This window comes from Escherichia sp. MOD1-EC5495, assembly GCF_002965965.1.
Taxonomy (GTDB): Bacteria; Pseudomonadota; Gammaproteobacteria; order Enterobacterales; family Enterobacteriaceae; genus Escherichia; species Escherichia ruysiae.
In genome coordinates this window covers 1-54,853 of sequence record NZ_PTRI01000006.1, presented here as the reverse complement: position 1 = coordinate 54,853, position 54,853 = coordinate 1, and the positions used below count along the sequence as shown (strand labels likewise).

Here is a 54,853-nt window from a genome sequence, read left to right as displayed (position 1 = left end):
CCAGCCCCACTCCGCCTGGAGTTTTCGGGTTGTGACCGATCATGGTTGATTCAGTGATAATGGTTTCCGTAATGGTTTCCATCGCCACATCGCCAATGACCGGGGTTGCTTCGTTGATACGAATAAGCGAAATATCGCTGACATTGATGCCGACTTTTTTCGTTGCCTGTGCGAGCGCCTCCTGAATGCCGTGTACGTTACGCAACGTACCTTTGATCCCGGTGGTTTCTGCCAGGGCGCTGCTCACGAACGACATTTCGCCAGACGCATTGAGCGTTGCCAGCGCAACCTCTGTGGATGAGTTGCCGATATCAATGCCTGCTATATATCGCATAGTTCGTCCTTAATCGTTGCCTTTCAGTTTTTTACGCTCGACATAGAGTTCCGCAGCTTCACGGACAAATGCGGCACAAATTTTGGCCTGATAACGACGTTCAAGATCGTCGGCAATGGCAATGAGTTCTTGCTTAGTCGAACGATAAGGGCGTAACGCATTGTAGATTTCGAGGATGCGATCATCCGGCACTGAGGTAAGCTCGGCGGCGCGTTCAAAATTCATCGCCAGGCGATCGCGTCCAGCATCTCTGGCAATCGCGGCCTGAATACGCAACGTTTCCGGGGTTATGCGCATGTCCTGGGCGGTGACTTTATCGCTGAGTACATTTTCCAGAGTGAAATCGTCGAGCGTTTTATTCGTCGCCGTTTTGACCCATTCTGGATGTTTATTTGCCAGCGGGTAATCACTCACTTTGGCGTTCAGTGTTGATGAGTGGGATGGCGCAGAGACAGGGGCTGTATCCTGGAGACTGTTCATTCGGTTCAACACGTCCCTGACCATCGACTCAATTGCATCGGTATTCATGAAGGTTTCCTTTGTTAAAACGTCACGCGCAGTTCTTGCGGTTTTTTGCCAGTGACCACGTACTTAGTCTCTTTAATATGCAAAATGGCAGATTTGGCCTGGTATTTCGGTCGTGCCATTTGATCATTGAGGGTCGGAACAGGTTGTGGAGACTCGCGCTTCGCATAACGCGCGGCGTTTTTGCCAATCTGGCGATACGTTTCCAGCGTCAACAAAGGTGCTTGTGGGAAAAGTTCCAGGTTAGACAAAGGAGGAAGACCTTGCTGGTGGATAACCGTGGTGCCTTTCGACTGAATACCAATAGCAATGCCGGAACCGCTAAGACGATCGCCTTCAACCGCCACGAAGGCGACATCAGACGATTTAAAGCAGCGAATCACACGGGCTTTAATACCTTCTTCTTCGATACCGGCAATCACCTCGCGCAATATGTTTTTATGCGGAATGCCGATAATATTGACGGTCTGCGCCAGACCAAACGCCGGACCTACAGCGATAATGACTTCATCTTGCTGAGTGCCTTGTTGGGCTTCGCCAATTTCGGTCAGAAAACTTTCGTTATCCGGCGCGGAAGAGACCGGTGCGCGAAATGAAACGGACTTATCGCTGGTTTGCATTTCTGCCAGCACGTCTTCGATTATCTGACGTAGTAATTTTTCGTTAATTTCCATTTCTCACCCTTAGTCAATTTCGTTGGGATCAAGTGCACCGGGAATATTTTTGATCTCTTCCCAGCGTTCCCCTTGCAGGCGATAACCCGTAGCCGGTCCGGCGTAATCATTGACGTCATTGACCGCAGAGAGCACTTGTCCGTCATCGACGATAATGGCTGAGGTATGGAGATAGTCGCCGGTCAGTTTCGCTTTTTGCATGTTGAGCATGTCCTGGGCGACATCGGTGAAACCGCCTTGTGCCAGGGCTTTCACCACTTCCAGGCTGTTACGGTTTTTATTGATAATTTCCTGGGCGAACTTGATGTCTTCCACGATGTTGCGCTCTGGCATATCTATCGAACCGTGGGCATAGGTTGCCGCTTCGACCTCTTCATCGGTGATAGGCGGTAATCCCATACCGGCAAAGACAGCCTGTAAAGCACGTGCGGCTTTATTGCGGATAGCGATAACATCTTCTTCGCGCACCGGTCGCAGGCCACCATCAACCTTCAGGTCACGTTGAATGACGTTGTAATCATCGAAGTCTTCGGCATCTTCGTTTGAACCGGCAAACATGTTGTCGTAGTTCGGCACAGCGGAAAAACCGGAAGAGATAAAGTCGGTGCCCGGCAGAAACTGCATCAGAAAACGTGCGGTACGGCGCATATCTGAGTGGGTAAAGGTCTGGTCATTACTGGAGGCGCATTCCAGATCCAGCGATGAACAAATTAAGTTTTCCGCCAGTACTGCGCGGATGCCTGACGGCACTGCCGATGGAACGCCGATGCAGCTTACGGAACCATTCTGTAGACCCTGAACGCCAGCAGCTTTGGTGATGTAAATGCAACGAGCCTCGAGATAAAGCATTGATTTGCCTTCAGCGTAGCCCATCTGCACTTCAGAGCCGGAGCCGGAAGTAAAGCGCATTTTTAAGCCGCGAGAAGCATAAGATGACGCGAGAAATCCTTTTGACCACGGTGTATCGTCGCCGTCGGTGAAAACAGGTTCCGTGCCGTAGACAGAAATCGTTTCGGCGTAGCAGGTATGGCCTAACATACCGAGTTTCAGTTCGGTGGCTTCCTCCAGTGAACACTGGGTCAATACGCCTGGGCGTCCCACCTGTGAACCGACCAGCAGAGCGATGGCGTTGAACGGTGCATAGCGAGCAACGGCAACGGTGGTTTCCTGTTCGTCAAATCCGCGCCATGCGCCTTCAGCCGCATCGGCAGCAATTTGTACCGGATTATCTTTGATGTTGGTGACGTGAGCCTGTTGCGATGGTGTTCGACGGGCGCGCATTTTCTGCATCGCCATCATCATCTCTACCACGTTCATCTGTGAAACCACTTCGACGATTTTGGCGGGCGTCATCGCGGTGGTCAGGGGAACAATATCGCTACGTTTGACATTTGGATCGCACAACATATTGGCAAGTTTGACCGAATCCATCGCGATGACTTCTTCAGCGCGCGCGAGATTGATACCGTAGCGAGCGATAAAGTGGTCGATCAGGTCAAACTGGCTGGCGGGTTTTCCATCTAGTTCGGTCACGACGCCGTTAACAATTTTGATTGACGGTTTAGGATCGTTCGGGCTTTCCATCGCAATGAAGCCTTCTTCAATCCACTCTTTAACGAAACCGTCCTGGTTGACCGGGCGTTTTGCCAGTGCTTCAAATCTTTTCGATCTCATGAATCTGCCTCAGGGAATTCAGATGTAGGAAGGGCGATCGTTTTTCGGTGTATCGCCGAGAGTCGAAAGTACGGTTTTACCGATTTCGCGTGCGGAGATGACCGCCTGGCGGACTGCGCCGGAGTCACCCGAGATAATCAGAATGACTTCATTGCTGTAGCTGGTGCCATGAGCAGGGGAGCTGTATGCCACGACATCCACATTGGCGGACTTCAGCGCGGTGTCGGCCATCAGAACACCCACAGCAGCCGGAGCGCCGACAATAACGCCACAAGCCCGTCCCAATGGAGCGCCAAACGCTTTTTCCAGTGCATAGCTGGCGCGGGCGGTATATTGCAGTTCAAGATGCCCGGCTTCGTTGGCGTAGACGTCGCCAAAAGTCCGGTCAAGCTCTTTCAGCGCAACTTCAATACCGCGTTTCACATCGGAAACATCATTGCCACCTAAGAGGATTAATGAGCCGTGTCCGGCACCGCCTTTGGTATCGCGAGGAAGTTCAATGCTAATAACTTCGGTGTTGGTGGCTTTTACTGCTTCATCAGCGGCCATAATGTGTGGCCCTGCACCAATACGTGCGCCCAGAATGCCAATGGAACGATAGCGTTTTTCAAGTTTCATCGCGTCCAATAGGGCGCTATCAACGTTCGCAATGACCAGACCTACCGTGTCGCCAATAGCGGTGCCAACAAATTCCGTTAATGTGCAGCTTTTTTCTGCCATAGCCGTCTCTCGTGTTTGATGATTGGTTTCCGGGAGAACCTCATGCTCCGGTGTCGCTACGCGGGCGATGACCTGCGCCATGATCTGTTCGACCAGTTCATTGCTGCTCATGGGTTAATTCCCTTTGGTAAGATTTTCTCGACATCGGTATGTGGGCGGGGGATAACGTGTACGGCTTTCACTTCGCCGACATTACGCGCAGCGGCGGCACCTGCATCTGTTGCCGCTTTAACCGCCCCGACATCACCACGAACGATGACGGTCACCAGCCCGGAACCAATTTTTTCGTAGCCGACCAGCAATACATTTGCCGACTTCACCATGGCGTCTGCGGCCTCTATGGCGGCAGTTAATCCTTTGGTTTCTACCATTCCTAACGCTTCTTGTTGCATAAAGACCTCGCCTGGATTTTTTGACGATATGACTATAAAAAAAAGCGAGGAAAAAGAATGGCTGACTTAATCGCTAATGAGAAAAATTAATAGAGGGCAAATGTTATAAAATTGCTTTCAGAGAATATATGTTATTCATTTATTGGTTGTTTTTGGCATGGTTTGATGTGAATTAATTGCATTGAGACGGCGCTTTTAATTTGAAATAATATTTCGTCGAGTTTGGTTTGCTAAAATTAACTGTGATATTTGTTTAAATTTTATTATGCAGGTATGGCAATTTTTTATTGTGTCAGTTTAGCGATATTCATAACTACAATAGTGATGATTGCTGTGGTGAATGCTATGGCGATGACAATAATTTGCTATAGCAACACGATTTTTCCATGAATCTGGTATGCATGTTGGCAATATTTTTTTCAGCGCAATTTTTATAGTTGCGTTCGATATACACAACAATCAGCGCATTGTTGGCTGATAAAGAAAAAACTCTGTGAAAAAGGTGTCACTATGAATGATTCACTCAAGGCGCAATGCATTGCCGAGTTTTTGGGCACCGGACTGTTCCTCTTTTTTGGCATTGGTTGTTTGTGCGCCCTAAAACTTGCCGGTGCAAGTCTGGGACTGTGGGAAATTTGTATTATTTGGGGGTTAGGTATTTCACTTGCTGTTTACCTTACGGCAGGCATTTCCGGTGCTCATCTTAACCCGGCGGTTACTATTGCTCTGTGGTTGTTTGCCGCTTTTCCTGGTCGTAAAGTGCTGCCATTTTGTGTGGCACAATTAGCGGGAGCCTTTGGTGGTGCGGTTCTGGCATATTTTTTATACAGCAATTTGTTTGCCGATTTTGAATCTGCTCACAATATGGTTCGTGGTAGTGCAGAAAGTTTACAACTCGCCAGTATCTTCAGTACTTACCCGGCAGCGGCGATAAATGTATGGCAGGCTGCATTGGTTGAAGTGGTCATAACGTCCATGTTAATGGGGGTGATTATGGCGTTGACCGATGACGGTAATGGCGTACCCAAAGGACCGCTTGCGCCTTTACTTATTGGTATTCTGGTTGCAGTTATTGGTGCTTCTACCGGACCATTAACCGGTTTTGCCATGAATCCAGCGCGTGATTTTGGGCCAAAAATTTTCACCTGGCTTGCTGGTTGGGGGGAAATTGCAATGACTGGCGGACGCAATATTCCTTATTTTATTGTACCCATTATTGCTCCGGTCATTGGAGCCTGTGTGGGGGCGGCGATTTATCGCTTTCTTATTGCACAAAATTTACCTGTCAATAGTGTTACGCCTAAAGATGTCAGCGAATAGTGAAATAACCTGGCGGTTATAAACGTTTATTTTTTTAGTGTTTGTGATCTGCTTTCCGAACTTATTAAAAAGTCTCCCGCTTCATGGAGGCTTTTGTTATTGTCCGTTGTGCTTCTCGTCAGTAAATCATTAAGGATGATGTGAAGATTAAATGTAAAACAATTGTTTTGCTATAACAATAAATTAACTGGGAGGTTTTATCATGATTTCTGCGGCGACACTTAATTCAGAACTCATTAATAAAATCGCACAGGATTTTGCGCAGGCGACTAGTCTTGCGGTTGTCGTGGTCAATATCCACGGTGATGAAATCTCCGAGCTGTTTAACTTCACCCCATTTTGTCAGATGATGCGCCAACACCCTCAGCTTAGCACTCGCTGTCGCATGAGCGATCGTTGTGGTGGTCTGGAAGCCTCTAAATCCGATCAGCCTTGTATTTACCGCTGTCATGCAGGGTTAACCGATTTCTCTATTCCTCTGGTGATTGCCGGGCATTTAGTCGGCTTTGTGTTGTGTGGACAAGTTCGCCTGCGTAATGATGATGTTGACTTGATCGATATTCTGAATGTCGATGATTGTTGGCAAGCCGACCCAGAATTACTTAATGAGTTTCGCAAAGTTCCTGAAATGGATTACTCGCGGGTTATGGCCTCTGCTGATTTGTTGAAGTTGATTGTGGAAAATTGCCTCAAAAAGCAACTCAATTTTGTCGTTATTAAAGAGAATAAACCTCATTCGGGGTCAGTTCGTCAGACCCGTGCACCTAATCCCCATGATAATAAAATGAAAAAAGCATTGCGCTATATCGATGCGCATTTATCAGACGATTTGCGTCTGGAAGATGTTGCCTCGCATGTTTATCTAAGCCCTTATTACTTCAGTAAGTTGTTTAAGAAATATCATGGGATTGGTTTTAATGCGTGGGTAAACCAACAACGAATGGCCAGCGCCCGTGAGCTGCTGTGCCATAGTGACTGGAGTATCGCCAGTATCGCGCGTAATTTAGGCTTCTCACAAACCAGCTATTTCTGCAAAGTTTTTCGCCAGACGTATCAGGTGACTCCGCAGGTATATCGTCAGCAAATTAGTGAAAATGTAGCAGCGGAAACAGCATAAATTTAATGTGGAAAATGAGGGATGATTAAATAGACTCTGGCAATATTAATTAACGTTATTTGCGTGTTATGGGATAAGTGAGATCAGCTCATAACATACGCTGACAGGTTCGGCACATTTGTGCCTGGGAAGAGGGTGAAAATCCCTCGCAGCCCCCGCTGCTGTAATGCTGACAACCCCGAAAATACCACTGATCGCGAGATTGGGAAGGCCGGGGAAGGATGATGCGAAGCCAGAAGACCAGCCTGTCAGTCAATACCAACAACTTCGGTGGGAAGTGGGTTGTCCGGAAGCGCCCGGTTGAGTACTGGCGCGTCTTTATACCCCTACCACCCTGAGAGGATCAGGGTATGGCGGCATCATTTAGTTCATTCATTGTAGTGCCGACAGGCACCTGGGCTGCTCTCAATGCGCGGCAATCGTTTTTCATGGTATATCAGCCTGACCGTCATTACAGGAAACGAAGCGGAGGACGGGGGATATGAAAACGATAAAACCCGAATCGATAGCCCTTTTTTGCCTCTACTCTGGCGATATTAATCTGGCGAAATATCTGGCCGAAATGGTGCCAATGACCTGTTTTGTGGGTGAGGACTGGCAGCAAGGGTTCTTACCTTTTAAAGGTGGAGCAGTTCAATCGTTATCAGACGCGTATACAGATTATTCAGTGCTGTTATTGATTGCTGAAAACGGGGCATCCATACCAGAAAGCTTCTCTCATCCTGATGGCGCGACGGTAATTTTAATCACACAGCATAATGCCCGTTTGCTGGCTGGTCCGGCTGGTGGGGCAGTAGCATTAATCCATTATCTGAATGAAATGTGTCAACACAGAGAAAATGTTGCCAATGAGGCATTCTGTCAGACGTTTACACAGGGAAAGCGGACTATTTCACAACACCGCCTTCATTCGTAATGGATTGAGAACGCTGGATTTTTATTTTCATTACGCGCAGTATTAATTGCGGAAATGTTATTACGATCAGCAACGATGGCGCAACCATGGTTCTGGTCAATGAATACCATCATACAATTGAGCCAGGAGTCCGTATGATGATTTTGGTGACGGGTGGTGCACGGAGTGGGAAGAGTCGGCACGCCGAGAGGCTTATCGGGGATACACCACAGGTTCTGTATATCGCCACTTCGCAAATCCTTGATGATGAGATGGCAGCACGGATTGAGCATCATCGGCAGGGGCGTCCGGCGCACTGGCGCACGGTGGAACGCTGGCAACAGCTTGATGAGTTAATTAATGCCGACATTAATCCGCAGAACGCTGTGTTGCTGGAATGCATTACGACAATGGTGACTAATCTGTTGTTTGATTATGGCGGCGATAAAGCCCCTGAAGAATGGGATTATGTGGCGATGGAGCAAGCGATAAATGGCGAGATTCAGTCGCTGATTGCTGCCTGTCAACGTTGCCCTGCAAAGGTCGTATTAGTGACCAATGAAGTGGGAATGGGTATTGTGCCGGAGAATCGTCTGGCGCGACATTTTCGTGATATTGCCGGGCGAGTGAATCAGCAACTGGCCGCTGCGGCAGATGAAGTATGGCTGGTGGTTTCGGGTATTGGAGTAAAAATCAAATGAGTAAATTATTTTGGGCGATGCTCTCTTTCATTACGCGTCTGCCTGTACCGCGTCGTTGGTCCCAGGGGCTGGATTTTGAACATTATTCTCGCGGTATCATTACTTTTCCTTTAATTGGTTTATTGCTTGGCGCGATTAGCGGGCTGGTTTTCATGGTGTTGCAGGCATGGTGTGGCGTACCGCTGGCGGCACTGTTTAGCGTGCTGGTTCTGGCGCTGATGACCGGAGGATTCCACCTGGACGGCCTTGCCGATACCTGTGATGGCGTATTTTCTGCACGTAGCCGAGATCGTATGTTGGAAATCATGCGTGATAGCCGTTTAGGCACCCACGGCGGTCTGGCATTGATTTTTGTTGTGCTGGGAAAGATTTTGATTTTGAGCGAGCTGGCTCTACGTGGTGAGCCGATTCTGGCATCGCTGGCAGCAGCATGTGCTGTCAGCCGAGGGACTGCCGCATTATTGATGTATCGTCATCGTTATGCCCGGGAAGAAGGGCTTGGCAATGTGTTCATTGGCAAAATTGATGGGCGACAAACCTGTGTAACCCTCGGCTTAGCCGTGATTTTTGCTGCTGTATTACTGCCAGGTATGCATGGTGTGGCTGCTATGGTGGTGACGATGGTGGCAATTTTCGTCCTCGGTCAGCTTCTCAAACGTACTCTGGGCGGGCAAACCGGCGATACGCTGGGAGCTGCCATAGAGCTTGGTGAGCTGGTATTTCTGCTGGCGCTGCTATAAAGAGAAGCAACATGCAAACACTTGCCGATTTACTGAATACGATCCCGGCCATCGATCATGCTGCTATGTCACGCGCACAACGGCATATTGACGGGTTACTCAAACCCGTCGGTAGTCTGGGAAGGCTGGAGGCGCTTGCCGTACAACTGGCAGGAATGCCGGGGTTGAATGGTGTTCCTCATGTGGGTAAAAAAGCGGTAGTTGTTATGTGCGCCGATCACGGCGTCTGGGATGAAGGTGTCACTATTTCCCCGAAAGCGGTGACAGCCATTCAGGCCGAAAATATGCTACGCGGAACAACCGGCGTGTGTGTTCTGGCAGCACAGGCGGGGGCTAAAGTTCATGTAATTGATGTAGGGATAGATACTGCGGAGCCAATACCCGGACTTATCAATATGCGTGTCGCTCGAGGTAGCGGCAATATTGCTTCAGGTTCTGCAATGAGCCGCTGTCAGGCTGAAGAGTTGCTTCTGGAAGTCATTCGTTATACGCGTGAACTGGCGAAAAATGGCGTCACGCTGTTTGGCGTGGGTGAGCTGGGAATGGCAAACACGACGCCGGCTGCGGCGATAGTCAGCACAATTGCGGGACGCGATCCCGAAGAGGTGGTTGGTATTGGCGCAAACCTGCCGACAGATAAACTGGCAAACAAAGTTGATGTTGTTCGTCGGGCAATTATGTTGAATCAACCGAATCCGCTGGATGGTGTTGATGTACTGGCAAAAGTCGGTGGATTTGATCTGGTCGGAATGGCTGGCGTGATCTCAGGAGCCGCTTCCTGCGGTTTACCCGTGTTGCTGGATGGCTTTCTTTCTTATGCCGCCGCGCTTGCTGCGTGTCAGATGTCGCCTGCAATCAAACCGTATCTTATTCCTTCCCATTTGTCGGCAGAAAAAGGGGCGCGTATTGCGTTGTCGCATTTGGAGCTGGAGCCTTATCTCAATATGGAAATGCGTTTAGGTGAGGGGAGTGGCGCAGCTCTGGCGATGCCCATCATCGAAGCTGCTTGCGCGATATACAACAACATGGGCGAACTTGCTGCCAGTAATATTATTCTACCGGGGAATACAACTTCAGAATTGAACAGTTAAAAACGAAAAGTCTGATAAAAGCTATACTTATCGGATGGCTTTCGCGACTTAGGAAAGGGATATGATGCGTCGTGTAAATATTCTTTGTTCATTTGCTCTGCTTTTTGCCAGCCATAATAGCCTGGCGGTAACTTATCCATTACCCCCAGAGGGGAGTCGTTTAGTGGGGCAGCCACTTACAGTAACGGTTCCCGATCACAATACCCAGCCGCTGGAAACTTTTGCCGCGCAGTACGGACAAGGGCTGAGCAATATGCTGGAAGCGAATCCGGGGGCTGATGTTTTCTTGCCGAAGTCTGGTTCGCAGCTCACCATTCCGCAGCAACTGATTTTGCCCGCCACTGTGCGAAAAGGGATTGTGGTTAACGTCGCCGAGATGCGTCTGTATTACTACCCACCAGACAGTAATACTGTGGAAGTGTTTCCTATTGGTATTGGTCAGGCTGGACGAGAAACCCCGCGTAATTGGGTGACAGCCGTTGAGCGTAAACAAGAAGCACCAACCTGGACGCCAACCCCTAACACTCGTCGTGAATATGCAAAGCGTGGGGAGAGCCTGCCTGCATTTGTCCCAGCCGGACCCGATAATCCTATGGGGCTGTACGCTATTTATATCGGCAGGTTATATGCCATTCACGGTACTAATGCCAATTTTGGGATTGGCCTACGGGTAAGCCAGGGCTGTATTCGTCTGCGCAATGACGATATCAAATATCTGTTTGATAATGTTCCGGTAGGGACGCGCGTGCAAATTATTGATCAGCCAGTGAAATACACAACGGAGCCGGATGGTTCAAAGTGGCTGGAAGTTCATGAGCCGCTGTCGCGCAATCGTGCAGAATATGAGTCCGACCGAAAAGTGCCATTGCCGGTGACGCCTTCCTTGCGGGCGTTTATCAACGGACAAGAGGTCGATGTGAATCGCGCGAATGCTGCGTTGCAACGTCGATCGGGAATGCCAGTGCAAATTAGCTCTGCTTCAAAGCAGATGTTTTAAAATAGCTGTTGTATAAAAAGCAAAAAGCCTGCTCGAAAGCAGGCTTTTTTGAATCTGGCTCCTCTGACTGGACTCGAACCAGTGACATACGGATTAACAGTCCGCCGTTCTACCGACTGAACTACAGAGGAATCGTGAGAACGGGGCGCATATTAATGGCAGTATATGGCGATGTCAAAGGGGGAAATGCATTTTTTTGTTCGTTTGCTGCCAATTTCAACAAAACGATGAACTTTCAATCTTTTTAATCATGTTCCATCGTGGTGCATGACATCCTTTCATGGGGCAGGAAATGCTTCTCCTGGCTTAAAGAGCCAATGACGAAACAATCATAATCTCTTATTTGACGGGCGATTAGCTTTCGTATCAACGCCAAAACGAAACTGGCAAGTATCTTGCAATCTGGTTGTTAGTAATGTCGGCACTCGGGCTGACGCTTAAAAAAACCGGAGGCACCATGAACTTTAGACGCCTGAAATACTTCGTCAAAATTGTAGATATTGGTAGCCTGACTCAGGCTGCTGAAGTATTGCATATAGCACAGCCTGCGCTCAGTCAGCAGGTTGCCACGCTGGAAGGTGAGCTAAATCAGCAACTTTTGATTCGCACAAAACGTGGCGTTACGCCGACAGACGCCGGCAAAATTCTCTATACCCATGCGCGGGCAATTTTACGTCAGTGTGAACAGGCCCAACTGGCGGTGCATAATGTAGGTCAGACATTGTCAGGTCAAGTCTCGATTGGCTTTGCGCCTGGAACCGCCGCGTCATCTATCACCATGCCTTTATTACAGGCGGTACGCGCTGAATTTCCAGAGGTCGTTATCTATCTCCATGAAAATAGCGGTGCTGTGCTTAACGAAAAACTTATAAACAACCAGCTTGATATGGCGGTGATTTATGAGCATTCCCCTGTGTCTGGCGTATCCAGTCAGGCTTTGTTAAAAGAAGATCTGTTTCTTGTCGGAACTCAGGATTGCCCAGGGCAAAGCGTTGATGTTAATGCGATAGCGCAAATGAACCTCTTCCTTCCCAGCGATTACAGTGTAGTAAGACTTCGTGTTGATGAAGCTTTTTCCCTACGCCGGCTTACAGCGAAAGTCATCGGTGAAATTGAGTCTATCGCCACGCTTACCGCTGCGATTGCCAGCGGTATGGGCGTTGCAGTATTACCTGAATCGGCCGCACGTTCGTTATGTGCCGCAGTTAACGGTTGGATGTCACGTATTACCACACCTTCAATGAGTCTCTCGTTGTCATTAAACTTACCCGCCAGATCAGGTTTATCGCCACAGGCGCAGGCAGTGAAAGAGCTGTTATTGTCAGTGATTAGTTCTCCAGCCATGGAAAAAAGACAATGGCAATTGGTGAGCTAAACGTTATACCTGGATGGAATAAGATGCGGGTTTTTATTATTTGTTATGCCGGGCATTAGACTCTAACAATAATGGATGTCTTATATGCCCGGAGTTTACCGTGAATTTCCAACAACTAAAGATAGTCCGCGAAGCTGCCCGTCAGGATTACAATCTGACAGAGGTCGCGAATATGCTCTTTACCTCACAGTCAGGTGTCAGTCGTCATATTCGAGAGCTGGAGGATGAACTTGGTATCGAAATATTCGTTCGTCGTGGCAAGCGGCTGCTTGGTATGACTGAACCGGGTAAAGCATTACTGGTCATTGCAGAACGTATTCTGAATGAAGCCAGTAATGTTCGTCGGCTTGCAGACCTGTTTACCAACGACACATCTGGCGTACTCACTATTGCAACGACGCACACTCAGGCTCGTTACAGCTTGCCTGGGGTCATTAAAGCCTTCCGCGAACTATTCCCCGAAGTGCGACTCGAGCTTATCCAGGGGACGCCGCAGGAAATTGCTAGCCTGCTACAAAACGGCGGAGCTGATATTGGTATAGCCAGTGAGCGTTTGAGCAATGATCCCCAACTCGTCGCTTTCCCCTGGTTTCGTTGGCATCATAGTTTGCTCGTTCCTGTCGATCATCCTTTAACACAAATTACGCCATTGACGCTGGAATCAATAGCGAAGTGGCCGTTGATCACTTACCGACAGGGAATTACAGGCCGCTCGCGTATTGATGATGCATTTGTCCGCAAAGGTTTACTGGCAGATATTGTATTGAGTGCTCAGGATTCTGATGTCATCAAAACCTATGTCGCCCTCGGTTTGGGGATAGGATTAGTTGCCGAACAATCCAGCGGTGAGCAAGAGGAAGAGAATTTAATTCGTCTGGATACTCGCCATCTTTTCGATGCCAGTACCGTCTGGTTGGGTCTGAAGCGAGGACAACTGCAGCGTAACTACGTCTGGCGCTTTCTGGAACTGTGCAATGCTGGATTGTCGGTTGAGGATATTAAGCGGCAGGTGATGGAAAATAGTGAAGAGGAAATTGATTATCAGATATAGCAAAAAGCCCGCTATCAAAGCGGGCTTTTCAGAATCTGGCTCCTCTGACTGGATGCGGGTATTGCCGTATTTTATTGAATTTTAATGATTTTTATAAGTGAAGTAAAAATAAGGCCCTCAGAAAGGCCCCAGGGATATTTTTGCTTAAAAAGATGATGTAAATCATATTTTCAGGGACTGTTACCTAGATGCCTTAAAACCAACGAGAGGTTGTTATTCCTGACGTATATCGGGGATTCAACAGACATACAGAAACATAAATTTGCACCAGCTTTGATATGGCTGGCTTCACCAGATCCTGTCGCTGCAAAAGTCCATGATTGCACCAGATTCTGTGGGATTACATCGATCTGCGCCAGCGTTGGCCCTTTGGATTGTAGCCCTTTCAGGTAAGGTGCTGTTACCCTTAGCTGGTCCTTACCCTTAGCCCTTTTCCTTTTGACTGTCGACTCTGTGCCAAATGCGGACATTTCAAATGTCATAACAGCTGCTAATGAATCATGGGATACGATTAATTCTTTAATCGCTATAAGAATAATTTCGCTTACTCACTGTTACTTTTTTATATTTTAAATCGATATAAAAAGGCGTAATATCCATAGTTTAGTCAATTATATGTAAAGAGAGTTTCGAAGATGGACGAAATAGTAGTATCCAAGAGCCCTAATAATTGCGATGTAAACGAGTTGGAAATATTCAAAAAACTAGTAATCGAGGGGGCCGAAGTCGATCCTGTGGGACTAAGTAGAAGGATATTGGATGCTGAACATCTGTTCTTTATCTATGCCCAGAAAGAATGCGTTGGTATTGGTGCAATTAAGCGTCCAGGAGCAGAGTATAAATTAGGCTCTTTTGAAAAGGCAGGCGTTTCCGAGCAAGAAAAATACGAATATGAGTTAGGATGGGTCTATGTCAATGAAAAAATGCGAGGGCGAAATCTAGGGGGTATATTAATGAAGTCAATATGTAATCACATGTCTGAGAATTTATCAGGTAAAGGATGCTTCGGCACTGTTCGTCAAGATAATAAAAGCATGCAGTATTTATTCGCAAAGTATCATTTCTCAAAGCCCGGCCATTCATATAAAAGCAGAAGGGGCGATTATTTTCTAGATCTATATGTAAAGAAATAATCAGCCTAGACATTCCGATAACTCAGTTAATTGTGTTTTTTCCATAATAGGTCAACGTCACTTAACCACAGACATACACTTTCAGCGGAATAAAATTGAGCAAGAAGCTAAACATTCCAAACTCTGCTTCTCGCTCATAACAGCCAGAGGTTATGAGCGTTTATCTAACTCCATCGCGCCGTTAGTTCCCGAAAAAAAACAGGATTAGCCTGTTTCGGTGCGGGTACTATGCACACCGCAACAATTATTCCTCGCGCCATTCATGAAATCGTTATTTCTCTTTCCACTTGTAGCCATACACCTGCTTCACCCAACGCCCACGCCCATCACCGTGGCCCAAATCTGTAGCCGTCATCGCCAGAGATTCCTTCTCACTAAACCCCTGCGCCAGATAATGACGGATCGCATCCTGCGCCCACGCATACCGCAGGGAGTGCGGGGAAAATTCGCCCGTCAGCCCGACTTTAGTCGCCTGTTTGTGCCAGTGATCCATCGCTGTTTTGAGATCGGGTTTGTCAATCAGCCTGCCATTACGCTGTTTTGTAACTAGCAATGCTTTCTCCAGCGCCTGTCTGACTGCGCCAGTATCCAGGACTGTCGTATAGCGCGGACGCCCGCCTTTGGTGCCAAACACCACTTTCAACCGTGTTTCCCCGCGAGAAAGGGTCTTCAGCCATGTTTTCAGCGACTGTGAACTCTGTACCGCTTCCTGCGAACGCAATCCCATCAGCCGCGCAATCTCCAGCGCCGCCGTCAGTCCTGCATCCTCAGCACGGGCTTTTTCCATTACCTGCTGATAATGCTCCGGCGTAATGGCGCGGCGTGTGCCGTTGCGCGACGCACCCGACAGCCCCAGCGCCTTGTTGGTCAGGCGCAGATGTTCCACCACCTGGCGGCGTCCCGCCTGTCTCAGCACGGCCCGCAACGCTGCCATCTCATTTTGCAGCGTGCGTAAACCGATATCCTGCTCCAGCCGTTCCTCAATGTAACATTCGATATGGCGAACCTTGATCTGCTCCACCCGCTTGATCTGGATATTCAGCGCCCGTAAATGCTCACTGAACCGTTTTGTAATATGGATACGGTCATCCACCGTTTTGAAGCTACCACCGCCTTTTTTCGCCAGTGCCTTCATTTCGCTGCTTAATTTGCTCATGACTTCCCCCTGACCTACAAAAACAAACAGTCTCCGGCGTGTGCTTTTTGGCTGCGCCAGAACGATACCTTCACGCCGGAGTAGCTGGTTGTTGAGGTTTAGGGAGTTTCAGGCTGTACGCGGTACAGACTGCCTGCCGAAGCAGGGGTGTCTCCGGGGCGTCGTGCCCCCCTCGGTATCGATCTTTTTCTCCTTTACTCTGGCCCGGAAAGGGCATGTCAGTTGGCGGGAATATGGCGCAGGCCGGATAATCCGGAGCTTGCGGCGGTGTGTTGTGCGGCGTCACTTTGCTTTTCGCTGACGCGATCAAAGTGACGCCTCGTCTGGTGCTGGGCGTAAACATTGCGTTTCTGGTGCAGGATGACGGTCACGCGGCAGCAAAGCCTTCGGCAATGCAGGCCGCAGCCCGTCATGTAAAAGGTGCCGGTAATCAGCAGGGTATGAGTCAGCCGTTCAGCCAGTGAAGAGCGATGACGACAGAATTGTCCGGGGTGCAGGAAGACGGCTACGCGGCAGTAAAGCCTGACGGCAATACATGCCGCAGCCCGTCATGTAAAGGGCGCTGGTAATCAGCAGGGTAAAAGTGGGCCGAAGAAATTCCGGCAAAAAGAAACCTTTCAACCAGTGAAGGTCGTTGCTGTTAAGCGATGACGATGAAGCCGTCCGGTGTATGTACTCTTAGCCTCAAACGCTTTCGCGTTCCGGTATTGCGGAGGTCGTACCGGTAGCGGGGGGCTGGTCGTCCTGATAAATCAGGGGCTTCTTGCAGACCATGAAGCCAAAGGGGCTGTCAACCGACAGCTTATTGCAGGAGGGAGATTACACCGTTATTTCTGGTGCAGAAAGGGGAAACTCATTTTTTTGGAAATAGAGTTTCCCCTTGAATTTGTGGGAAATTTGTGAATAGCGCACTGCCGCGCTTCGCTTGTCGTCTCCCGGTGTGCGATCAGCCACAGGCTGAGCACACACCGGGAGAGTCGATTTTGCTGTATCAGATTCATCGCTTTCGCATGATCCTTTCCAGGCGATCACCATTGTTATCAAAGTACCTCGAAGGCCAGATGATTTCTGGTGATATTTCCAGCGCATCAGCAATGAGTTTTTCTCCGCGCGGCCACGGGCGGGAAAGCGCATTTGCCAGTGTGCTGGAGGACAACCCGGCCTCACGCGACACCGCAGCGAGAGACGTTCCTTTCTTTCTTAACCCGGCAATGATATCTGCCGGGTGCCAGTCATCTTTATTCATCGTTTTCCCCTGTTTCCAAATCTGATTTTTCTGACTTTAGGAACTCTAAAGGCAATGAATCTTAAGGAATGCTAAAGATGGTGTCAATGTAACTATTAAGCAAACGGGTTATATGATCCCTGAACGACTAAAAGCCGCGAGGCTACGGGCCAATCTCACTCAGGAGCAACTGGGCGTTCGCGCTGGCATCGCCGAAGATACGGCCTGTTCCCGGCTTTCTCAGTATGAAAGTGGAACACATAAGCCCACGTTCAAAATGGTTTGCGCTTTTGCTCGTGTACTAAACGTTCCTGAATGTTATTTCTATACACTGGAAGATGGTTTCGCCGAGGCGGTTTTAAGGCTGTATGTTGGTGAAATAGTGCAGTGGAATATGAAAACAGGGATCGCTATTAATCCAGAACAGGCATAGGTTCCTTGTGTTGCCTGCCCATCTTTATGAACTCTAAAGAAAAACATTCTTGAGGAATGCTAAAGATTACCGTCATAAATTCAAACTGATGGTAATTTTCAATGATCCCCAAACGCTTAAAAGAGGCCAGGCTACGGGCTAAACTCACTCAGGAAAAATTGGGGGTATTGGCCGGAATTGAAGAAGCTACGGCTTACTCCCGCCTCTCGCATTACGAGAACGGCACACATAAGCCGACTTTTGATCTTGTTTGTGAATTTGCTCGCGTGCTCAATGTACCAGAATGTTATTTCTACACGGTTGATGATGATTTTGCTCAGGCGGTGCTGGATCTTCATGCCCGTTGGACAAAGGATGCTACTGAAAGGTAGATCGCAGAAAATAAAAAACCCTGCTGGTGAGGCAGGGTTCCTTAACAGTAAATGTAAATCCGTTCAGGCACTTGCCAGCGCAGAGAACTGAAAACCTGCGGCGTGAACAACGCTGCGGAGTGTTCTCAGTGTCGGGTTGCCGGTCGGGGAGAGCGTGCGGTACAGCGATTCACGCGATACACCGGCTTTCTGGGCAACCGTCGCCATTCCTCCCCGCGCTTCAACAACATGGCGTAACGCGAGTAAAAAAGCCTCCTGACCGCCATCTTCATCCATATCAAGAAATGCCTGATGCAGATAAGCCTGAGCAAAGGCCGGATCTTCCCGGAGCGCCTCCACCATAACATCATCATATAAACGTTCTTTCGCCATACATCACCTCTTCAAATAGTCTTTGAGGCAGCGAATAGCCTCATCTATATCTGCATCCTGCGTGCGCTTGTCGCCAGCCAGAAGCAGCAGGACAACTTCCCCATCCACCAGGCTGTAATAAACCCGATATCCGGCCCCTTGATCTATCCTGAGTTCCCAGACACCTTCCCGGCAGGGCTTGTGGTCGCCAAAATTGTCCGAAGCCATCCGGTTGATCCGGGAAGCGATCTTTGCCTTCGCGATGGGGTCGCGTAACCCTTTAAAAAACTCTGCATACAGATCCCGCCCGTCGGCAGTTATGTAGGTCTTTATCGTTTTCATAGAAGATAGTAGCTTAAAAGCTACTTTATATCCAGTAGGTTTAGTTTAAAAGCTACAGTCAGCATCGACATTTGAAATGCACAAAGGGGGAATATACCTTTTCCCCCTCTGATGCTTTGTTAACTTACGACGCCTGTTTCAGTCGTCGGGCATACTGGTAAGCCGAAATATACCCGTCATTATTTGCATCAAGATAATCAGACCACCACTGCATCATCTCGATCCGCTCCTCCAGATATTCAGCCTTGTGAATATACGCGGCGCGAACGCTGTTTGTTTCCTGGTGGCTCATCTGCTTTTCAATGGCCTGTTTGCTCCACAAACCCGACTCACTCAGCGCACTACAGGCCATCGCCCGGAAGCCATGCCCGCAGACGTCTTTTTTGGTGTCATAGCCCATCACCCGCAGCGCCTTATTCACGGTGTTGTCGCTCATGCACTTGTCCTGGTCGTACTCGCCGGGAAAAATAAAGGCCAGATGCCCGGAGAGAGCTTCGATCTGTCTGAGGATCGCAATCGCCTGATCCGACAGCGGCACGATATGCTGAATTTTCATTTTCGAGCCACGATAAGAGAAGCGCACGTTTTCAATCTGCTCGCGTTCTTCCGGGATCACCCACAGCTTTTGCTGCCAGTCGATTTCACTCCAGCGGGCAAAGCGTAACTCGCTGGAGCGCACAAAAAACATCAGCGACAATTTAAGGGCGTATTTGGTCAGCAGCCTGCCGCAGTAGCTATCCGTGCGGGTTAAAAGCTCAGGCAATTTGTCCAGCGACAGGGCCGGGTAGTGATTCGTTTCTGGCGCGGCAAACTCACCGTCCAGATACAGCGCCGGGTTCGCTTTGAGTAACTTCTTTTTCATCGCGTAGTGCATGATATCGGTGACGTAGTTTTTCAGCCGCGCGGTGATTTCCAGAAAGCCTTTACTCTCCACCTTACGCAGCGTGAACAGCAAATCCTCCGTTTCGATTTCTTCGATAAAACGATCCCCGATATCCGGGAAAACGTACATCTCCAGCCTGCGCATAACGGTTTTTGCGTAATGCTCAGACCAGCGTTTGTGCTCGCCATGCCAGTTGGCGGCGATCTGGCTGAACGTCTGCCCGTTTTTCCGCTTCTGCTTCTCCGTCTGCTTCACCGCAGCAGGATCGACGCCTGCATGAATATTATTGCGTGCCGTTTCGCGCAGGCGGCGAGCCTGCAACAGCGAGATCTCCGGGTAGGGGCCGAAAGCTAACTTTTTCTCTTTCCCGTCGATGCGGTACTTCATATACCAGAGTTTTGAGCCATTAGGTTTGATCAACAGGTACAGTCCAGAACTGTCTGTCATTTTGAAGGGTTTGTCAGAGGGTTTAGTCTTGCGAATAGCGGTGTCTGTTAATGCCATAGCGTGGGGGCTCCGTTTGCTCACCGAACCGTGAGGCCCCTGATTAGGCCCCCAAAAACTATGGATGTCAAGAAACCCGATAGCCTCTTGCGAGACAACCGGGTAAAGATAAGTTCTTGTTTTTTAACCATCTTGAGACTCATAGAGATGTCTCAAAACTAGAATCTGGCTCCTCTGACTGGACTCGAACCAGTGACATACGGATTAACAGTCCGCCGTTCTACCGACTGAACTACAGAGGAATCGTGAGAACGGGGCGAATAGTAACGATGCCTATCCGCATTGTCAAAGCCTGTTTTTTAATTTTGAAATCGTTTGCTGAAATATTCTGCGTTTTGTCGTTTATTCCGACACGGCTGGCTTTTTTTCACACTTTTCATGTTCAGTGCGAGGATATTTCCATAGCCAGCGCCCGGTCACCATCCGCCAGTAAAACAACACAGCACGCACGGCCCAATCGGCAAACATCCCCATCCAAACACCAACCACGCCCCAGCCAAGCATAATTCCCAGCGCATAACCTACTACCACTCGGCATCCCCACATGCTCAACATAGAAACCCACATGGCATAGCGGGCATCACGAGCACCTTTAAAACCCGCAGGTAATACCCATGAGGCGGACCAAATAGGCATAAACAACGCGTTTAGCCAAATAAGAATCACAACCACGTGTTTAACCTGGGGATCCTGGGTATAAAACGACGCCATAACCCCCGCAAAAGGAGCCGTTAACCAGGCTATCGCTGTTAACCCAAGGGTGGACAACCAGAAAACATGCCTCAACTGTATTTCTGCTTGCGCTATCTGCCCTACTCCCAGCCTTCGACCAGTAATTATCGTAGAAGCAGAACCGAGCGCACTCCCAGGTAAATTGATAAGAGCCGCAATCGAAAAAGCGATAAAATTCCCGGCAATAACGCTGGTTCCCATACCGGCAACAAACATTTGTGTTAATAACCGGCCACTGGTAAATAATACTGATTCAACACTCGCTGGAATACCAATTCCCATAACTTCCCAGATAATGCTGAAATTCAATGGCTTAAAATAGCTCTTTAACGAGATTCGTAGCGCAGGATTAAAGCCAATCGCCAGTACCCACAAAATTGCAATTGCGCCAATATAACGGGAAATAGTTAATCCCAGCCCAGCCCCAACAAACCCCAACCCCTGCCAGGAGAAAAGCCCGTAAATCAATATACCGCTAATAATAATATTAAAAATATTCATGCTACCGTTTATAAGTAACGGTATTTTCGTATTCCCGGCACCACGAAGTGCCCCACTGCCAATCAAGGTGATGGCAGCGGCTGGATAACTGAGCACCGTCAGTTCCAGATAAGTCAACGCCAGTGCTTTAACCTCTGTCGTGGCATCACCTGCAACAAAATCGATAATTTGCTCACCAAAATGATGAATGAGAATTGCCAACAGCACGGCAAATAACGTCATGATCACCAGTGATTGCCGTGTTGCTACTCTGGCTCGCCGTCGATCACGTTTACCGAGACTAAATGCCACAACGACAGTAGTACCAAGATCGATAGCAGCGAAAAAGGCCATAATGACCATATTGAAGCTGTCCGCCAACCCAACGCCCGCCATCGCATCTTTTCCCAGCCAACTGACCAGAAAAGTGCTCAGCACGCCCATCAACAGGACACAGGCATTCTCCATAAAGATAGGAACAGCAAGCGGAGTTATTTCTCGCCAGAACAACACTTTGTAACTCTTACGTTTTGAGTGCCAGCGAGTGTGGCGAACAACCTGGCGTAAAGCTGAGGGGATATTCAAAGCCGACCTTAATTGCAGAAAGTGAAACCACATTTCAAATAATGAGGGAGAATCAGAAAAGCTGCAAAGATTTTCGCCGACAAATTGTCTGCAAATGCAACAAACTGTTGATAGAAACGGCAAACGGTTGAGGAACTTAAAAAACAGGTTTGACAAAAGATTTTTCGCCGTTAAGATGTGCCTCAACAGCGATTCCTCTGTAGTTCAGTCGGTAGAACGGCGGACTGTTAATCCGTATGTCACTGGTTCGAGTCCAGTCAGAGGAGCCAAATTTTGAAAAGCCCGCTTTGATAGCGGGCTTTTTGCTTTTAACATCCTTCACATCTTTTCCTGACGCAAAGGATCTGGGCTTATTATCGGAACGGCGGCTCATTAAAGGTTCGTAGTTTACGGGAATGCAGTCGATCGCCTTCAGCGCGCAGTAAATCAATTGCCCGGATGCCAATCTGTAGGTGTTCGGAAATTGCACCTTCATAAAAACGATTAGCCTGGCCGGGAAGTTTAATCTCACCATGCAATGGTTTATCTGAAACACACAGTAGCGTCCCGTATGGCACGCGGAAACGGTATCCTTGTGCTGCAATGGTTGCACTTTCCATGTCAATCGCTACGGCCCGACTTAAGTTAAAACGAAGTGCAGAAGCCGAGTAACGCAATTCCCAGTTCCTGTCATCAGTAGTTACTACAGTGCCAGTACGTAGCCGCTGTTTAACTTCCTCACCCGGCCTGCCACTGACCAATTTGGTGGCGTCATAAAGCGCGCGTTGCACTTCAGCAATGCTGGGAATAGGGATATCGGGCGGCAAAACTGCATCAAGAACGTGGTCATCACGTAAATAAGCATGTGCAAGCACATAATCACCAATGGACTGGCTTTCACGTAATCCACCGCAGTGACCAATCATCAGCCAGACATCCGGGCGTAGCACCGCCAGATGATCGCAGATGGTTTTAGCATTTGACGGACCCACGCCAATATTCACCAGAGTAATACCCTGACCATCGGCAGTGATTAAATGCCATGCTGGCATCTGGTGTTTTTTCCATGCGAGGTCAGAAATCGCCTCTTCAGGGGCTTCTGTTTCGGCGGTGATCCATATCCCTCCAGCACAGGAAAGAGCAATGTAGGGACTATCAGGATCGAGGATCTGGCTGCACCCCCAACGAACGAATTCATCCACATAACGTGTGTAGTTGGTAAACAAAACGAATGGCTGAAAATGTTCGACGGGCGTGCCGGTATAATGGCGTAACCGCGCGAGGGAAAAATCTACCCGGCGCGCATCAAAATGCGATAGCGGAGAAAATTCCGTTGGATGATAAATGCCGTCTGCAGTTTCATCGCCAATTTGCGCCAGTTCTGTTGTCGGGAAGTAACGTGTTAACCCGGCGCTCATCGATCGATCAAGTGTCAGTTCAGAGCCATCAATGACATAGGGATAGGGGATTTCATGCTGCGAGGGTTGCACGGAGATGTGCGCACCATAATCTTGATACAGCAACGTTAGTTGTTCATTGAGATACGAACGAAAGAGAGCAGGGCGGGTAATAGTGGTGGTATAGCTGCCAGCGTGAGTAAAACGTCCAAATGCGCGTGTTTTGGGAGGATTTGTGGCGCAGCCGTCCCATGTCACGGTCAATGATGGATAGACAAAAAGACCTTGCTTGCGGGCGTTTTCATCAGGCAATTCGCCACTTTTAATATATTTTCCAATGGCATTGCGTAAAGCGACTACAGATTGCTCATACAGCGCGTCAAGTTTATCCAGTGCCTGAGCTGGGGTCAGACCGGAGCCCTTATTATTCATGTGTGTCTCCTGTTCCATACAATTACCGCACATCCGATAGTATGTCACAGGAATGTGAAACAAAAGTGTAAGGCGAAGATCGAATGATCTTCGCCAGACCATCAGATGCGTTGATTGTCTTTCATCAACAAAGCGGTTATTGCGGAAATCAGGCATCCAGCCAGCAAATAAATTGCGACGCTATGCCAGTCCCCGGAAAAATAAGTAATGAGGGCGGCGGCAATAAAAGGGGTAAACCCACCACCAACCACACTGGCAACTTGATATCCGACCCCGGCGCCGCTGTAGCGATAACTGGCACCAAACATCTCTGTGAACATCGGTTGCTGCACACAAACCACCATGTCATGCGCAATATTCGCCAACATAATGGAGAAGAAGACTATCCAGAAAATGGATTGAGCCTCGAGCGCCATGAAGAAAGGAAACGCGCTTAAGGTTCCGATAACTGCGCCAGTGATATAAACCCTGCGGCGACCAAAACGATCGGCAAGCCAGGCAAAACAGGGAATTGTCAGGCAGCTTAACCCTCCCACAAGCAAACCAATATTCAGGAATAATTCGCGTGGCAGCCCCATATTCTGGGTTGAGTAGTTAAGCGCAAAGGCGGTAACGATATACATCGTCAGCAACTCGCACAGTCGCAGCGCAATAATCTTCAGAAAAGCCCCTGGATGTCGTAACAGTGCCTGGATAACAGGGATTCGCTTTTTCACTGCCGCTTGATTATGTTGCTGTTGCTCAAATTCAGCGGATTCCTCCATGCCATTACGCACCCACAATGCCCCCAGCACCAGTACGGTGCTAAACAGGAAAGGAATGCGCCAGCCCCAGCTCAAAAACTGCTCGTCAGTGGTCATCATACTAATCAGCGAAACCAGTCCAGTTGAAAGCAGCAACCCTACACCGTAGCCAACTTGTACACCGCTACTGTAAAAGGCTTTTTTATTTTTCGGCGCGCTTTCAACGGACAGCAATGCTGCGCCTCCCCATTCGCCGCCGACGGCAAATCCCTGAATAGCACGCAGCGTCACCAGTAAAATTGGTGCCCACCAGCCAATAGTCGAGAATGAAGGAAGAATACCAATCAATGCTGTTGCGATCCCCATCATCCAGACAGTCAGCATCAACATGCGTTTACGCCCCAGGCGGTCGCCAAAATGACCGAAAATGACACCTCCAAGCGGACGGAAAAGGAATCCGACACCAAAAGTGGCAAACGCTGCGAGAGTTCCCATTGCCGGACTCACTTGCGGGAAAAACTCTCGATTAAATACCAGTGCGGCAGTAATGCCATAGAGTAAAAAATCGTACCAGTCGACGACGGCACCGGCAAAACTGCCTAGCGCAGCTCGTCGGGCGCGACTTAACGAAAGCGTTCCTTCATCGGGACGCGTGGAGATGAGCGTGGAGTCCATAGTGTTCCTGTCTGTACTGTCTTTTTATAATTAGTATGGAAAAAGGTAACTCACATTGCCGTCGATCTATAAACGAACCTTATGAGACTACCGCGACAGAGAGCATCTGCAAATATTTTTATACCCGAAAATGAGCATGGAGGACGGATAGGGGCTACTGTAATGTGCTGGAAACGAAGAAAATTGTGGATTCAGGTGCGTATTAGAAATCAAAAGACAGAAAAATGTGATCGCTAAGGTAGCACTGGTTACTTGTTGGCGTTATTTTCGCAGATGAATTTTTCGAATTTTCTCAATGAGATTTGTGTCACTGACACGGGATGGGCTAATTGCTTGAATGATTGGCGGAGAGAGGGGGATTTGAACCCCCGGTAGAGTTGCCCCTACTCCGGTTTTCGAGACCGGTCCGTTCAGCCGCTCCGGCATCTCTCCGTTCAGATTGTTGCAATGATGCCAGGAAATTTGGCATTTTAACAGTCCCTGTCCGTGCAATTTTGTTCAAGTGACGAGTTTGCGAGCAAAACGATGATTAAGTGGCCCTGGAAAGTACAAGAAACCGTTCATGATGATGCAATTCCGTGGAAGGAAGCTTTGTCGATACCTCTTTTGACAAGTTTGACTGAGCAGGAGCAAAACAAATTAGTCACTCTTGCTGGACGTTTTTTGCAACAAAAACGGTTGGTTCCTTTACAAGGGGTTGAACTTGACGCTTTGAAAAGCGGTCGTATCGCCTTGCTGTTTTGTTTACCTGTTATGGAGCTGGGGCTGGAATGGCTGGATGGTTTCCATGAAGTGTTAATTTACCCAGCGCCATTTGTGGTAGATGATGAATGGGAAGACGATATAGGACTGGTACATAATCAACGCATCGTTCAGTCAGGTCAAAGCTGGCAGCAAGGCCCCATCGTACTGAATTGGCTCGATATACAGGATTCTTTCGATGCCTCTGGGTTTAATCTGATTATCCACGAAGTTGCACATAAACTGGACACCCGGAACGGCGATCGCGCCAGTGGTGTCCCCTTTATTCCTTTACGTGAAGTCGCGGGCTGGGAACACGATCTTCACGCGGCGATGAATAACATTCAGGACGAAATTGAATTAGTGGGCGAAAATGCCTCCAGCATTGATGCTTATGCCGCCAGTGACCCTGCAGAATGTTTTGCCGTGCTTTCCGAATACTTTTTTAGCGCCCCGGAGCTTTTTGCTCCTCGCTTCCCCTCGCTGTGGCAACGTTTCTGCCAATTTTATCAGCAGGAACCGCTGCAAAGACTGCGAAATGCGAATGAACGAGGCACATATTCAGCACCAGATGCTCATTAAACATCAATTTTGTTGCTTAATTAATCGATTGAAATAACGTGTGAATTTTAGTGTTGACACTCGCAGTGCCACTCAGTAATATTCGCCTCGTTCTCACGATTCCTCTGTAGTTCAGTCGGTAGAACGGCGGACTGTTAATCCGTATGTCACTGGTTCGAGTCCAGTCAGAGGAGCCAAATTTTGAAAAGCCTGCTTTCGAGCAGGCTTTTTGCTTTTCAACGTTAGCCATAACCGGGTTCGTATCTAACCTCCCTTAAATCTGATAACTACATCAGGGCTGAATTTTTGCGATAATTCTTTTTATCGTATTTCTGAATTCATCCAGATTGATGTGATCAATATTTTTCCCTACCACAATCGTCTCTGAAATATCTGCCATAGCAGGCCAGCGTGTTTTATAATCGGCATATACTGCGATGACAGGAATATTATAAGCACTTGTCATATGTAAAATAGAAGTATCAGGTGTTATTGCGAGAAAAGCATCTTTTATGATGGCGGCAGAACGTGGTATTGAAGGCGGTAATGATAAATTATAGACATTGTCAAAACACTGCGTTAGTTCTACTGCTTTTTCAGTACCATTCGGGCCATGAACAATGACAATTGGCATATTTATTTCATTTTTAATTATAGCTATTAGTTTTTGAGCTATTGAGCCTGAAAAAGTTCTCTCCTGAATACTACCATCAAGATTAAGAGCAATATATGCACCCAATGAGGTAAGTTCATAACGCACTTCGTTTCTTACCTCTTCACTGATAGGCAGTTCAAATAAGGGGCGGACAGGCGGAAAACCAGCTTCTCGCATCATGAATGCCCATGTCATTGGTACTGGCGCCCGAAGAGACTGGTCCATTTTCGACGCCGATTTACATAAGGAGGAATAACATTTCATTGTTAAACCCACAACTTGTAAATTGGTTTTGGCTTTTAAATGACTTATGAACAACATTGTCTTCAGGTTTTTCTTGCGCATAGCTTCAATGCAGAGATCCGGTGTACCGTATTGCTCTCTTATACTTTGCGCCAGAATTTTTATTTCGCTAAAGCTGGCATGATCCTGCATTGTCATACTGACTAATGTTAATTTAGTCTCCTTAAGACAAAGCGAATCAAAAACGGCTTTATTAATTGTAGATGTGACAATTAATAAATGTTTTATTTTATGTGATTCCAGCGATCTAATTATGGGGTAAATAGCCATTGCATCACCAATTTGGTCGGGGATATGAATGACCACAAATTCAGTATTTGCAATATTGATATTGGCACATGAATAATCATAATAACTGAATGCAATGCGTCTAAAAATTGACACTAACGACATTTCCAACCTCGCTTCCCTACTGGTTAAAACGTGATGGAGTTTATCAGAGATAGTCGTTTTCTAAAATCGCTAAATAGCGAGATAATACATAATTTATTTCTATTATTAATTTTTAATTATTCAATTAAATTATGTTTGTATCGCAAAAATACTTGTATTGCATAGCTTCAATGTACATTTCAATCTGAAGTCGATGCTAAGTGAAGGTAAGAGAAGAGATAAAACGTCAGCAATCAGAGTGATTATCTAAGTGGGGGAAATACCCCCACTTTTTTACTATACCGTAAGTGATGTCCGATTAACCCTGGTACGCAGCCAACATTTCCTGTGCTGCGAGTTTACCCAGTGCATTTGCCGCAAAAGGACTGTCTCCGGTGAGAAGTTTACGATCCTTATGTACCCGGCCAGTAATATCATCATTGATGATATTCATTCCCATTTTTTTCAGTTCTTCACCAAAGTACCAGGTCAGATGACCAGGCATATAGCCAATATCTGGCGTTTGTTTATCTGCGGCGTCAGGGAACGCACAAATGGAATAACCGTTTAGTGGGTTATCGCCATGGCGAAGCGCCAGAAACGCAGCCGGACCATGGCAGAGGGAGATAACAAAACGGTCATTTTCAACTGCCCATTTTAAAGCGGTTGCAACTTCTTTGCTTTCCGGTAAGCCAATGAGAGCGCCATGACCGCCGGGAACAAAAATTGCTGCGTACTCGCTGTCTGCGTTCAAGCTGGCGACAACATCTGCTAATTTCTTCGGTTTGCGGAACAAAGATTTATGTTGCTCAAAGAATGGCATCACTTTTTCATCTTTGTGCGGCATAGCCCAGTATTCAAACTTCGTCATCAGGCCGGAAATGGTCGCAACTTCAAACTCGAAACCTGCTGCATACAGGTGATACAGCGGCAGCAGCGTTTCAATCGGATGGTTGCCCGTTGAGAAAAGTTTACCGTTATCGGTCGGCAAATAGCGTTCGTCAGCGGCGATCACCAGAATTTTGTGCTTGCCGCTATACGGTTTTGGATAGTCCACACCATCAAGGTCAGATACCGGACTGGTATATTGGCTAAGCGAAAATTCTGAAGGGAAGAACGCATTATCTTCAGCAATATCGATCTGCGGATTCTTACTTGTTTGAACAGTCATAGTGTATTCCTTATTGTTACTTAGGTAGGTTAGTCACTATATTCGCGACTGAGCTGGGTGCTATATTTAACCAGGAGCGTAAAATGAGTCAATATACCGAAAGCGGTAGGGGAGGATGTTAAATACGGTTGGGGAAACACACAGCTATTATCGAATAGTGATCTCACCGATTCCACCTTATTTGCAATAAAAAACTCAAAGTGTAGCAATGTATTTTAGTTCATTTTTCAGAAAAGATGAGATTGCATACCCTCGTCATAGTGGGGGATTGCAAGATTCGTCGATAAGATTTTTAGCAAAAAAATAATGATGAAACTGCCCTGTAAGGCCATTAGTCGCGAAAAAATGATGATCCAGATTAAGGTTTAACTGATGACAGATATGATTAATTACATGTCATCAGATGTGATAATTACAGGAGCTGCCTGGAGCTGCTCTGCCAGGAGCGGCTAAGGCGCAGTTGATTTAATGTGCCCAATGATGCTGTATTTATGGCGTAAGTATAAAATTTAACAGATAAATTAATAATAATGTAAATTCTTTTTATATTCAGATGTTTTCAGGGATTTTCTATGTACCGAAATATTGTTATTCCGGTGAATGTCTTTTCCCGGGATGATAGAGAGCAAGCATTTTATCATGCGCAATTTTTCGCCAATGTTTCATCAGGGCATGTTCATTTGCTTGGCTTTATACCGGAGTATGTAAGGATACTGGAGCGGGGATATGTTTCTGACATGCATCGTCTGGAATATGTGCTACGTGATCAGGCTTTGCGCCGTTTAGCTACACTGGCAGAACAGTTGGTTTTGCCTGAAGGGTTTATCCATACCTATGTTTATTTTGGTACTCTTCCGGAAGGAGTGAAAGAGCTGGCTGAACAGCAACTGGAAGATGTTATTGTGCTGGGAGCTACTCAGGAATTGGGTTTTGTCGATATGCTACGGCAGTTTAGCGTGCCGCTGTTGCTGATTTGATGACGATAAAAAAACCTGAGTTCGATGAGTGACGAACTCAGGCGGGTATTAGGTTTTACAGTAACACGCCGAGGCGCGTTGGCTGATTAGAACTGGTAGACTAAGCCTACAGCAACGATATCATCGGTCGCGATGCCGTTTGCTTTGTAGAAGTCATCATCGTTGTCCAGCAGGTTGATTTTGTAATCAACATAGGTGGACATGTTTTTGTTGAAATAGTAGGTTGCACCGACTTCAACGTATTTAACCAGATCTTTGTTGGTGTAATGATGATTCCCCTGGCTGTCGAAGTTATCACCATTCAATCCGCCTAAATCCTTACCTTTAGATTGCAGGTAAGCGATGGACGGACGCAGACCGAAGTCGAACTGATACTGAGCTACAACTTCAAAGTTCTGTGTTTTGTTAGCGATTGCATCAGCGTCACCATAACCCGTCATATTACGAGTTTCAGCATACATGGCTGCTAAGTAAACGTTATTAGCGTCGTATTTAGCGCCAACGGTCCAGGCTTCCGCTGTTTCACCGCCTGCTGTTGCATCGAAGCGGTCTCCGTAACGAGTATCATGATAACCTTTGTGAACCTGATTATCGGTACGGTCAGAGTTAGAATATGCAGCACCCAGGCTCAAACCGAAGTCGAAGTCATAAGAGGTGGACATACCGAAACCGTCACCATTTTCTTTAGACAGTTTACGGCCATTACCATTACCTGAACCTTCTTGGTCAAATAATCCGCTTTTTTCGTTATTACCCTGATACTGGAGAGCAAAGTTCAGCCCATCAACCTGACCAAAGAAACCATTGTTACGATAGGTTGCTACGCTGTTAGCACGGCCGTTCATGAAGTTGTCGGCGCCAGCATAAGTATCGCCACCAAATTCAGGCAGCATATCGGTCCATGCTTCGATGTCATAAACTACACCGTAGTTACGACCATAGTCGAAAGTGCCGTTCTGACCAAAACCTAAACCTGCAAATGCCAGACGGGTAGCAGTATTACCCTTGTCGCTTTCAGGACCGTTTGCGCCAATGTTAAATTCCCACTGACCGTAACCAGTGAACTGATCTGCGATCTGAGTTTCACCTTTGAAACCGATACGGGCATATGACATGTCGCCATCGCTGCCAGAATCATCAGAGAAGTAGTGCAGTCCAGCTACTTTTCCGTATAAATCCAGTTTATTGCCATCTTTATTATAGACTTCAGCCGCATTTGCTGCGCCAGCAACTAATAACGCCGGGACCAGCATTGCCAGAACTTTTCTTTTCATTATGTATTCCCTTGTGATTATAATCTTCATGAATATAACAATAAGTGCCGTTATCCAAAAAAAAGCACATTTGGATACTATTCCATGAAGTTCATTTTATTTTAAAGATTACATGTAACAAATGTGTTTAAAAGATTTCAAAATGTTTCCAACCTATTTAATATAATTCAAAGTTATGAATTGCAAACAAAGCTATTCATAAGATTTATGGATTTATATCAAATAGTTATTGGTTTTTTATAAGAATGGATTGAGTCAATGATTGTTTCGCTAAAACTCGAGTGTGATCTTGCGCACATTATAAAATGACATAAAAAAAAGCCGGCTTCATGCCGGCTCAAAAATATAAACAAGACGATAAAAGGCTAATAACGGAGTTATCATGACACAGAAAACAAAAAAGGTATAATTGTATTCCTCGCTAATATATTTAATTAGTGAATTAATAAAACCACGATCAAAGTTAAATAAAAATTTTTATGACTGTTTTTCCAGTAATTATTGCCATTGAACAAAAATCATCTATTTGTTCAAAAAATGAGTGAGTCTTGACTGGCTCATCTAATGTGGAAAAATGTGACCTTTATCACATAACAACATGAAGTCTGAATTTTCCGGTTTAACTTAATATGGAGCATGGTTCGACAACAATGGAAGAAAGACTCTCTCGCAGCCCTGGCGGCAAACTGGCTTTATGGGCTTTCTATACATGGTGTGGCTATTTTGTCTGGGCGATGGCGCGTTACATCTGGGTAATGAGTCGGATCCCCGATGCCCCCGTGTCAGGATTTGAAAGTGATTTAGGTTCAACTGCGGGAAAGTGGTTAGGTGCGTTAGTGGGATTTTTATTTATGGCCATGGTCGGGGCATTGTTAGGTGGTATTGCCTGGTACACCCGACCACGGCCTGCGCGAAGCAGACGCTATGAGTAAAAACTGCTAAGGTTGCGACCCTTTGGCAGCGGAGCGCGTATGAACTTACAACACTGGAAGGCACAATTTGAACGTTGGTTGAAAAATCATCATACACACCAGGACGCAGCTCATGACCTGTGTCATTTTCGTCGCGTCTGGGCGACAGCGCAGAAACTGACGGCAGATGAAGACGTCGATATGCTGGTCATTTTAACCGCCTGTTATTTTCATGATGTCGTGACTCTGGCGAAAAATCATCCGCAACGGCAACGTTCCTCATTACTGGCAGCAGAAGAGACGCGTCGCATTTTAAGTGCGGAATTTGCTGATTTTCCGCCAGAGAAAATAGACGCCATTTGCCATGCCATCGCGGCACACAGTTTCAGCGCGCAAATTACGCCTTTAACGGTGGAAGCCAAAATCGTGCAGGATGCAGACCGGCTGGAAGCATTAGGTGCGATAGGTCTGGCGCGCGTGTTTGCAGTTTCAGGCTCATTGGGGGTGGCGCTGTTTGACGGTGAAGATCCGTTCGCGCAACGTCGCCCGCTCGATGATAAACGCTACGCGCTGGATCATTTCCAGACGAAGTTGCTGAAACTACCGCAAACTATGCAAACGGCAAAAGGTAAACTGCTGGCACAACATAATGCCCGTTTTCTGGTGGAGTTTATGGCTAAGCTCAGTGCCGAACTGGCGGGCGAGAATGAAGGTGTGGATCATGCGGTGATTGATGCGTTTTCGCCGGCTGACTGACCGCGTAGCCCTAAACAGAAGTAATTATGTTAACCTGTCGACCATCTCAGATGGCCGGTTAAATCTATGCAGGAAAATATATCAGTAACCGATTCATACAGCACCGGGAATGCCGCACAGGCAATGCTGGAGAAACTGCTGCAAATTTATGATGTAAAAACGCTGGTAGCGCAACTTAATGGCGTGGGAGAAAACCACTGGAGCCCGGCGATTTTAAAACGTGCACTGGCTAACGACTCGGTGTGGCATCGCTTGAGTGAAAAAGAGTTCGCCCATTTGCAAACGTTGTTACCCAAACCGCCAGCACATCATCCGCATTATGCGTTTCGCTTTATCGATCTCTTTGCCGGTATTGGTGGCATCCGTCGCGGTTTTGAATCGATAGGCGGTCAGTGCGTGTTTACCAGCGAGTGGAATAAACATGCGGTGCGCACCTACAAAGCTAACCATTATTGCGACCCGGCGACGCATCACTTTAATGAAGATATCCGCGACATCACTCTGAGCCATAAAGAGGGCGTGAGCGATAAAGCGGCGGCAGAACATATTCGTCAGCACATTCCTGAACATGATGTTTTATTGGCCGGTTTTCCTTGCCAGCCGTTTTCACTGGCTGGCGTATCGAAAAAGAACTCACTTGGTCGTGCGCACGGTTTTGCTTGCGATACCCAGGGTACGCTGTTCTTTGATGTAGTGCGTATCATCAATGCCCGTCGTCCGGCGATATTTGTGCTTGAAAACGTCAAAAACCTGAAAAGCCACGACCAGGGCAAAACATTCCGTATCATCATGCAGACGCTGGATGAACTGGGCTATGACGTAGCCGATGCCGAAGATAATGGCCCGGACGATCCGAAAATCATCGACGGCAAACATTTTCTGCCGCAGCACCGTGAACGCATCGTGCTGGTGGGCTTTCGTCGCGATCTGAATTTGAAAGCAGATTTCACCTTGCGGGATATCAGTGGCTGCTATCCGGCACAACGTATTACGCTGGCGCAGTTACTGGACCCGGTTGTTGAAGCGAAATATATCCTGACGCCGGTACTGTGGAAGTACCTCTATCGTTATGCGAAAAAGCATCAGGCGCGCGGAAACGGCTTCGGTTACGGAATGGTTTATCCGAACAACCCACAGAGTGTTACGCGTACGCTTTCTGCCCGTTATTACAAAGATGGTGCGGAAATTTTAATCGATCGCGGCTGGGATATGGCGACAGGTGAGAAAGACTTTGACGATCCGCAGAATCAGCAACATCGTCCACGTCGGTTAACGCCTCGAGAATGCGCACGTTTGATGGGCTTTGAAGCACCCCATGAAGCAAAATTTCGCATTCCGGTTTCTGACACTCAGGCCTATCGCCAGTTCGGCAACTCGGTGGTAGTTCCGGTATTTGCTGCAGTGGCAAAATTGCTTGAGCCAAAAATCAAACAGGCGGTGGCGTTGCGTCAGCAAGAGGCACAACATGACCGACGTTCACGATAAGGCCACGCGTAGCAAAAATATGCGCGCGATTGCCACGCGCGATACGGCAATCGAGAAACGTCTCGCCAGCTTATTAACCGAGCAGGGGCTGGCGTTTCGTGTTCAGGATGCCAGTCTGCCAGGACGCCCGGATTTTGTCCTCGATGAGTATCGCTGTGTGATATTTACGCATGGCTGTTTCTGGCATCATCATCACTGCTATCTGTTTAAAGTGCCTGCTACACGCACTGAGTTCTGGCTGGAGAAGATTGGCAAGAATGTAACGCGTGACAAGCGGGACATTAGCCGCTTACAGGAATCGGGTTGGCGTGTATTGATTATCTGGGAGTGTGCGTTACGCGGACGGGAGAAGTTGACGGATGCGGCGCTTGCCGAGCGTCTGGAAGAGTGGATCTGCGGCGAGGGCGCCAGCGCGCAGATCGACACTCTGGGGATTCATCTACTCGCGTGATGCGTCCTGAATGACTGGCGCGACAACGGGTTTTGCAGGGAAGAGATATTTTCCCAACGTGACCAGCACCACAGCGAAGACAATTACGCCCAGCGCCAGCCATTCAATCCGCGATAGCGTTTCGCCACCCAGCCCTGTACCCAGCAATACCGCTACAACCGGATTAACGTATGCGTAGCTGGTAGCCAGAGCCGGGCTGACATTGCGGATTAAATACATATAAGCATTGATGGCGATGATCGAGCCGAACAGCGCCAGATATCCGACCGCAAGGAAGCCCGAAAGAGAAGGGAGCGCCGTCAGTTTTTCACCTGCTATCATCGACGCGATCATTAACACCACCCCCGCAGCCAGCATCTCAATGGCGCCCGCCATCATCCCTACTGGTAGGGTAATGCGCGAGCCATAAACCGAACCAAACGCCCAACTCACAGAACCGATCAAAATCAGAATCGCGCCCCACGGATTGCCGCTTAAATTACCGCCGCTATTGAGCATGATGATTCCGGCAAGCCCAATGGCGATACCCACCCATTCCAGCTTGCGCGTTTTAATGCCAAACAGGCGGCTGAAACAGAGAGTAAAGAGAGGTACTGTTGCCACCACTACGGCGGCAATGCCGGAGGGAACATTTTGATGCTCAGCCACCGTTACCATACCGTTACCGACAGCAAGCAGTAATAAACCAATCAACGCGGCATTAAGCAGAGGACGCAGTGGCGGCAGTTTGTGCCCACGCAGCAGTAAAAAGGCCATTAATAAAATACCGGCAGCCAGAAACCGCACGCCTGCCATCATTAACGGTGGCCAGCTTTCAACCCCAATCCGAATGACAAAATAGGTTGAGCCCCAAATGATATACAACGCAAACAGCGCGCCAAAAAGCGGTAACAACTGGCGGAAACGCATAATCCCTCACGATGGAAATAAAAAGCCGGTTCATAGTAAACGTGAAAATCATTTCGCTGGCGAGAGATATAATTGCGTTTGATTGTTAAAAAAATGTTGACCTGTGAAGCAAGTATCAGCCGGGCTGATTTTGCTTCATACTTAGCGCGTCAACGATAAAAATGAGAGGGAATGCTTTTGGCCGGGAGTAGTTTACTGACATTGCTCGATGATATCGCCACTTTGCTGGACGATATCTCCGTGATGGGCAAGCTGGCGGCGAAAAAAACCGCCGGTGTATTAGGGGATGACTTGTCGCTCAATGCGCAGCAAGTTTCAGGTGTGCGTGCCAATCGGGAGTTGCCCGTGGTCTGGGGCGTGGCGAAGGGATCGCTTATCAACAAAGTGATTCTGGTGCCGCTGGCGCTGATCATCAGTGCTTTTATCCCATGGGCGATTACGCCACTGTTGATGATTGGCGGCGCATTTCTCTGCTTTGAAGGGGTAGAGAAGGTGCTGCATATGCTGGAGGCGCGTAAGCACAAAGATGATCCGGCGCAGAGTCAGCAGCGTCTGGAGGCGCTGGCGGCGCAAGATCCGCTGAAGTTTGAAAAGGACAAAATAAAAGGGGCGATTCGTACCGATTTTATTTTGTCTGCGGAAATCGTCGCCATCACGCTGGGGATTGTGGCGGAAGCGCCGCTGCTTAATCAGGTGCTGGTACTTTCAGGGATCGCACTGGTGGTTACCGTGGGGGTTTATGGTCTGGTGGGTATCATCGTTAAGATTGATGATCTGGGCTACTGGCTGGCGGAAAAATCCAGTACGGTTATGCAAGCATTGGGTAAGGGGCTATTGATTATCGCCCCCTGGCTGATGAAAGCGTTATCGATAGTCGGTACGTTGGCGATGTTCCTGGTTGGTGGCGGCATTGTGATACATGGCATCGCGCCGCTGCATCATGCGATTGAACATTTCGCCGGGCAGCAGAGTGCACTGGTCGCAATGATATTACCGACTGTTTTAAATCTGATTCTTGGTTTTATCATCGGTGGTATCGTCGTGTTGGGAGTGAAAACGATAGCAAAATTGCGCGGTCAGGCACATTAATATTCTCATTGGCTATTATGCAAAATTCGCCATTCTCGACTAAGGTGAACAAGTTTCACTCGAAAAAAGGAGGCGAGTATGAGCTTTGTGGTTAGTGAGGAAGTGACGGTCAAAGAGGGCGGCCCGAAGATGATTGTTACTGGGTATTCCAGCGGCATGGTTGAGTGTCGCTGGTATGACGGTTACGGTGTCAAACGGGAAGCCTTTCATGAAACTGAGCTTGTTCCGGGGGAGATGCGTCGTTCGCCGGAAGAAGCCTGAAAGCGTATAATTAACACCAGTCCGGATAAGGCATTCATGCCGCATCCGGCTGTTGTGCCAGCGTCTGCATTGAATGTCTGATGCGACGCTGGCTAGTCTTATCATGCCTGGGTTATAAAAATAATCGATGTCTGGCGGTAGAATCAAAAGTAGGCCGGATAAGGCTTTCATGCCGCATCCGGCTGTTGTGCCAGCGTCTGCATTGAATGCCTGATGCGTCTTATCATGGCAACATTATAAAATTATTGCTGTTTGGCGGTACGTTATCGCCAGGTTATGCCAGAATCATAAGAAAGCAGGTTGGGAGTCGTCAGGGTGCAGCACGAGACAGAAATGGAAAACCAGAGCTGGCTGAAAAAACTCGCGCGCCGCCTGGGGCCTGGTCATGTCGTTAATCTCTGCTTTATTGTGGTGTTGATCTTCTCAACGTTACTCACCTGGCGTGAAGTGGTGGTTCTGGAAGATGCCTATATTTCAAGCCAGCGTAACCATCTGGAAAATGTTGCCAACGCGCTTGATAAACAACTGCAATATAACGTTGATAAATTATTGTTTTTACGTAACGGGATGCGTGAAGCTCTCGTTGCGCCGCTCGATTTCACCTCTCTGCGCAATGCCGTTACCGAGTTTGAACAACGTCGCGATGAACATGCCTGGCAGATAGAACTCAACAGACGGCGCACCTTGCCAGTAAACGGCGTTTCGGATGCCTTAGTCAGCGAGGGGAGTCTGCTTTCCCGCGAAAATGAATCCCTGGATAATGAAATTACCGCCGCGCTGGAAGTCGGTTACTTACTACGCCTGGCGCACAACTCCTCATCAATGGTTGAACAGGCGATGTATGTCTCGCGCGCCGGATTTTACGTTTCAACGCAGCCGACGCTATTTATTCGCAATGTGCCTGGGCGTTACTACGAATTTGTCACCCAACCCTGGTTTATCGGTCATTCACAACGAGAAAACCGTCAACGCGCGGTGCGTTGGTTTACCTCTCAGCATGAGCATAACAATGCTACAGAGCCACAGGTCACTGTAAGCGTGCCGGTCGACAACAATAATTACTGGTATGGCGTATTGGGGATGAGTATTCCCCTGCGTTCAATGCAGCAATTTTTACAGAATGCTATCGATAAAAATCTCGATGGCGAATATCAACTCTATGACAGCAAACTGAAATTATTGACCTCGTCCAACCCGGACCATCCTGGCGAAGATCTCTTTGACCCTCGTGAACTGGCATCACTTGCGCAGGACATTGAACACGATACGCGCGGTGGTATTCGGATGAACAGCCGCTATGTTAGCTGGGAACGGCTGGATCATTTCGATGGCGTATTAGTGCGTATCCATACGCTTAGTGAAGGCGTACGTGGAGATTTCGGCAGCATCAGCATTGCATTAACCCTGTTGTGGGCGCTCTTCACCACGATGCTACTTATCTCCTGGTATGTGATCCGCCAGATGGTAAGTAATATGTTTGTCCTGCAAAGTTCGCTGCAATGGCAGGCGTGGCACGATACCTTAACCCGCATGTATAACCGTGGAGCACTGTTCGAAAAAGCGCGCCCGCTTGCTAAATTGTGCCAGACACATAAGCATCCTTTTTCTGTTATTCAGGTCGACCTTGACCATTTTAAAGCGATTAATGACCGCTTTGGTCACCAGGCGGGCGATCGTGTGTTGTCACATGCCGCCGGATTAATTAGCCGTTCATTGCGAGCCCAGGATGTTGCCGGACGAGTTGGCGGCGAGGAGTTTTGTGTGATTCTGCCGGGCGCTAACCTGGAGCAGGCAAAAGAAGTTGCCGAACGCATTCGTCTGAAGCTGAATGAAAAAGAGATGTTGATTGCCAAGAGCAAAACCATTCGCATTAGTGCTTCGTTGGGGGTGAGCAGCAGCGAGGAAACCGGCGATTATGATTTTGAACAATTGCAGTCGTTGGCCGATCGTCGGCTTTATCTCGCTAAACAGGCAGGGCGTAATCGGGTCTTTGCGAGCGATAACGCTTAACGAGCGGTGAAAAAGTGATCCAGTCCTTCGCGCCAGCCTTCCGGTCCTTCTCGCTGCGTTCGCCAGACCCGGGCAGGGTTCTCATTTTGCAGATGAACACCTTCCCGGTTTAGCCCTTTCACAATGACTGCGTAATCCATCACCTCCAGTAAGGGGGCATCATTTGGATCATCGCCTAAGCCGAGCGTCGTCGGACGTTTTCCACCTGATTGTTGATATATCGCGATGATCCAGTTAGCCGCCTGATCTTTTCCGGCAGAGGCATCCAGCACATGCCAGAAGCGCGCACCTTGTACAAACTGTAATCCTAGCTCGTTCAGACGAGCGGTAAATTGCGCCATCCGCTCGTCACTGTCGCGCCAGATGAGCGTGACTGAGGCTTCATGCAACTGCGTCAGCGCCGCCTGGCTGCGGCTTAATCCCGTCCATTCCGCAATGGTTGTATCATCGACATCATCAAAGGTGGTGAATTTGAAATGTTCTTTCTCGCGCAGCGTATTCAACACCAGACTGATTTCACTATGGGCAATGCCCGAGATGATCCGGGGAAAACCGTCGATATCTTGCCATTGATGATCCAGTTGGATCACCGCGCCGTTTTCGGCAATCAGCGGCAAACCTTGTAGCCCTACGTTTTTTTGCAGGTACAGCATTTCCGCCGACGTTTTACTGCTACAGAGAATCACAGGCACGCCTGCTTCCCGTAAACGGTTTAGCCAGGGAGCAGCAGGCTGCCAGTCATAACTGTGACTATCTAACAGGGGGCCATCGAGATCGGTGAAAATTAGCAGTGGTTGTTGAATTGAAAGCATGGTAGCGCATACTCCCTTTACCAGGATGTTTCTCAAAATAGCACGATTTGTCTTTAATCATTTTTCGGGAGCGATCCCGCTCGTAGCAGAGCTCGTAAGGGGTGACGAAGGTCACAGATCCATTCATTAATGACATTAATCATTCACACGAAGAATATTTCCTTGTCAGCGAAAAAAATTGCAGATAAGGTGATGAACACATCAGATTTCCTGGTGTAACGAATTTTTTAAGTGCTTCTTGCTTAAGCAAGTTTCATCCCGACCCCCACAAGGGTCGGGATTTTTTTATGTTACATTTAGCGGTTCACTTCCGAGACGCTAAAGTCATGGATATCCAGCTCAAAGGCATCCGCTAATTCACGCCATGTATGATATTCACGCCCATCAACGCTGACGTGTTCTGAATCGCTCTGGCTGCGATGAACTTCGCTTTCGCTAATTTCATTGATCGCCGCCAGCAGGGCATCGACATCGACGCTGACCTCTCGTTTTGCGGTATCGCTGTACTCTTTTGCGGTCTTCATCATCTTTCCTCGCAACCGTTACTCATTTGTTGCTGCCGACCGTTATGTCAGCCAGGCATCTCTTAAGTATAGACCGTCGAGAAAATCAGCACTCGCGCGCGCCCGACGCTGCCAGAAAAACGAAATTGTTCTACACTGGCACAAAGCCACAGGAGGAAAATGATGAAGGTGAATGATCGGGTAACAGTCAAAACGGATGGCGGTCCGCGTCGTCCTGGCGTGGTACTGGCAGTTGAGGAGTTTAGTGAAGGCACAATGTACCTGGTTTCGCTGGAAGACTACCCGCTCGGCATCTGGTTCTTTAATGAGGCAGGGCATCAGGACGGTATCTTTGTGGAGAAAGCAGAGTAATTTCATTCAGCCTGACTGGTGGGAAACCACCAGTCAGAATGTGTTAGCGCATGTTGACAAAAATACCATTAGTCACATTATCCGTCAGTCGGACGACATGATAGATAACCTGTTTATTATGCGTTTTGATCTTACGTTTAATATTGCCTTTATGAGATGAAACAGTCTTGGCTTTGATATTCATTTGGTCGGAGATTTGAATGGTTCCCTGACCTGCCATCCACATTCGCAACATACTCGATTCGGTTCGGCTCAATGATAACGTCGGCATATTTAAAACAGTAGCCATCGTTGTCTCTTTTTTCAGAATATCGCCAAGGATATCATCGAGAGATTCCGGTTTAATCGATTTGGAACTGATCAATAAATTTTTTCTGACCAACAGATATTCATCAAAATGAACGTTGGCAATCGCCATAAAAACGATAAATAACGTATTGGGATGTTGATTAATGATGTGCTTGATGCGCTGACTGTTAGAAGTATCGTGGATAAAACAGTCCTCATTAATAAACACCACTGAAGGGCGCTGTGAATCACAAGCGATGGCAAGGTCATCAACGGTTTCGATGTCGTTGATTTCTCTTTTTTTAACCCCTCTGCTCAACAGATACCCGGTTAAACCTAGTCGGGTGTAACTACATAAATCCATAATAATCGTTGACATGGCATACCCTCACTCAATGCGTAACGATAATTCCCCTTACCTGAATATTTCATCATGACTAAACGGAACAACATGGGTCACCTAATGCGCCACTCTCGCGATTTTTCAGGCGGACTTACTATCCCGTAAAGTGTTGTATAATTTGCCTGGAATTGTCTTAAAGTAAAGTAAATGTTGCGATATGTGAGTGAGCTTAAAGCAAATATTTCGCCACAGGAGTATCCTGGAAGATGTTGTCTGATTTTATTTTTCAGATAATCCTTAGGATAACACGATAAACATTACGGAATCATATTGCTGGAAATTCGCTAATAATATCTGCCAGTAAATTAAAAATTTCACTAAATAAATGTTCGCAAAATGGAGCAATTAGCGGCATTAATGCTGCCATTAATGAAATGCCGACTGTCAGAGTTAATGGAAAACCGATAACGAATATTGATAATTGCGGAGCCATACGATTAAGTAATCCCAGCGCCAGATTCAGCGTCAGCAGCAGGGTAATAAGCGGTAATGCCAGCATAAATCCGTTGAGGAAAATCAAACTTCCCGCTTTGGTGAGTGCCAGAAACGCATTGCTGTTAAGCGGCTCACCGCCAATCGGCAGGGTGTGAAAGGTATCGACCAGCAGCGAAATCAACCATAAATGACCGTTAAATGTCAGGAACAGCAGTAGCGCCAGCATATCCATGATGCGTGCTAAGACGGGCATATTGAGATGGCTACCAGGATCCACAAACGTCGCAAATGACAGCCCCATTTGCAGACCGATAATTTCGCCTGCGGTTCGTACAGCGGCGAAAGCAAATTGCATGGTAAAGCCAAGCGCAATGCCAATCAGGATCTGCTGCATTGCCAGCCAGAGGGCATAAAACGAAAAAATGGGAACATCGTTGGCAGGTAATGCCGGAGCTATGGCGAACGTGATCATCATTGCGAGACCCAGTTTCACCCGTTTCGGCACGCTGCGTTCACTCAAAATGGGCGCGGTAGAAATGAGCGCCAGCACGCGCAGTAACGGCCAGAAATACAGACTTAACCAGGAAAGCCATTGATCGCTCGTCACCTGCAACATAGCACGGCTACCCGATGATATACGGCAGGTTAGTGAACAAGGTGCGGACGTAATCCAGCAACAGATTGAGCATCCACGGTCCGGCAATAATAATGGCGATAAATACGGCGATGATTTTCGGAATAAACGACAACGTCATTTCGTTAATCTGCGTGGCAGCCTGCAAAATGCTAATGATAAGGCCAGTGACCAGCGCCACCAGCAGCAGCGGGGCAGCCAGCGCCAGCGCGACTTTCATCGCTTCTGTCCCCATCATCATGACCGATTCGGGTGTCATTTTGCCTCTCTAGCTGTAAAAGCTTTGCGCAAGCGAACCGACAAGCAATTGCCAGCCATCCACCAGCACAAACAGCATAAGTTTAAAGGGCAGAGCAATGGTGGCTGGAGGGACCATCATCATCCCCAACGCCATCAACACGCTGGCAATCACCAGGTCGATAATCAAAAAAGGAATGAAAATCGTGAAGCCTATCTGGAATGCGGTTTTCAACTCGCTGGTCACGTAGGCCGGGAGCAAAATGCGCATCGGCACAGCCTCCGGTCCCTGCAACGGGCCAGTATTCGCCAGTCTGGCAAACAACCCTAAATCTGCTTCGCGGGTCTGACGTAGCATAAATTCACGCAGCGGCTGCGCTCCTTTTTCCAGCGCCTCCTGCATGGAGATTTTTTCTTCGCTGAATGGCTGGTATGCATCGACATAAATTTTGTCGATCACCGGAGACATAATAAAAAAGGTCAAAAACAGCGCCAGCCCCAGCAATACCTGGTTGGGCGGTGCGGAGGGCGTTCCCAGCGCGTTACGCAATAAACCAAAAACAATGATGATGCGGGTGAAGCTGGTCATCATCAGTAAAATCGCCGGAATAAACATCAACGAGGTGATGAACACCAGCGTCTGCACCGGGAGCGACCAGCTTTGTCCACCGCCAGGTAGCGGTTGGCTGGTGATGCCTGGCAGTTGGGCGAACGCGAGGGGCGTAACCAGCCAGAGAAGAACCGGCGCGACAGACAACAAACGACGCATCAGGATCTCCCGCTACGCTTGAGCAAATTTTTCATAACCGACTGAAAATCGGCCTGTGGTATCTCTTCCGTGGGTGCTGAAGGGGGAAGTTTATGCAGCAAATTGATTTGCCCTGCGGTAACGCCGAGTACCAGCCGTGCATCGTCCACATCGACCACCACGACCCGTTCACGCGCGCCCAGCGAGGCGCTGGCGCTAATTTTCAGACCGTTAACGCCTGTGCGTTTAGGGGCAAATCCCAGCCGTTTTACCAGCCAGGCAGCGGCGAGGATCAAGACAATAATGGCGATTAGTGCGCCGCTCACCTGAAGTAGCGGTGCGGTGGAAACCGGCGCGGAAGATTGCACAGTGGCGTGGTTATTCATCACTAACGGCTCAGGCGGCGCATTCGCTCAGACGGGGTAATGATATCGGTGATCCGCACGCCATATTTATCGGCAACCACCACCACTTCGCCTTGGGCGATTAAATAGCCGTTGATCAGAATATCCAGCGGTTCGCCCGCCAGACCGTCCAGCGCCACGACTGACCCTTGCGTCAGACGCAACAGCTCTTTGATGGTCATACGTGTGCGACCCAGCTCGACGGCCAGCTTAACCGGAATATCCATAATCAGGTCGATATCCTGCAATGTTCCACTGACGTCGCCGCCGCCAAGCTGCTGGAACACGGCTTCAGCCGCGCTTTTGCCGCTTGTTGATTTTTGTTCGCTCAACGCTTCAGCCCACAGATCGTCCATTGCGCCGTTGTTGTCATCGGCCGGATTATTCAAGTCACTCATTTGGGCTGTTCCTCGTTCAGAGAATTCAAAATCGGGTTAATCAAATGTTCTATCCGTAGCGCATACTGACCGTTGATGGTGCCGTACTGGCTGGTCAGTACCGGAACGCCGTCAACGTGGGCGATGATGCGATCGGGTTTTTCTATCGGCAGGACATCGCCGGGTTTCAGTTTCAAAATCTGCGACAGGCGCAGCGATATATCGGCAAAGTTGGCGACCAGTTCCAGCTGTGAGTGCTGCACCTGACGCACCAGGTTATCGCGCCAGTTCTGATCTTCATTACGCGAGTTTTCCAGCGGCGGGTTAACCAACAATTCCCGTAGCGGCTCGATCATGCTGAATGGCAGGCAGATATTAAATTCGCCGGTCAGGTTGCCAATCTCGACATGAAAAGGCGTGTTAACCACAATGTCGTTTGGCGAGGTGGTGATATTGGTAAATTTCACCTGCATTTCCGAACGCACGTACTCCACTTCCAGCGGATTAATCGCCTTCCAGGCGTCGCTATAGCCTTCAAGCGCCAGCTTCAACATGCGATTGATGACGCGCTGTTCGGTATGCGTAAACTCACGACCTTCTACTTTGGTCGGGAAGCGACCATCACCGCCAAATAGGTTATCCACGGCGATAAACACCAGACTTGGCGAGAACACCACCAGCCCGGTGCCGCGCAGCGGTTTCAGGTGGATAAGGTTCAGGTTGGTTGGCACCGGCAGATTGCGGGCAAATTCATGATACGGCTGTATGCGGATCGCCCCGACGGTAATGTCCGGGCTACGGCGCAGCAGGTTGAACAGCCCCATGCGGAAATGGCGGGCAAAACGTTCATTAATGATTTCCAGCGCCTGCAAACGTTCGCGCACAACCCGACGTTGGGTATTGGGGTCGTACGGACGAATGTCACTTTCGCCGCCAGCACTGGTTGTCGGTTCGTCTTTGACCTCGCTGTCACCATTCAACAGCGCATCAATTTCAGCTTGAGAAAGAATACTATCGCCCATGTCGTTATCGCAGAATAAAAGCGGTATACAGCACGTCGGTGACATCCTGTTTCGGTTGCCCGGCAACAAGCGGGGTGGAGAGTGTGGCTTTAATTGCGGCAATCAACTTTTGCTTGCCTTCTTCAGTTGCCAGCACGGCGGCATCCTGGCGCGAAAACAGTAACAGCAAGCGACTGCGGACTTCCGGCAAATACTCGCTCAGGCGCGAACGGGTGGCTTCATCTTTCAGCCGCAGCGTTATGCCGATATAAAGCACGCGATCCGCATCGCCAAGATTGACCGTAAAAGTGTCCAGCGCATAGAAGACAGGTGAGAGCACGACGCGTTGCTGTGCTTTGTCGTCAGTAGCAGCCTGACGTGAATGCCAGTAGCTGTAACCCGCGCTGGCACAGGCCGCGAGAGTAATGAATACCAGGATCGGGAGCCAAAGCGATCGCTTGCTTTTCTTGCTTATCGCGTAATCAGTCATGTGTTGCGGTCTTCCTGTGTCGCTACTGCTTATCGGCTAATTATCCTGTGTCTTAAGCGCGGCAAAGCGGGGAAAAGACGTGGATTACGGTGCCACCTCTGACGTTAGGCGAAAATATCAACGCCGCTATTGCCTGTTGCACGCTCTTGTAAAGAGGCGGGAACCGGCAGGGCATCGTCATCTTCGACAGCCAGGTGTTCATGGTTTGCTGTGCGCGGGTTTTGCGGTTGCTGGGAGGCGGCCTGCTGCTGACCGTTAAAACTCTCGCCGCTGATATTGCTCTGCCCCAACTGAATACCGCTTTCAGCCAGTTGTGTTCGCAGTACTGGCAGAGCAGCTTCCAGTGCGGCGCGAACGTGCTGATGCGGTGAAACCATCTGGATTTGCGCGTGGTTGTCATCCACCTTAAGGGAGATTTGCACTTCGCCTAAATCCTGCGGATGCAAACGCAGCTCGGCACTTTGTTGCCCCTGGCGGGTAAACAGCGAAATATGCTGACTTAAGGATTGTTGCCATTCGTGAGAACCCAGCGGTGCACTCAAAACAGGCGCTGCGACGGTGGGCTGTGGCTGCGTCTGGTGCGAAGTGATTAGCGGACTGACGGCAGCGGTCACCGGCGAAGGCGTGCTGATGACTTCCGCTTTACTCTGGGCTTCAGCAATCAGCGGTGTTAATGGCTGAGCTGGGGCGCCAGGGGCGTCGTCAGGCTGCGCTGTGGTGAGTTGCGCAGGAGTCAGTTTTGTGAAGGGCGTTGGCTTCTCTGTCGATAACACTGTTGACGGCGTATCAGTCACTTTGGGCGTATTGTCAAAACCTGGCAACATCGCAAAAAGGGCACTCAGGCTGGCGGTAACATCTTCATTCAGATCATCCGCTTTTTCGTCTTTTACTGCGTTTTTGTCTGACCCCGCTGCCAGCGTAATGGCCTGAGCGGTGGTTAACGGTGTTGATGTGGATTGTTCGTCGTTGATGACTGGCAGTGTTTCATTCGCAGGGATCAGTAAATCCGGTTGTTGCGCGTCGGTCAGAATATCGCTGACCAGCGACTCGCCTTTTGTCGCAGGCTTATCTGTCGCCACCTGCAACCGGATCGCAGCTTTGTCGGTTGTTGTAGCGTCTGCTAACGCCCCGCTCAACAACGCGAGAAAATCTTGTGCGGCATCACTGGCTTTGCCGCCGGGCAGTGCGGAGGTGTCAACGTCAGCGGTAATCAAGGGCGCTAAGCGAATCATTCTGGTTTCCTCATGGCGGCGCGCTGGGCGAACTCATCCATCTTTTTCTGATCGAGGCGGTTTTCTGCCAGCAGCGCCGCCGTGGATTGTCGTTCCTGCAGTGTCTGCCAGGCCTGCAAACGTTGTTTTTTCTCCCGCCAGTTATTCAGGGCAACATCAACTTTTTGTGTCCACTGCGTAAGTTGCTGATGATGCTGGGTAATGGCTTTTTCCAGCGTCTGAATAAACTGCTGATAGTTGATCCAGCGGTTGCTGGTCATCCCGGCACTCATATCGCTATTGAGGTTATTTCGATATTCATTCTGATAATCGATCAGCATTTTGAGTTGTTCTTCTGCCTGCTGACATCCGCGACGCATTTCACCCAACAGACGAGCGGCGTTATCCACCTCTTTTTCTGCCAGATCTTTCAGGGTCGCCAGTGCGCCATGTTCTGCCATCTGCTGTTATCTCCTGCTTAGTCACACTGTCGGAAAAATACGTTCCAGCCCCTGGAGAGAGTCTTCCCAGTCCGCGCGTTCAAAAATGCCTTGTTGCAAATAGCCCTCCAGCTGCGGCCACAGGGCGATGGCTTTATCGAGCATTGGATCGCTGCCTTTGGCGTAAGCGCCGACGCTGACCAGATCGCGATTACGCTGAAAACTCGATAACAACTGTTTGAATGTGCGCACTCGCGCATAATGTTGCTCGCTGATCAACGCCGTCATTGCACGGCTGATCGACGCTTCAATATCGATAGCTGGATAGTGCCCGGCTTCCGCAAGACGGCGAGACAGCACAATGTGACCGTCGAGGATTGCCCGCGCGGAGTCAGCAATCGGGTCCTGCTGGTCATCGCCTTCGGTGAGCACGGTATAAAACGCGGTAATCGAACCGCCGCCGCTAATGCCGTTTCCGGCACGCTCGACCAGTGCCGGCAATTTGGCAAACACCGACGGTGGATAACCTTTGGTGGCTGGCGGTTCGCCAATCGCCAGCGCAATCTCACGCTGAGCCATCGCGTAGCGGGTGAGGGAATCCATAATCAGCAACACATGCTGACCACGATCGCGAAAATCCTCGGCAATGCGCGTGGCATAGGCGGCACCCTGCATTCGCAGGAGCGGAGAAACATCTGCCGGTGCGGCGATCACCACCGAACGAGCACGTCCGTCAGCACCGAGGATGTTCTCAATAAAATCTTTTACTTCGCGCCCACGCTCGCCAATCAAACCCACGACAATCACATCGGCGCGGGTGTAACGCGCCATCATTCCCAGCAGCACACTTTTACCGACGCCGGAACCGGCAAAAAGTCCCATGCGCTGCCCGCGCCCGACGGTAAGCAAGGCATTGATTGGACGCACGCCCGTGTCCAGCACATGTTCAATTGGCGTGCGTTGCAATGGGTTAAATGGCGGGGTAATCAGCGCACCGGTTTCGGTCGTATCGGGGGAGGGGAGGCCATCGAGCGGTTTACCGCTGCCGTCCAGAACCCGACCTAACAACGCCGGACCGAGCGGTAACTGCTTGCCGCTTTGCAGGCCGTCGCCGGAGATATTTTTGGCATAAACGCGCGCGCCAGGTAGTACGCCTTCGACTTCCTCCAGCGGCATTAAAAACAGCCGTTGACCGTTAAAGCCGACTACTTCGCTTTCTACTTCGTGCGTTTCGCTGCCGTTCTGGCGCTCAATGACACAGGTTGCGCCGAGCGGCAATTGTAATCCGGTGGCTTCCAGCACCAGCCCGGTAGCGCGAGTTAATCGCCCGTAGCGACGTACCGCAGGCAACTGCGCCATTTTGGCTTCAAAGTTATCCAGCGTGGTTAGCCAGCGAGTCAGGCGCGTGGTCATTACACCACTCCTGGTGCTGCCAGACGGCAGAGTTCTTGCCAGCGAGTGGCGACACTGGCGTCGAGATCGCCTTCATCGGCGGAGACTTTACAGCCGCCAGGATGGAGGGTGGGATCGCCCCGCAAGCGCCAGCCATGCAAACTTAAAGTTGCGCCGAGCATATCATCCACACGTTGCAGATCATCCGGGTGTACGCGCAGCTGTGGTTTCCCGCTGAATAACGGTTCTTGCTGCAACAACTGTTGGATCTGTTTGATTAGTGCCGAGTTATCCACCGTTGGCGTCTGACCGATCACCTGACGTGCTGCCTCCAGCGCCATCTGCATCAGGCGCGAAGCAATCACACTATCAAGCGCATCAAGTGTGGTTTGAAATTCGCTGACCAGTTGCTGCATCCGGGCATGAATCGGCGCTTGCTGGGATTTTGCTTGCGCCAGTCCTTGTTCCAGCCCCTGAGCGATTCCTTCCTGATAGCCTTGTTCGTGGCCTTGCTGGCGACCTTCGGTAATTCCCGTCTGATAACCTTGCTCATGGGCTTGCATTTGCAGTTGCGCCAGTTGTTGCTCAAGGCTGGGTTCGGCCTCTTCAATGATGGTTTCTTCTGGTTCCATCAGTGGCACAAACTCCGCCTGCGGCGGCGCGAGATCGTCCGGTGTCCAGGTTTTCCACGGCAGATTATCAGACATAGGTATCCTCGCCGCTGCCAATCACCATCTCGCCGGTTTCGGCAAGACGGCGCACAATCAGCAGAATCGCCTTCTGCTCGTTCTCGACCTGCGACAGACGCACCGGACCACGGTTGGCGAGATCGTCGCGCAGAATATCGGCGGCACGCTGCGACATATTGCGCAGGAATTTCTCGCGCAGTGGCTGCTCGGCACCTTTCAGGGCGATCAGCAGCGATTCGGAATCCACTTCCTGCAACAGGCGCTGGATGCTGCGATCGTCGACATCCACCAGATTTTCGAACAGGAACATCTCGTCGATGATTTTCTGCGCCAGCTCGCCGTCAAATTCACGCACGGCGGTAATAACGGCTTCTTCCTGCTGGGTTTTCATCAGGTTGATAATTTCGGCCGCCGTTCTCACGCCGCCCATTTTGCTGCGTTTGAGATTCTGACCGTCGAGAAGGCCATTGAGTACTTCGGTCAGTTCCGCCAGCGCGGCAGGCTGTACGCCGCCAAAGGTGGCGATACGCAACATCACGTCGTGGCGCAGGCGTTCATCGAACAACGCCAGAATATCGGCGGCCTGCGCGCGCTTCAGATGCACCAGAATGGTGGCGATAATCTGCGGATGCTCATCACGAATCAGATCGGCGGCGCTCTGCGGTTCCATAAAGTTGAGCGTTTCGATGCCGCTGGCGGTATCGCGGGTTTCGAGAATATCTTCCAGCAGGCTGGCGGCACGCTCTTCACCAAGGGCTTTGACCAGCACCGAACGCAGATAATCGTTGGCGTTGATATTCAGTGCCGCAAACTGTTCAGCTTCTTGCTCAAACTCTGCCAGCACTTCAGTTAACTGCTTGTTGGAGATCTGCGTGATGTTCGCCATCGCCGCACTCAGGGTTTGCACTTCGCGCTGGGAGAGGTGTTTGAATACCTCAGCCGCCCGGTCTTCGCCAATGGTCATTAGCAGGATGACGCTCTTTTCGGTGCCTGTCAGGTTACTCATGGTCGTTATTTATCCACTGGCGAATGACCAGCGCCACCACGCGCGGATCGTTATCAGACATGTCACGGATACGCTGGCTCATTACCTCTGCCCCCAGACGTTGGTTAGCCCGGCGTTGCTGCAGTTGTTCATCTTTGCTCAGGCGAACTTCCACCGCATCTTCCACGTCCTCGCGGGTCTGTGCCTGTTGCTGCACAGCTTTCACCGCCTCGGCGCGACGTGTTAGCTGCGGGCGTACCACTTTACGCCACAGCAGCCACGCCACCAGCAGCACCAGCAACCAGCGCCCGGCAGCCAGCAACTGATCGATAAACGCTTGCTGTTGCCAGAACGGCAGTTCTCCACCGCTTTCGTCAGTGCTATTGAATGGCGAGTTGACGACATTGAGCGAGTCGCCGCGTTTTTCCGAAAAGCCCATCGCTTCGCGGGTCAGATCTTCAATCTGCTTCATCTGCTCGGTGCTGAGAGGCAACGGTTTGCCATCTGGCAACGTTTTGTAATTCACCACTACCGCGACAGACAGACGCTGCACATCGCCCACGTTCATCTTGGTATGACGAATGGTGCGATCGACTTCGTAGTTACTGGTTTCATTACGCTGCGTGCTACGCGGCCCACTATTGCTGGTGGTGCTCGCCTGCTGCTGGCGATTATTTTGATTTGCCGGAGGCGTACTGATTGGTGCGTTATTCGCAGGCGCTGGTTGATTCGACAACGCGCCTGGTACGCCGCCCGGATAACCGGAACCGCTTTGCTCGCTCTCATTAAGCTGGCGTGAGCGGAGCGCCGCCTGTGATTGGTTGCCGTTAGGGCGATACTGTTCTTCTGTTTGCTCTTTACTGGCGAAGTCCAGCTGTGCCGTCACCTGGGCGTGAATATTACCGTTGCCGACAACAGGCGACAGGATCGCTTCAATACGTCGCTGAATACGTCCTTCGACATCGCTGGCATATTTCAACTGGACGTCATTAAGATCGCGTCCGCTGGTGTTGGACTGGGTTAACAGATGTCCACTCTGATCCACCAACGTGACATTTCCCGGAGGCAGACCAGCAACCGCGCTGGAAACCAGATGTACAATGGCGCTAATTTGCCCTTCATCCAGCGCGCGGCCTGGCAACAAATTTACTGTCACTGATGCCGAAGGAGATTTTTGTTCACGAACAAATAAAGAGGGCTTTGGCATCGCCAGATGCACGCGCGCTCCTTTTACCGGGCCGATAGTTTCGATGGTACGGGAAAGCTCGCCTTCCAGCGCCCGCTGATAATTCACCTGTTCGCTGAACTGGCTGATGCCAAATTTTTCCTGATCGAGCAGCTCAAACCCAACAGCACCGCCTTTAGGCAAGCCTTGCTGCGCCAGACGCAGACGCAACTCGTGAACTTTATCGGCCGGAACTTCAATCGCGCCGCTGGCTTCGCTGAAGCGGTAAGGAATGTTCATTTGCGTCAGCTGGCTGACGATTGCGCCGCCATCCTGATCGGAAAGATTGCTGAATAACGTGCGGTAATCAGGGGCTTTTGCCCACAGAATTAACGCGACTATCACTGCCACCGCAGCGGAACCAGCAACAATCAGGGGGATTCTCGGATTCGCGCGTAGGCGATTGAGCCACTCAAGAGATTTTGTCTGGGCTGCGGTCGTATTCATCGCGCACCTCGCGGCAGATGATAGACGGCGGTATTGGCAAAGTGGAACAAGACGCACTCCCGGGTCAGCACACTCGAAAAATTAACGGCCTCATTATTTGTGGTTTTATTTTTTTCTATGCGCCAATTAACCCGTTTTTTTATCGTTATTTAACGCCTTTATCTTATTGACTTGCTGATAGGCTCTGCTACCAGAAACTATTTGGGAGATGAGTATGTCAGCTATACAAGGGATCGAAGGGGTTATCAGCCAGTTACAGGCCACGGCAATGAGTGCGCGTGCCCAGGAGCCGCTGTCGCAACCCACTATCAGTTTTGCCGGACAGCTTCATGCCGCTCTCGATCGCATAAGCGATACGCAAACCGCCGCCCGCACGCAGGCAGAAAAATTCACCCTCGGCGAACCCGGCGTGGCGCTAAACGATGTGATGGCCGATATGCAAAAAGCGTCGGTTTCGATGCAAATGGGGATTCAGGTGCGTAATAAGCTGGTGGCAGCGTACCAGGAAGTGATGTCCATGCAGGTGTAGGTTTTATAACCTGTTGACTATGCATGTTTAATGACATCCGATCCCACAGCGTGGGGCATGGATGGGGCAAACTCACTCAATTTCTTATTTAAAATAGATACCTGCTCCTGATTGTTTTCTGCCATCCACAACGCTTTGCACTGGATACAATCCAGACTCTCTTCTCCCGTGCAGCCGATCTTTTGTATTCCGTGTTTGAAAGCCTGAAGGTAAAGTTTGTAAGTTAGCGATGGATTAAACAGTGAAAAGAAACGCGGCTGTCGGATTGGAGCCGCGGGACAAGGCCAAAAATTTTCCAAGAGTTGTTGAATTTCCCAGCTTTTTTGGAAGCGCATGTATCTTACTAATAACTAAAAAAGGTTTAAACCATAAAATTAATCGTATTTTTAGGTAACACTTACCGATATATCCCCACGCCATTCAGACGGTTAAAGCAGCAAGTATTTAACGCGTAAACAGGGCGTGGGTTTGTCGCTCGCGCCAGTAGGTGTGATGTGGGGAAACCGTGTCACAGCCAGCTCCTGTCTGTTACTGACAGTCATTTTCAGGTACAGGAAAGTAATGACGGGGATAGCCCCGTCGGTCTCTGTTTACTTAATCTGTATGTTGACGCTGTATTTTTTAGCCTTGTTTTTACGAGCGTCATTGCGGGTTTGAAGCACTCTTAGCTCATATTTACCGGAAGCGGGAAGGATGTACTGACCATTGTCATCAAGTTCGGGAGAGTATCTGGAGAGATCAACCGAATCGCTGATTCCGGGCCCAAAGAGGACAATATCAGCACCCTCATTGGAGATACTGACGTGCACCTTCTGGCCTTTTTTGGCATAGAAGTTATATGTGTCGTAATCGTATCCCTTTATCTCTCCTGAGTACTGCGCACTACTATGACCCTTCCTGAACTCAACATTAACGTCCTTGCCAGCGGCAGAGGCCGTTGAGGTTAGCAGTGCAAAAAGAAAAATGGCTTTACTTACACCATTGATTTTCATGTGTGTTCTCCTCAGTCATGGAAAAACTATTCGTTGTTATAATATAACAATTTTTGACAGGTATTTTCCATGAGCCTCCCGCCTGGAAGTTGCTATGGAGCGTGAGTGGTGTCAGGGAAGAGATAATCTGACAGATACCTGTACAAATAACGGATAACTGTCAGATCTGAGATGAGCTAACACATCTAAATTAAGGGTTTATTGTTCTCAACATCTTCAATATATAAGAGTGTATTATCGATAGAATAGTAACGACGTTTATTATCATTAACGTCAGTAACCCACCGGAAGACACCCGCATTCGCGAGCGTTATACAATATTCCCGAAAAGTAGACTTTCTGGAAATGTGAGTCCGGGCTGCTTTTATTACTTGCTCAGGGTTCTTAGTGGCACTGACTTTTAATAGGTTTCTGCTTCCTCTTATTAACAACACCTTGTCATCGTGTGTGACGATCCTAATGTTATCTGTAGCAAGATAGTAAATGTAATGCGCAATATGATGACGTTTTAACTCTGTGTAAAACCAGGAAAAGTTTAGCTCCGTTCTCACTTGCTCAAACATCTTTTGGAAAATAGCAACCTGATCCATCAGGGGGAATAATCTCTTGTTGGTTGTGAGAGTTTGTAGTTTGCATGATTGGTGCTATTCCTTCAATCAGATCCGATGACTTAATGCCGGTGATAAAGGCATACTAAGTATAGGGTTATGATGCGTGTGTCTGGTTAGGTTTTGCTATTCGTTCTTCAGTATTGCACTCGCCAAACGTTATGTTATAACATTTAATGAATATTGAAGCGGGAGGATAAACTGGATGATGGTTGTTAATAAATTGGCTTTTGCGCTGGGGTTACTATTGACTGGCAACTATGCACTTGCTCATGGGCATCATTCACATGGGGCACCACTGACAGAAATAGAACAAAAAGCAGCAGAGGGTATTTTTGATGATAATAACGTGAAAGATAGAAAACTTACTGACTGGGGGGGTGTTTGGCAATCGGTATATCCCTTGCTTCAAAGTGGTGACCTTGATCCTGTTTTTAAAATGAAAGCAGAAAAAGATCCGGGTAAATCATTTGCGGATATTAAGTCCTACTATCAGCAAGGATATGCGACGGATATTGACACAATCGGTATCGAAAATGGTGTTATGGAGTTCCACAGAGGAGAGGAGGTGACTTCCTGTAAATATAATTATAGTGGATTTAAGATATTGACATATAAATCAGTGGATTTGCCCCTATATTTCCAGACACCTGTTATCACTTAACCCATTACTGGCCT

General features: G+C 48.9%; 60 protein-coding genes, 5 tRNA genes, 1 pseudogene and 1 riboswitch (1 of these 67 cut by a window edge). Of the genes and pseudogenes, 27 read left to right on the top strand and 39 right to left on the bottom strand.

Annotated features, from left to right (window positions below; genetic code table 11):
- The 6 genes in view from BEG40_RS06415 to pduA are tightly spaced (at most 18 nt apart) and all read right to left on the bottom strand, a layout consistent with a single transcriptional unit that may run on beyond the window.
- A protein-coding gene (locus BEG40_RS06415; RefSeq protein ID WP_105285083.1) for a diol dehydratase reactivase subunit alpha crosses the window boundary here: on the bottom strand, window positions 1–334 show its 5' end (the start). Its footprint begins 1,499 nt before the window's first position; only the first 334 of its 1,833 coding nucleotides appear in the window; its start codon is at window positions 332–334; its stop codon lies beyond the left edge, outside the window.
- Between the two features lie 9 nt (window positions 335–343).
- Window positions 344–862: a propanediol dehydratase small subunit PduE gene (gene pduE, locus BEG40_RS06410; protein WP_001090589.1), complete on the bottom strand. Its 519-nt coding sequence runs from the start codon at window positions 860–862 to the stop codon at window positions 344–346.
- Window positions 863–876: 14 nt separating this feature from the next.
- The gene (locus BEG40_RS06405; protein WP_000405042.1) at window positions 877–1,533 is read right to left on the bottom strand and encodes a propanediol/glycerol family dehydratase medium subunit; all 657 of its coding nucleotides are present in this window, start codon (window positions 1,531–1,533) and stop codon (window positions 877–879) included.
- A gap of 9 nt (window positions 1,534–1,542) precedes the next feature.
- Window positions 1,543–3,207, bottom strand: coding sequence for a propanediol dehydratase large subunit PduC (gene pduC / locus BEG40_RS06400; protein ID WP_001256908.1), 1,665 nt, complete (start codon window positions 3,205–3,207; stop codon window positions 1,543–1,545).
- Between the two features lie 18 nt (window positions 3,208–3,225).
- Entirely contained in the window at window positions 3,226–4,038 is an 813-nt protein-coding gene (gene pduB, locus BEG40_RS06395; RefSeq protein WP_000097476.1) for a propanediol utilization microcompartment protein PduB, read from the bottom strand.
- On the bottom strand, window positions 4,035–4,319 hold the full coding sequence (pduA, locus tag BEG40_RS06390; protein WP_001183614.1) for a propanediol utilization microcompartment protein PduA: 285 nt from the start codon (window positions 4,317–4,319) through the stop codon (window positions 4,035–4,037). Before pduA ends, pduB begins: the two co-directional genes overlap by 4 nt.
- 510 nt (window positions 4,320–4,829) lie before the next feature.
- On the opposite strand from pduA, the gene pduF reads away from it, so the two are divergent.
- From pduF to ldtA, 7 genes are all read left to right on the top strand, one after another.
- Window positions 4,830–5,639 (top strand): propanediol diffusion facilitator PduF, encoded by an 810-nt coding sequence (gene pduF, locus BEG40_RS06385; RefSeq protein ID WP_105285082.1) that lies wholly within the window; start codon window positions 4,830–4,832, stop codon window positions 5,637–5,639.
- Between the two features lie 202 nt (window positions 5,640–5,841).
- On the top strand, window positions 5,842–6,756 hold the full coding sequence (gene pocR, locus BEG40_RS06380) for a transcriptional regulator PocR (RefSeq protein ID WP_000622041.1): 915 nt from the start codon (window positions 5,842–5,844) through the stop codon (window positions 6,754–6,756).
- An 88-nt stretch (window positions 6,757–6,844) separates the two neighbouring features.
- A riboswitch (cobalamin riboswitch) is annotated at window positions 6,845–7,019 on the top strand.
- Between the two features lie 218 nt (window positions 7,020–7,237).
- Complete coding sequence (locus tag BEG40_RS06375) at window positions 7,238–7,672, top strand: hypothetical protein (RefSeq protein WP_000849061.1); 435 nt, start codon at window positions 7,238–7,240, stop codon at window positions 7,670–7,672.
- 134 nt (window positions 7,673–7,806) lie between these two features.
- Window positions 7,807–8,352, top strand: a complete 546-nt coding sequence (cobU, locus tag BEG40_RS06370) for a bifunctional adenosylcobinamide kinase/adenosylcobinamide-phosphate guanylyltransferase (protein ID WP_000973186.1) — start codon at window positions 7,807–7,809, stop codon at window positions 8,350–8,352.
- Window positions 8,349–9,092 carry an adenosylcobinamide-GDP ribazoletransferase gene (gene cobS / locus BEG40_RS06365; RefSeq protein WP_010348811.1) on the top strand — a complete coding sequence of 248 codons (744 nt, stop codon included), beginning with the start codon at window positions 8,349–8,351 and terminating at the stop codon, window positions 9,090–9,092. Before cobU ends, cobS begins: the two co-directional genes overlap by 4 nt.
- A gap of 11 nt (window positions 9,093–9,103) precedes the next feature.
- On the top strand, window positions 9,104–10,183 hold the full coding sequence (gene cobT / locus BEG40_RS06360; RefSeq protein ID WP_001193771.1) for a nicotinate-nucleotide--dimethylbenzimidazole phosphoribosyltransferase: 1,080 nt from the start codon (window positions 9,104–9,106) through the stop codon (window positions 10,181–10,183).
- 61 nt (window positions 10,184–10,244) lie between these two features.
- A complete protein-coding gene (gene ldtA / locus BEG40_RS06355) occupies window positions 10,245–11,180 on the top strand; it encodes a L,D-transpeptidase (protein ID WP_000986312.1) in 936 nt (311 codons plus the stop codon).
- Between the two features lie 55 nt (window positions 11,181–11,235).
- On the opposite strand, the gene BEG40_RS06350 is transcribed toward ldtA, so the two are convergent.
- A tRNA-Asn gene (locus BEG40_RS06350) sits at window positions 11,236–11,311 on the bottom strand.
- Between the two features lie 326 nt (window positions 11,312–11,637).
- Here BEG40_RS06350 and nac point away from each other — a divergent pair.
- From nac to BEG40_RS06330, 3 genes are all read left to right on the top strand, one after another.
- Complete coding sequence (nac, locus tag BEG40_RS06345) at window positions 11,638–12,555, top strand: nitrogen assimilation transcriptional regulator NAC (RefSeq protein ID WP_016231794.1); 918 nt, start codon at window positions 11,638–11,640, stop codon at window positions 12,553–12,555.
- A gap of 100 nt (window positions 12,556–12,655) precedes the next feature.
- Window positions 12,656–13,606, top strand: a complete 951-nt coding sequence (gene cbl / locus BEG40_RS06340) for an HTH-type transcriptional regulator Cbl (RefSeq protein WP_105285081.1) — start codon at window positions 12,656–12,658, stop codon at window positions 13,604–13,606.
- Between the two features lie 635 nt (window positions 13,607–14,241).
- Window positions 14,242–14,739, top strand: coding sequence for a GNAT family N-acetyltransferase (locus BEG40_RS06330; RefSeq protein WP_105285079.1), 498 nt, complete (start codon window positions 14,242–14,244; stop codon window positions 14,737–14,739).
- 271 nt (window positions 14,740–15,010) lie between these two features.
- Here BEG40_RS06330 and BEG40_RS06325 read toward each other — a convergent pair whose 3' ends face one another.
- On the bottom strand, window positions 15,011–15,895 hold the full coding sequence (locus BEG40_RS06325) for an integrase domain-containing protein (protein ID WP_105285078.1): 885 nt from the start codon (window positions 15,893–15,895) through the stop codon (window positions 15,011–15,013).
- A gap of 269 nt (window positions 15,896–16,164) precedes the next feature.
- On the opposite strand from BEG40_RS06325, the gene BEG40_RS21850 reads away from it, so the two are divergent.
- Entirely contained in the window at window positions 16,165–16,359 is a 195-nt protein-coding gene (locus BEG40_RS21850) for a hypothetical protein (protein ID WP_157945270.1), read from the top strand.
- Window positions 16,360–16,892: 533 nt separating this feature from the next.
- Here the strand turns inward: BEG40_RS21850 and BEG40_RS06320 are convergent.
- Window positions 16,893–17,141: a helix-turn-helix domain-containing protein gene (locus BEG40_RS06320; protein ID WP_021550957.1), complete on the bottom strand. Its 249-nt coding sequence runs from the start codon at window positions 17,139–17,141 to the stop codon at window positions 16,893–16,895.
- A gap of 112 nt (window positions 17,142–17,253) precedes the next feature.
- On the opposite strand from BEG40_RS06320, the gene BEG40_RS06315 reads away from it, so the two are divergent.
- Both BEG40_RS06315 and BEG40_RS06310 read left to right on the top strand, forming a co-directional pair.
- Window positions 17,254–17,553: a helix-turn-helix domain-containing protein gene (locus BEG40_RS06315; RefSeq protein ID WP_105285077.1), complete on the top strand. Its 300-nt coding sequence runs from the start codon at window positions 17,254–17,256 to the stop codon at window positions 17,551–17,553.
- A gap of 101 nt (window positions 17,554–17,654) precedes the next feature.
- Complete coding sequence (locus tag BEG40_RS06310) at window positions 17,655–17,924, top strand: helix-turn-helix transcriptional regulator (RefSeq protein WP_105285076.1); 270 nt, start codon at window positions 17,655–17,657, stop codon at window positions 17,922–17,924.
- 63 nt (window positions 17,925–17,987) lie between these two features.
- Here the strand turns inward: BEG40_RS06310 and BEG40_RS06305 are convergent, their stop codons facing one another.
- The 5 genes from BEG40_RS06305 to yeeO all read right to left on the bottom strand — a co-directional run bounded on the left by BEG40_RS06305 (window position 17,988) and on the right by yeeO (window position 21,834).
- Window positions 17,988–18,296, bottom strand: a complete 309-nt coding sequence (locus BEG40_RS06305; RefSeq protein WP_105285075.1) for an addiction module antidote protein — start codon at window positions 18,294–18,296, stop codon at window positions 17,988–17,990.
- A 3-nt stretch (window positions 18,297–18,299) separates the two neighbouring features.
- Window positions 18,300–18,617 carry a type II toxin-antitoxin system RelE/ParE family toxin gene (locus tag BEG40_RS06300; RefSeq protein WP_105285074.1) on the bottom strand — a complete coding sequence of 106 codons (318 nt, stop codon included), beginning with the start codon at window positions 18,615–18,617 and terminating at the stop codon, window positions 18,300–18,302.
- Window positions 18,618–18,741: 124 nt separating this feature from the next.
- Complete coding sequence (locus tag BEG40_RS06295) at window positions 18,742–20,004, bottom strand: tyrosine-type recombinase/integrase (protein ID WP_105285073.1); 1,263 nt, start codon at window positions 20,002–20,004, stop codon at window positions 18,742–18,744.
- A gap of 166 nt (window positions 20,005–20,170) precedes the next feature.
- Window positions 20,171–20,246, bottom strand: a tRNA-Asn gene (locus BEG40_RS06290).
- Window positions 20,247–20,346: 100 nt separating this feature from the next.
- A complete protein-coding gene (gene yeeO / locus BEG40_RS06285) occupies window positions 20,347–21,834 on the bottom strand; it encodes a toxic metabolite efflux MATE transporter YeeO (protein ID WP_077630371.1) in 1,488 nt (495 codons plus the stop codon).
- Between the two features lie 160 nt (window positions 21,835–21,994).
- Between yeeO and BEG40_RS06280 the strand changes: the two genes are divergently transcribed.
- A tRNA-Asn gene (locus BEG40_RS06280) sits at window positions 21,995–22,070 on the top strand.
- A gap of 84 nt (window positions 22,071–22,154) precedes the next feature.
- Here the strand turns inward: BEG40_RS06280 and amn are convergent.
- The 3 genes from amn to BEG40_RS06265 form a co-directional block, all read right to left on the bottom strand.
- On the bottom strand, window positions 22,155–23,609 hold the full coding sequence (gene amn, locus BEG40_RS06275) for an AMP nucleosidase (RefSeq protein WP_001060211.1): 1,455 nt from the start codon (window positions 23,607–23,609) through the stop codon (window positions 22,155–22,157).
- Between the two features lie 101 nt (window positions 23,610–23,710).
- Window positions 23,711–25,027, bottom strand: a complete 1,317-nt coding sequence (shiA, locus tag BEG40_RS06270; RefSeq protein ID WP_000378581.1) for a shikimate transporter — start codon at window positions 25,025–25,027, stop codon at window positions 23,711–23,713.
- Window positions 25,028–25,369: 342 nt separating this feature from the next.
- Window positions 25,370–25,459, bottom strand: a tRNA-Ser gene (locus tag BEG40_RS06265).
- Window positions 25,460–25,552: 93 nt separating this feature from the next.
- Between BEG40_RS06265 and mtfA the strand changes: the two genes are divergently transcribed.
- Both mtfA and BEG40_RS06255 read left to right on the top strand, forming a co-directional pair.
- Window positions 25,553–26,350 (top strand): DgsA anti-repressor MtfA, encoded by a 798-nt coding sequence (gene mtfA / locus BEG40_RS06260; RefSeq protein WP_016231792.1) that lies wholly within the window; start codon window positions 25,553–25,555, stop codon window positions 26,348–26,350.
- 100 nt (window positions 26,351–26,450) lie between these two features.
- Window positions 26,451–26,526 (top strand) — tRNA-Asn (locus BEG40_RS06255).
- 95 nt (window positions 26,527–26,621) lie between these two features.
- Here the strand turns inward: BEG40_RS06255 and BEG40_RS06250 are convergent.
- On the bottom strand, window positions 26,622–27,680 hold the full coding sequence (locus BEG40_RS06250; protein ID WP_105285072.1) for a glycosyltransferase family 9 protein: 1,059 nt from the start codon (window positions 27,678–27,680) through the stop codon (window positions 26,622–26,624).
- A 298-nt stretch (window positions 27,681–27,978) separates the two neighbouring features.
- Complete coding sequence (hchA, locus tag BEG40_RS06245) at window positions 27,979–28,830, bottom strand: glyoxalase III HchA (protein WP_105285071.1); 852 nt, start codon at window positions 28,828–28,830, stop codon at window positions 27,979–27,981.
- A gap of 572 nt (window positions 28,831–29,402) precedes the next feature.
- Between hchA and BEG40_RS06240 the strand changes: the two genes are divergently transcribed.
- Window positions 29,403–29,807, top strand: coding sequence for a universal stress protein (locus BEG40_RS06240; RefSeq protein WP_016158469.1), 405 nt, complete (start codon window positions 29,403–29,405; stop codon window positions 29,805–29,807).
- Between the two features lie 86 nt (window positions 29,808–29,893).
- Here BEG40_RS06240 and ompC read toward each other — a convergent pair whose 3' ends face one another.
- On the bottom strand, window positions 29,894–31,081 hold the full coding sequence (ompC, locus tag BEG40_RS06235; protein ID WP_105285070.1) for a porin OmpC: 1,188 nt from the start codon (window positions 31,079–31,081) through the stop codon (window positions 29,894–29,896).
- A 650-nt stretch (window positions 31,082–31,731) separates the two neighbouring features.
- Here ompC and drpB point away from each other — a divergent pair.
- From drpB to BEG40_RS06215, 4 genes are all read left to right on the top strand, one after another.
- The gene (gene drpB, locus BEG40_RS06230) at window positions 31,732–32,013 is read left to right on the top strand and encodes a cell division protein DrpB (protein WP_016231791.1); all 282 of its coding nucleotides are present in this window, start codon (window positions 31,732–31,734) and stop codon (window positions 32,011–32,013) included.
- A 39-nt stretch (window positions 32,014–32,052) separates the two neighbouring features.
- On the top strand, window positions 32,053–32,748 hold the full coding sequence (locus BEG40_RS06225) for a phosphohydrolase (protein ID WP_105285069.1): 696 nt from the start codon (window positions 32,053–32,055) through the stop codon (window positions 32,746–32,748).
- Window positions 32,749–32,814: 66 nt separating this feature from the next.
- A complete protein-coding gene (dcm, locus tag BEG40_RS06220; RefSeq protein WP_105285068.1) occupies window positions 32,815–34,233 on the top strand; it encodes a DNA-cytosine methyltransferase in 1,419 nt (472 codons plus the stop codon).
- The gene (locus tag BEG40_RS06215) at window positions 34,214–34,684 is read left to right on the top strand and encodes a very short patch repair endonuclease (RefSeq protein WP_000132886.1); all 471 of its coding nucleotides are present in this window, start codon (window positions 34,214–34,216) and stop codon (window positions 34,682–34,684) included. The genes dcm and BEG40_RS06215 overlap by 20 nt, the downstream gene beginning before the upstream one ends.
- On the opposite strand, the gene yedA is transcribed toward BEG40_RS06215, so the two are convergent.
- Window positions 34,673–35,593, bottom strand: a complete 921-nt coding sequence (gene yedA, locus BEG40_RS06210; protein WP_001212254.1) for a drug/metabolite exporter YedA — start codon at window positions 35,591–35,593, stop codon at window positions 34,673–34,675. The two genes, BEG40_RS06215 and yedA, sit on opposite strands and share 12 nt — an antisense overlap.
- A gap of 171 nt (window positions 35,594–35,764) precedes the next feature.
- Between yedA and BEG40_RS06205 the strand changes: the two genes are divergently transcribed.
- The 3 genes from BEG40_RS06205 to dgcQ all read left to right on the top strand — a co-directional run bounded on the left by BEG40_RS06205 (window position 35,765) and on the right by dgcQ (window position 38,953).
- The gene (locus BEG40_RS06205; RefSeq protein ID WP_000922669.1) at window positions 35,765–36,682 is read left to right on the top strand and encodes a DUF808 domain-containing protein; all 918 of its coding nucleotides are present in this window, start codon (window positions 35,765–35,767) and stop codon (window positions 36,680–36,682) included.
- 78 nt (window positions 36,683–36,760) lie between these two features.
- Window positions 36,761–36,943 carry a YodC family protein gene (locus tag BEG40_RS06200; protein ID WP_000011631.1) on the top strand — a complete coding sequence of 61 codons (183 nt, stop codon included), beginning with the start codon at window positions 36,761–36,763 and terminating at the stop codon, window positions 36,941–36,943.
- A 315-nt stretch (window positions 36,944–37,258) separates the two neighbouring features.
- Window positions 37,259–38,953: a cellulose biosynthesis regulator diguanylate cyclase DgcQ gene (dgcQ, locus tag BEG40_RS06190; protein WP_105285067.1), complete on the top strand. Its 1,695-nt coding sequence runs from the start codon at window positions 37,259–37,261 to the stop codon at window positions 38,951–38,953.
- Here dgcQ and BEG40_RS06185 read toward each other — a convergent pair.
- Together BEG40_RS06185 and yodD are read right to left on the bottom strand one after the other, a co-directional pair.
- Window positions 38,950–39,765, bottom strand: coding sequence for a mannosyl-3-phosphoglycerate phosphatase-related protein (locus BEG40_RS06185; protein WP_105285066.1), 816 nt, complete (start codon window positions 39,763–39,765; stop codon window positions 38,950–38,952). The genes dgcQ and BEG40_RS06185 overlap by 4 nt on opposite strands.
- Before the next feature lie 296 nt (window positions 39,766–40,061).
- Window positions 40,062–40,289, bottom strand: coding sequence for a peroxide/acid resistance protein YodD (gene yodD / locus BEG40_RS06180; RefSeq protein WP_010346997.1), 228 nt, complete (start codon window positions 40,287–40,289; stop codon window positions 40,062–40,064).
- Window positions 40,290–40,451: 162 nt separating this feature from the next.
- On the opposite strand from yodD, the gene dsrB reads away from it, so the two are divergent.
- Entirely contained in the window at window positions 40,452–40,640 is a 189-nt protein-coding gene (dsrB, locus tag BEG40_RS06170; RefSeq protein WP_000867217.1) for a protein DsrB, read from the top strand.
- 43 nt (window positions 40,641–40,683) lie between these two features.
- Here the strand turns inward: dsrB and rcsA are convergent, their stop codons facing one another.
- The 14 genes from rcsA to fliF all read right to left on the bottom strand — a co-directional run bounded on the left by rcsA (window position 40,684) and on the right by fliF (window position 52,046).
- The gene (gene rcsA / locus BEG40_RS06165) at window positions 40,684–41,307 is read right to left on the bottom strand and encodes a transcriptional regulator RcsA (protein ID WP_000104005.1); all 624 of its coding nucleotides are present in this window, start codon (window positions 41,305–41,307) and stop codon (window positions 40,684–40,686) included.
- Between the two features lie 289 nt (window positions 41,308–41,596).
- Window positions 41,597–42,382: a flagellar biosynthetic protein FliR gene (fliR, locus tag BEG40_RS06160; protein ID WP_000942310.1), complete on the bottom strand. Its 786-nt coding sequence runs from the start codon at window positions 42,380–42,382 to the stop codon at window positions 41,597–41,599.
- Between the two features lie 7 nt (window positions 42,383–42,389).
- Complete coding sequence (gene fliQ, locus BEG40_RS06155; RefSeq protein ID WP_000187358.1) at window positions 42,390–42,659, bottom strand: flagellar biosynthesis protein FliQ; 270 nt, start codon at window positions 42,657–42,659, stop codon at window positions 42,390–42,392.
- Between the two features lie 9 nt (window positions 42,660–42,668).
- Window positions 42,669–43,406 (bottom strand): flagellar type III secretion system pore protein FliP, encoded by a 738-nt coding sequence (gene fliP, locus BEG40_RS06150; RefSeq protein ID WP_105285065.1) that lies wholly within the window; start codon window positions 43,404–43,406, stop codon window positions 42,669–42,671.
- A complete protein-coding gene (gene fliO, locus BEG40_RS06145) occupies window positions 43,406–43,771 on the bottom strand; it encodes a flagellar biosynthetic protein FliO (protein ID WP_010351023.1) in 366 nt (121 codons plus the stop codon). Before fliO ends, fliP begins: the two co-directional genes overlap by 1 nt.
- Before the next feature lie 2 nt (window positions 43,772–43,773).
- Window positions 43,774–44,187, bottom strand: coding sequence for a flagellar motor switch protein FliN (gene fliN / locus BEG40_RS06140; protein ID WP_105285064.1), 414 nt, complete (start codon window positions 44,185–44,187; stop codon window positions 43,774–43,776).
- On the bottom strand, window positions 44,184–45,188 hold the full coding sequence (gene fliM / locus BEG40_RS06135) for a flagellar motor switch protein FliM (protein WP_010346990.1): 1,005 nt from the start codon (window positions 45,186–45,188) through the stop codon (window positions 44,184–44,186). Before fliM ends, fliN begins: the two co-directional genes overlap by 4 nt.
- 4 nt (window positions 45,189–45,192) lie before the next feature.
- Complete coding sequence (gene fliL / locus BEG40_RS06130; protein WP_000133128.1) at window positions 45,193–45,657, bottom strand: flagellar basal body-associated protein FliL; 465 nt, start codon at window positions 45,655–45,657, stop codon at window positions 45,193–45,195.
- A gap of 104 nt (window positions 45,658–45,761) precedes the next feature.
- On the bottom strand, window positions 45,762–46,889 hold the full coding sequence (locus BEG40_RS06125) for a flagellar hook-length control protein FliK (RefSeq protein WP_105285063.1): 1,128 nt from the start codon (window positions 46,887–46,889) through the stop codon (window positions 45,762–45,764).
- Window positions 46,886–47,329, bottom strand: coding sequence for a flagellar export protein FliJ (gene fliJ, locus BEG40_RS06120; RefSeq protein WP_000807573.1), 444 nt, complete (start codon window positions 47,327–47,329; stop codon window positions 46,886–46,888). Before fliJ ends, BEG40_RS06125 begins: the two co-directional genes overlap by 4 nt.
- Before the next feature lie 21 nt (window positions 47,330–47,350).
- On the bottom strand, window positions 47,351–48,721 hold the full coding sequence (gene fliI / locus BEG40_RS06115; RefSeq protein ID WP_105285062.1) for a flagellar protein export ATPase FliI: 1,371 nt from the start codon (window positions 48,719–48,721) through the stop codon (window positions 47,351–47,353).
- Window positions 48,721–49,407: a flagellar assembly protein FliH gene (gene fliH / locus BEG40_RS06110; protein WP_105285061.1), complete on the bottom strand. Its 687-nt coding sequence runs from the start codon at window positions 49,405–49,407 to the stop codon at window positions 48,721–48,723. Before fliH ends, fliI begins: the two co-directional genes overlap by 1 nt.
- On the bottom strand, window positions 49,400–50,395 hold the full coding sequence (gene fliG / locus BEG40_RS06105; protein ID WP_000067965.1) for a flagellar motor switch protein FliG: 996 nt from the start codon (window positions 50,393–50,395) through the stop codon (window positions 49,400–49,402). Before fliG ends, fliH begins: the two co-directional genes overlap by 8 nt.
- A complete protein-coding gene (fliF, locus tag BEG40_RS06100; protein WP_105285060.1) occupies window positions 50,388–52,046 on the bottom strand; it encodes a flagellar basal-body MS-ring/collar protein FliF in 1,659 nt (552 codons plus the stop codon). The genes fliG and fliF overlap by 8 nt, the downstream gene beginning before the upstream one ends.
- Before the next feature lie 214 nt (window positions 52,047–52,260).
- On the opposite strand from fliF, the gene fliE reads away from it, so the two are divergent.
- Entirely contained in the window at window positions 52,261–52,575 is a 315-nt protein-coding gene (gene fliE / locus BEG40_RS06095) for a flagellar hook-basal body complex protein FliE (RefSeq protein WP_016231789.1), read from the top strand.
- Between the two features lie 590 nt (window positions 52,576–53,165).
- Here fliE and pliG read toward each other — a convergent pair.
- Both pliG and BEG40_RS06080 read right to left on the bottom strand, forming a co-directional pair.
- Entirely contained in the window at window positions 53,166–53,567 is a 402-nt protein-coding gene (pliG, locus tag BEG40_RS06085; RefSeq protein WP_000700155.1) for a g-type lysoyme inhibitor PliG, read from the bottom strand.
- A gap of 185 nt (window positions 53,568–53,752) precedes the next feature.
- A complete protein-coding gene (locus BEG40_RS06080; protein WP_000373062.1) occupies window positions 53,753–54,157 on the bottom strand; it encodes a DUF1398 family protein in 405 nt (134 codons plus the stop codon).
- A 223-nt stretch (window positions 54,158–54,380) separates the two neighbouring features.
- Between BEG40_RS06080 and BEG40_RS06075 the strand changes: the two are divergent.
- Window positions 54,381–54,797 (top strand): annotated as a pseudogene (locus tag BEG40_RS06075) (ZinT/AdcA family metal-binding protein); the annotation flags it as partial.
- Window positions 54,798–54,853: the final 56 nt, after the last annotated feature.

What these genes read in the sequence shown, in the direction of transcription:
- fliE (WP_016231789.1), top strand. Translation starts at nt 52,261, where the DNA reads ATGTCAGCTATACAAGGGATCGAAGGGGTTATCAGCCAGTTACAGGCC.
- BEG40_RS06375 (WP_000849061.1), top strand. Translation starts at nt 7,238, where the DNA reads ATGAAAACGATAAAACCCGAATCGATAGCCCTTTTTTGCCTCTACTCT.
- fliN (WP_105285064.1), bottom strand. Translation starts at nt 44,187, where the DNA reads ATGAGTGACTTGAATAATCCGGCCGATGACAACAACGGCGCAATGGAC.
- BEG40_RS06300 (WP_105285074.1), bottom strand. Translation starts at nt 18,617, where the DNA reads ATGAAAACGATAAAGACCTACATAACTGCCGACGGGCGGGATCTGTAT.
- ompC (WP_105285070.1), bottom strand. Translation starts at nt 31,081, where the DNA reads ATGAAAAGAAAAGTTCTGGCAATGCTGGTCCCGGCGTTATTAGTTGCT.
- fliM (WP_010346990.1), bottom strand. Translation starts at nt 45,188, where the DNA reads ATGGGCGATAGTATTCTTTCTCAAGCTGAAATTGATGCGCTGTTGAAT.
- BEG40_RS06320 (WP_021550957.1), bottom strand. Translation starts at nt 17,141, where the DNA reads ATGAATAAAGATGACTGGCACCCGGCAGATATCATTGCCGGGTTAAGA.
- fliJ (WP_000807573.1), bottom strand. Translation starts at nt 47,329, where the DNA reads ATGGCAGAACATGGCGCACTGGCGACCCTGAAAGATCTGGCAGAAAAA.
- drpB (WP_016231791.1), top strand. Translation starts at nt 31,732, where the DNA reads ATGGAAGAAAGACTCTCTCGCAGCCCTGGCGGCAAACTGGCTTTATGG.
- BEG40_RS06215 (WP_000132886.1), top strand. Translation starts at nt 34,214, where the DNA reads ATGACCGACGTTCACGATAAGGCCACGCGTAGCAAAAATATGCGCGCG.
- BEG40_RS06185 (WP_105285066.1), bottom strand. Translation starts at nt 39,765, where the DNA reads ATGCTTTCAATTCAACAACCACTGCTAATTTTCACCGATCTCGATGGC.
- yeeO (WP_077630371.1), bottom strand. Translation starts at nt 21,834, where the DNA reads ATGTGGTTTCACTTTCTGCAATTAAGGTCGGCTTTGAATATCCCCTCA.
- shiA (WP_000378581.1), bottom strand. Translation starts at nt 25,027, where the DNA reads ATGGACTCCACGCTCATCTCCACGCGTCCCGATGAAGGAACGCTTTCG.
- pocR (WP_000622041.1), top strand. Translation starts at nt 5,842, where the DNA reads ATGATTTCTGCGGCGACACTTAATTCAGAACTCATTAATAAAATCGCA.
- BEG40_RS06305 (WP_105285075.1), bottom strand. Translation starts at nt 18,296, where the DNA reads ATGGCGAAAGAACGTTTATATGATGATGTTATGGTGGAGGCGCTCCGG.
- fliG (WP_000067965.1), bottom strand. Translation starts at nt 50,395, where the DNA reads ATGAGTAACCTGACAGGCACCGAAAAGAGCGTCATCCTGCTAATGACC.
- fliH (WP_105285061.1), bottom strand. Translation starts at nt 49,407, where the DNA reads ATGTCTGATAATCTGCCGTGGAAAACCTGGACACCGGACGATCTCGCG.
- fliQ (WP_000187358.1), bottom strand. Translation starts at nt 42,659, where the DNA reads ATGACACCCGAATCGGTCATGATGATGGGGACAGAAGCGATGAAAGTC.
- BEG40_RS06405 (WP_000405042.1), bottom strand. Translation starts at nt 1,533, where the DNA reads ATGGAAATTAACGAAAAATTACTACGTCAGATAATCGAAGACGTGCTG.
- pduC (WP_001256908.1), bottom strand. Translation starts at nt 3,207, where the DNA reads ATGAGATCGAAAAGATTTGAAGCACTGGCAAAACGCCCGGTCAACCAG.
- BEG40_RS06315 (WP_105285077.1), top strand. Translation starts at nt 17,254, where the DNA reads ATGATCCCTGAACGACTAAAAGCCGCGAGGCTACGGGCCAATCTCACT.
- cobT (WP_001193771.1), top strand. Translation starts at nt 9,104, where the DNA reads ATGCAAACACTTGCCGATTTACTGAATACGATCCCGGCCATCGATCAT.
- fliO (WP_010351023.1), bottom strand. Translation starts at nt 43,771, where the DNA reads ATGAATAACCACGCCACTGTGCAATCTTCCGCGCCGGTTTCCACCGCA.
- nac (WP_016231794.1), top strand. Translation starts at nt 11,638, where the DNA reads ATGAACTTTAGACGCCTGAAATACTTCGTCAAAATTGTAGATATTGGT.
- dsrB (WP_000867217.1), top strand. Translation starts at nt 40,452, where the DNA reads ATGAAGGTGAATGATCGGGTAACAGTCAAAACGGATGGCGGTCCGCGT.
- rcsA (WP_000104005.1), bottom strand. Translation starts at nt 41,307, where the DNA reads ATGTCAACGATTATTATGGATTTATGTAGTTACACCCGACTAGGTTTA.
- fliR (WP_000942310.1), bottom strand. Translation starts at nt 42,382, where the DNA reads ATGTTGCAGGTGACGAGCGATCAATGGCTTTCCTGGTTAAGTCTGTAT.
- pduA (WP_001183614.1), bottom strand. Translation starts at nt 4,319, where the DNA reads ATGCAACAAGAAGCGTTAGGAATGGTAGAAACCAAAGGATTAACTGCC.
- BEG40_RS06200 (WP_000011631.1), top strand. Translation starts at nt 36,761, where the DNA reads ATGAGCTTTGTGGTTAGTGAGGAAGTGACGGTCAAAGAGGGCGGCCCG.
- ldtA (WP_000986312.1), top strand. Translation starts at nt 10,245, where the DNA reads ATGATGCGTCGTGTAAATATTCTTTGTTCATTTGCTCTGCTTTTTGCC.
- BEG40_RS06125 (WP_105285063.1), bottom strand. Translation starts at nt 46,889, where the DNA reads ATGATTCGCTTAGCGCCCTTGATTACCGCTGACGTTGACACCTCCGCA.
- hchA (WP_105285071.1), bottom strand. Translation starts at nt 28,830, where the DNA reads ATGACTGTTCAAACAAGTAAGAATCCGCAGATCGATATTGCTGAAGAT.
- BEG40_RS06310 (WP_105285076.1), top strand. Translation starts at nt 17,655, where the DNA reads ATGATCCCCAAACGCTTAAAAGAGGCCAGGCTACGGGCTAAACTCACT.
- cobU (WP_000973186.1), top strand. Translation starts at nt 7,807, where the DNA reads ATGATGATTTTGGTGACGGGTGGTGCACGGAGTGGGAAGAGTCGGCAC.
- dcm (WP_105285068.1), top strand. Translation starts at nt 32,815, where the DNA reads ATGCAGGAAAATATATCAGTAACCGATTCATACAGCACCGGGAATGCC.
- fliL (WP_000133128.1), bottom strand. Translation starts at nt 45,657, where the DNA reads ATGACTGATTACGCGATAAGCAAGAAAAGCAAGCGATCGCTTTGGCTC.
- BEG40_RS06330 (WP_105285079.1), top strand. Translation starts at nt 14,242, where the DNA reads ATGGACGAAATAGTAGTATCCAAGAGCCCTAATAATTGCGATGTAAAC.
- BEG40_RS06295 (WP_105285073.1), bottom strand. Translation starts at nt 20,004, where the DNA reads ATGGCATTAACAGACACCGCTATTCGCAAGACTAAACCCTCTGACAAA.
- pduF (WP_105285082.1), top strand. Translation starts at nt 4,830, where the DNA reads ATGAATGATTCACTCAAGGCGCAATGCATTGCCGAGTTTTTGGGCACC.
- fliI (WP_105285062.1), bottom strand. Translation starts at nt 48,721, where the DNA reads ATGACCACGCGCCTGACTCGCTGGCTAACCACGCTGGATAACTTTGAA.
- mtfA (WP_016231792.1), top strand. Translation starts at nt 25,553, where the DNA reads ATGATTAAGTGGCCCTGGAAAGTACAAGAAACCGTTCATGATGATGCA.
- pduB (WP_000097476.1), bottom strand. Translation starts at nt 4,038, where the DNA reads ATGAGCAGCAATGAACTGGTCGAACAGATCATGGCGCAGGTCATCGCC.
- amn (WP_001060211.1), bottom strand. Translation starts at nt 23,609, where the DNA reads ATGAATAATAAGGGCTCCGGTCTGACCCCAGCTCAGGCACTGGATAAA.
- BEG40_RS06325 (WP_105285078.1), bottom strand. Translation starts at nt 15,895, where the DNA reads ATGAGCAAATTAAGCAGCGAAATGAAGGCACTGGCGAAAAAAGGCGGT.
- pduE (WP_001090589.1), bottom strand. Translation starts at nt 862, where the DNA reads ATGAATACCGATGCAATTGAGTCGATGGTCAGGGACGTGTTGAACCGA.
- pliG (WP_000700155.1), bottom strand. Translation starts at nt 53,567, where the DNA reads ATGAAAATCAATGGTGTAAGTAAAGCCATTTTTCTTTTTGCACTGCTA.
- fliP (WP_105285065.1), bottom strand. Translation starts at nt 43,406, where the DNA reads ATGCGTCGTTTGTTGTCTGTCGCGCCGGTTCTTCTCTGGCTGGTTACG.
- BEG40_RS06225 (WP_105285069.1), top strand. Translation starts at nt 32,053, where the DNA reads ATGAACTTACAACACTGGAAGGCACAATTTGAACGTTGGTTGAAAAAT.
- cobS (WP_010348811.1), top strand. Translation starts at nt 8,349, where the DNA reads ATGAGTAAATTATTTTGGGCGATGCTCTCTTTCATTACGCGTCTGCCT.
- BEG40_RS06250 (WP_105285072.1), bottom strand. Translation starts at nt 27,680, where the DNA reads ATGTCGTTAGTGTCAATTTTTAGACGCATTGCATTCAGTTATTATGAT.
- yodD (WP_010346997.1), bottom strand. Translation starts at nt 40,289, where the DNA reads ATGAAGACCGCAAAAGAGTACAGCGATACCGCAAAACGAGAGGTCAGC.
- BEG40_RS06080 (WP_000373062.1), bottom strand. Translation starts at nt 54,157, where the DNA reads ATGGATCAGGTTGCTATTTTCCAAAAGATGTTTGAGCAAGTGAGAACG.
- yedA (WP_001212254.1), bottom strand. Translation starts at nt 35,593, where the DNA reads ATGCGTTTCCGCCAGTTGTTACCGCTTTTTGGCGCGCTGTTTGCGTTG.
- BEG40_RS06205 (WP_000922669.1), top strand. Translation starts at nt 35,765, where the DNA reads ATGCTTTTGGCCGGGAGTAGTTTACTGACATTGCTCGATGATATCGCC.
- BEG40_RS06240 (WP_016158469.1), top strand. Translation starts at nt 29,403, where the DNA reads ATGTACCGAAATATTGTTATTCCGGTGAATGTCTTTTCCCGGGATGAT.
- fliF (WP_105285060.1), bottom strand. Translation starts at nt 52,046, where the DNA reads ATGAATACGACCGCAGCCCAGACAAAATCTCTTGAGTGGCTCAATCGC.